This is a genomic window from Streptomyces sp. NPDC041200 (assembly GCF_055591805.1).
In genome coordinates this window covers 1-55,165 of sequence record NZ_JBVIZF010000017.1, presented here as the reverse complement: position 1 = coordinate 55,165, position 55,165 = coordinate 1, and the positions used below count along the sequence as shown (strand labels likewise).

Genomic DNA, 55,165 nt, shown 5'->3' with positions numbered 1-55,165 from the left:
GAACAGATCGCGCAGGGCCTGCGCCGGGACCATCCCCGGGACCCGCAGATTGTTGGTGACGATCGTCAGCCCCCGGTGGCCGCCGAGCGCGGCCACCGCCGAGAGCACCGTGGTGCCGCCGTTGACGAGCAGGGTCTCGTCGTCCCGCACCAGCCGGGCGGCGGCAGCCCCGATGGCGTCCTTGGCCTCCCGGCGCTCGTTCATCCGGTCCGCCACCGGGCTGTCCGCCGTGGCCAGCTCGCCGCCCGGCACCGCCCCGCCGTGGGTGCGCGCCACCAGGCCGCGCGCCGCGAGATGGTCCAGGTCGCGCCGTACGGTGTCCACCGAGACGGCGAACTCCTTCGCCAGCTCCCCGATGGTGGCCTGGCCGCGCTGCTGGATGAAGGCGGTGAGGTCGGCCCGGCGGCGCGCGGGCAGGTTCGCCGCCCGGGTGCCCTCTGCTGACGTCATCGTGTGGTCCCCCTTCATCGGTGGTGCCCTTCCTCATGCTGCGCAACACCGCAGATTCTCGCACCTTACCGCAAGAAGCTGCAGCACGACCCTTGACCGGTGGAGATGGCCGCCGTAGCTTGCAGCAAAGAGCCGCATAAACCAGCGCTTCTTTGTACGTCTTTCTGCGTACCCCTCTGTGTGTCGCGTCAAGGGAGTCGCCGTGGAGCCACACCCACCCACCCGTCCCGAGCCACCGTGGACCCGCCGCCGGGCGCTCTCCACCGGCTCCGCAGCCCTCGGCGCGCTCGCCGCCACGCCCTTGCTCACCGCGTGCGGTGGCGGTGAGGCGGCCCGGCGGGTGGCCGGCGGTGGCGGACGGCGGACCGAACTCACCTTCGCCTGCGCGGCGTTCACCGGTGGCGCGGCCGGAATGCAGTCGTTCGCCGACCGCTACAACACCGCCCAGAGCCGGTACCGGGTGACCGTCCGCAACCTGCCACCGCCCAGCTCCAGCACCGAATGCCATCAGCAGCTCACCCAGCTGCTGGCCCGCAAGGACGGCACGGTCGACGTCTTCGCGCAGGACGTGGTGTGGATCGCCGAGCTGGCCGACGCGGGCTGGGTCCACCCCCTGGACCAGGATGTCTCCGCGGCCCTGCGCCGCTCCTTCTTCCCCGGTGTGGTCGACGCGTGCACCTATCAGGGCCGACTCGTCGCCCTGCCCTGGTACGTGGACGCGGGCGGTCTCTACTACCGCACCGACCTGATGCGCGCGCTCGGCCGCAAGCCGCCGACCGAATGGCACGAACTCGCCGACATCGCCGCCGAGATGCAGCACCGCCGGGTGCCCATGGGCTACCTGTGGCAGGCCAAGCAGGCCGAGATCCTGCTCTGCGACCTGGTCGAGTTCATCGCCTCCAACCGCGGCCACATCCTCGACCCCTCGGGCGCGGTCCGGGTGGACAGCCCCGCATGCGTCGAGGCCGTCCAGTTCATGCGCGACCTGGTGTACCGCTACAAGGTCAGCCCGTCCGAGGTGTTCTCGTGGGACGAGGAGCCCAGCCGCCGCCCCTTCACCGCGGGCCGGGTCGGGATGATGCGGCACTGGAGCTATGTCTACGGCGTCTCCCAGAACCCGGACCAGTCCAAGGTCGTCGGCAAGGTCGACGTCGCCCCGCTGCCCCGTTTCCCCGGCGGCACGTCCTCCTCCTGCCTCGGCGGCTACCAGCTCGGCGTCGCGGCGGGATCCCGCAACAAGGAAGGTGCCATGGACTTCCTGCACTGGCTCGCCGGCACCGAGGCACAGCTCGCCTTCGCGCTCGACTTCGGCAACGCCCCCTCCCGCGTCTCGGTCTACGACGAGAAGAAGCTGGCCAAGGGCCAGCCCGCGATGGTCAAGCTGAAGGAGGCGTTCGGCAACGGCGTGCCCCGCCCGGTCACCCCGCACTACTCCCGGGTCAGCCTCGCCCTCCAGTCCGCGGTCTCCCGCGCCCTGGTCTACGGCGATGTGCGCGGCACCCTACGCTCCGCCCGGCGCGACCTGGAGGCGATCGTCTGATGGGCCACCTCGCCTTCTTCCACAGAACGCCCGGACACACCCCGCTGCGCGGCAAGCACCGCGCGCCCTCCCTGGAGCAGCCGCAGCTCACGCCCGGCCCCGAGGACCCCGAAGGCCCGCGCCGCCGTGCCCCGGGCCGCGTCCCGCCGCGCGCGTCCTCGTCCGCGGGCCCGCGCCTGATGGGCATCGTCCTGCTGGCGCCCGCGCTCGCCGCCGTCCTGGCCGTCTCCCTCTACCCGGTGCTGCGCACCCTGTGGCTCTCCCTGCACGACGCCGGGTTCTCCAGCGGCTCGCACTTCACCGGCACCGCCAACCTCTCCCGGCTGCTCGGCGACGACCTGTTCTGGAACGCCTGGTGGCGCACGGTGGCCTTCGCCTTCGGCACCACCCTGGTCGAGACCGCGCTCGGCATCGGCTTCGCCCTCGTACTGCACCAGTCCTTCCGCGGCCGGGGCTGGGCCCGCGCCGCCGTCCTCATCCCGTGGGCCATCCCCACCGTCGTCACCTCGCGGATGTTCGGCTGGATCTTCGACGGGCAGTCCGGTGTCGCCAACTACCTGCTGACCCGCCTCCACCTGACCGACGGCTACGTCAACTTCCTCGGCGATCCGCACACCGCCCTGGCCACCATCGGGCTCGCCGACGTCTGGAAGACCACCCCGTTCATGGCCCTGCTGGTGCTCGCCGCGCTGCAGACCGTGCCGAAGGAACTGGGCGAGTCCGCGAAGATCGACGGCGCCTCGCCCTGGTGTACCTTCCGCTCCGTCACCCTGCCGGTGATCGCGCCCGCCCTGCTGATCGCCGCCCTCATCCGGATCCTCGACGCCTTCCGGGTCTTCGACCTGCCGTACGTCCTCACCGGCGGCGGACCGGCCGACTCCACCGAGACGCTGTCCACCTTCGGCTACAAGACCCTCTTCTCCGGCCTCGAACTGGGCTACGGCTCGATGATCGCCACCGCCGCCTTCCTCACCGAAGTGCTCATCGCCGCGGGCTTCGCCTACTGCCTGAGCCGGCGCTACCGCGCCCTGGAGGGCTGAGCCATGACCGCGATTCCCGCGCCCGTCCCCGCCGTGCCCGCCGCCCTCCGGGCCCGTCGCCGGGCGCTCACCCGCCGGATGCTGTTCCGGCTGGCCGTCACCGCCGTCGTCGTCTGGTCCCTGGCACCGTTCCTGTGGCAGCTCAGCACCTCGTTCCAGCGGGACCGCGACCTGTCCTCGGTCACCCCGCACTGGCTGCCCGTCCCCGGCACGCTGGAGCACTACCGGGCCGTCTTCACCGACTACGAGTTCGGCAAGTACCTGGTCAACAGCGTCATCGTCACGGTGACCGCGACCGCGATCGGGCTGCTGCTGGCGGCCCTGGCCACCTACGCGCTCGCCCGGCTGCCGGTGCCCGGCAAGGGCGTGGTGCTCGCCGTCGTCCTCGGCCTGTCGATGTTCCCGCAGATCTCGATCGTGGTTCCGCTCTACCTGGTGCTCAACGCGCTCGGGCTGCTCGACACCTATACGGGTCTGTCCGGTTCGTACGTGGGGCTCGCCCTGCCGCTGATGATCTTCGTTCTGTACGCGCACTTCCGGTCCCTGCCCACTCAGCTGGACGAGGCCGCGGCCATCGACGGCGCGGGACTGCTGCGCACCCTGCGCAGCGTGATCCTGCCGCTCGCGCTGCCCGGGATCGCGGCCGCCGGAATGCTCGGTTTCATCACCAACTGGAACGAGTTCATGCTCGCGCTGGCCTTCACGTCCTCGCCCGAGCACCAGACCGTGCCGGTCGGCATCGCGGGCTTCCAGTCCCAGTACTTCGTTCCCTGGGGCGACATGGCCGCCGCGTCCGTCGTGGTCACCCTGCCGCTGGTGCTGATCGTCATGGCCTTCCAGCGCCGCATCGTCGCGGGCATCACCTCCGGGGCGGTGAAGGAGTGACCGCCCGCACCGGCCTCTCCGTCCCGCGCGTCGTCGCCCGCGACGAGCTGTGGGCCGAGCGGTACCGCGCGCTGGCCGACCGGGTCCGCGCCCGGGCCCGGCAGGCCGCACCCGTGCTGGCCGGATTCAGTGCCTGTGTCGACCACGTCCGCCGGATGGACCCGGACCGGATGGCCGCCCTCGCCGCCCAGGCCACCGCGCCCGGACCCGCCGGTGAGGTCGCCACCGAGGTCATCGGCCGCATCCGTGACGGACGCGGCGGCGAGATCGCCGTACCGTGGCCCGGCGGCACCGACTGGGTGGGCACGCTGCTCGGCGCACCCGACCGGGTGCAGCTCGGCGGCACCGGGCCGCAGGCCGCCTGGGCACTCGCCGTGCTCGGCGCGCCCGGCGTCGTCCCGCTGGCCGACCGCAGCGCCGAGCAGCTCGCGGTGCTCCACCCCGACGTGACGCTGTGCACGGCCGAGGGAACCGCCCCGGCCGGGCGGCTGACCGGCGCGGAGGCGCCCGTGCCCCGGCCGGGCGGGGCGAAACAACCGCACAGCGTCCTGGAGTTCGCCGCGGGCACCCCCGCCCCCGGGCTGCCCGGCGGGCTGCCCCGCTCGTCCCGGATCATCCTGCGGTTCGCGGACGACGGGATCGAGCGCGACGAGTGGTTCGCAGCCCGCTCCGGCGAACTGGTCCGTACCGCCGCGGCCGGGCTGCTGTCCGGCATGAACGGGCTGCCCGAGGACGGCACCGGGCCCGCCGACCGGGCCTGGCTCACCGAGGTCGTCCGCACCTGGCGGGACGGCGGACTGCCGCTGCTCCACCTCGAACTCGCGGAGTTCACCAGCGTCCGGGCCCTGCGCGCGGGATGCGAGGAGTACGCCCCGCTGGCCGACTCCGTCGGCATGAGCCTGTCCGAACTCGCCGCGCTCGCCGGTCCCTCGGCCCGCACCTCACCCGCCACCGCGGCGGCCCACTTCGCCACCGCGTACCGCCTGGACCGGGTGTGCGTCCACGCGGACGGCTGGGTGCTCGCCGTCCACCGCGGCGACCCCACCGAACAGCGGACCGCGCTGATGACGGGCAGCCTGCTCGCCGCCGCGCGGGCCGCGCGCGGCGCCCCCGCCGCCGACCTGGAGCCGCCACCGGCGGCCGACTACACCGAGGACCGCCCGGCTGACGGGCCGCTGGGGGAGGGGCTGCGGGCGGATTGCGTCCCCGCGCCTCACCTCAGCCGCCCCGTGGCCACCATCGGCCTCGGTGACACGTTCGTGGGCGGGCTGCTGCTCGCCCGCTCGCTCCACTCCGGCTGTGACCCGACCCGTATCCGAAAGGACCCCGATGACCACGCCTGACCTGACCACCGACCCGGGCAAGCTGCGCGGACTGACCCGTGTGACCAGCGAGGACGGCTTCTTCCTGATCTGCGCCCTCGACCATCTCTCGGACTTCGCCGAACTGCTCGCCCCGGACCCCTCCACGGTGGGCTTCGCGGACGTGGTCCGGGCGAAGGACGCCGTCATCCGCGCGGTCGCGCCCAGCGTGACCGCCGTACTCCTCGACGCCCACTACGGCATCGGCCACCTCACCGCGAGCGGCGCCCTGCCGCGTGACGTCGGCCTGATGGCCAGCATCGAGGACGAGGACTACCGCATCCCCGAGGGTCCGCGCCGCACCCGGCACCGCGAGGGCTGGTCCACCCGGCAGATCAAGCTGGCCGGGACCGATGTGGCCAAACTGCTGTGGTGGTACCGCCCGGACGGCGACCCGGCCACCGCCGAACACCAGCGTCAGGTGGTACGCGACCTGGTGGCCGAGTGCGCGGAGCTGAGCCTGCCGCTGGTCGTCGAGCCCATCTGGTACCCGCTGCCCGGTGAGGACCCGTCCTCGGCGGAGTGGAAGGAGCGCCGCGTCGCGGGCATCATCCAGTCGGCCGTGGACGCGGACCGGCTCGGGGTCGACATGCTCAAGGTCGAGTTCCCCGGCTACGTCGACACCGAGCAGGGCCGCGCGGCGGCCACCACGGCGTGCAAGGAGTTGGACTCCTCGGTGCGCGTCCCGTGGGTGATCCTCTCGGCGGGCGTCGGCTACGAGGACTTCCGTACCCAGGTGCGGATCTCCGCGCAGGCCGGGGCGTGCGGCTATCTGGCGGGCCGGTCGATCTGGCGCGACGCCGTCTCCACCCACGACCCGGCCGAGCGCGCCCGGGGCATCGAGCAGGCCCGCGGGCGGCTGGACGAGCTGAACGCGGTCATCCGCGAACACGGCCGCCCGTTCCTGCCGGGCCGCTCCCTGGACCAGGCGCTGGACCGCCTGCCCGAGGGCTGGTTCCACACCTGGCACCCGGCCGTCTGACGCCCCGTCGTGCGCGCTTGAGGGGCCGCCTTCCGGCCGGTGCCCGGGCCCGCCGCCCGCCGGAAGGGGCCCCGCTCGCTGGGTTCCCGGGCTCGGTGCGGGAGGTGGCTCCCGTAAGGGCGTCCCGAATGCGCGCTGCCCGGCTTCCGGGCTCGGTCCGGGAGGGGCCCCGCGCGGGTGACCCGATCGCACGCAGCCCTGGCTACGGCCAAGAGGCGGCCCCGCTCGCCGCGTGGCCGGGCTCGTCCGGCGCTTTCCCGGGCCCCGGCGGGGCTCACCACGCTGCCCGGCGGCGTCCGGCTGGCCGAGGCCGTGGCCGCCGATCCGGTGGCCTGGCTGGGGTCGGAGCACGCGGCGGCGTACGGGGCCGACACCGGGCTGTTGGTCAAGCTGCTGGACGCCGGTCAGCGGCTGCCCCTGCACACCCACCCCGACCGCGCGTTCGCCCGTGCCCACCTCGGCAGCGCGCACGGCAAGACCGAGGCGTGGTACGTCCCGGACGCCGCCCCCGGCGCCGAGGTCCGGATGGGCTTCGCCCGCGACGTCACCGCCCGTGAACTGGCCGGATGGGTCGCGGCCGGTGACGCGGGCGCGATGCTGGACGCCGTCCACCGGGTGCCGGTCGCCCCCGGCGACGCGCTGCTGTGCCCGGCGGGGATGCCCCACGCGATCGGGGGCGGGGTGCTGCTGGTGGAACTCCAGGAGCCGACCGACTTCTCCGTGCTGCTGGAGTGGGAGGGGTTCGCGGTCGACGGCGCCGCCGAGGGTCATCTCGGCCTCGGCTTCGACCTGGCGCTCGGCGGAGTCGACCGCCGGGGTCTGTCCGCCGCCGCGCTGGACCGGCTGCGCGGACCGGGTGCGGCGGCCGGTACCGGGAGCGTGCTCCCGCCGGACGCCGACCCGTACTTCCGCGCCGAGCTGTGCCGGGGCGAACCGCCGACGACGCTGGACGCGGGCTTCTCGGTGCTGGTCTGCCTCACCGGCGCCGGGACGCTGACCTGCGCGTCCGGGCCCCCGCTTGAGGTGGCGGAGGGGCAGACCGTCCTCCTTCCGTACGCGGCCGGGCCCACCCGGCTGTCCGGCCCGCTGACCGCCCTGCGCTGCCGCCCACCCGCGCCCGGGCGCTGATTCCCCCGCTGATTCCCACCGGGGAAAACAGTCTCTTCAATCAGTTGCTTTATTTAATTCACGTGTTTTAACGTGGCCTCCACAGCTCAGCACGATCGAGTGAGGAGGCCCCCGTGGCCGGTGCCCAGGGCAGGACCGCGCACACAGACCGCGCCGCCGAGACGCGCGAGGCCATCATGGCCGCGGCGGAACGGCTCTACGCCGAACACGGGCTGGTCGCGGTGTCCAACCGGCAGATCAGTGAGGCGGCCGGGCAGGGAAACGTCGCCGCGGTCGGCTACCACTTCGGCACCCGGGCGGACCTGGTGCGCGCCATCATGCGCAAGCACTCCGCGGCCATCGACGCCATCCGGCAGCGGATGGTGGACGAGACCCGCGGCAGCAGCGAGGTACGGGACTGGGCCGCCTGCCTGGTGCGGCCCGCCCCCGAGCACCTGGCCACCCTGGGCGTCCCCTCCTGGCACGCCCGGTTCGCCGTCCAGGTGATGACCGACCCCGTGCTGCGCGCGATCGTCACCGAAGAGGCCCTCACCCGGCAGCCGCTGCGGGAAATCCTCCAGGGGCTGGGCGGCTGCCTCGGCTTCCTGTCCGCCGAGACACGGGCCGAACGCGGCGACATGGCCCGCCAGTTGATCACCCATACCTGCGCCGAGCGCGAGCGCGCCCTCGCCGACGGGACCAGTACGCGACAGCCGTCCTGGGAGGACACGGCCGCCGCGCTGACCGATGCCATCACCGGGCTGCTCCTGGCCCCCGTCACACCCCGTACGCCCCCTCGTTCCACCTCCAGAAAGAACCAGACATGAAGATCACCGTTGATGAAGCGAAGTGCTGCGCCGCAGGTCAGTGCGTGCTGATCGCGCCCGAGGTGTTCGACCAGCGCGACGAGGACGGCATCGTGGTCCTGCTCGACGCCGAGCCCGCCGAGGAGCACCACGCCGCGGTCCGCGAGGCCGCGGGCGTCTGCCCGACCCTCGCGATAGACCTGAGCGGCACCTCATGAACGAGCCCTCCGGCGTGCTGGTGGCCGGTGCCTCCGCCGCGGGGCTCGGCACCGCCGAGTCCCTGCGGCGCAAGGGCTACCGGGGAAGGGTCACGGTGCTGGGCGCCGAACCGCACGCGCCCTACGACCGGCCGCCGCTGTCCAAGCAGGTGCTCGCCGGTGACTGGGCGCCCGAGCGGGCCCGGCTGCGAGCCCCGGAAGCCCCGGACGCGCTGGACGCCGAGTTCCTTCTCGGCGCCCCGGCCGTCGCCCTGGACGCCACGGCGCGCACCGTCCGTACCGCGTCCGGGCGCGTCCTGACGGCGGACGCCGTGGTCATCGCCACCGGGGTGCGGCCCCGGACGCTGCCCGGGCAGGACGGCCTGGCCGGAGTCCATGTGCTGCGGTCGCTGGACGACGCGGCGGCGCTGCGGGCCGACCTGCTGACCGCGACCCGGGCCGTGGTCGTCGGCGACGGGGTGCTCGGCGCCGAGATCGCGGCCACCGCGCGCACCATGGGCGTGGACGTCACCTTGGCCGGGCCCCAACCGGCCCCGATGGCAGCCCAGTTGGGGCCCCGCATGGCGGAGTTGCTCGCCGCGGTCCACGCCGAACAGGGCGTGGCGCTGCGGCTCGGCACCGCGGTCTGTGGCCTCACGGGCCACGGGGGCAGGGTCAGTGGCGTACGGCTGGCCGGTGGCGAGGTGCTGCCCGCCGACGTGGCCGTGATCGCGGTCGGCGCCGTACCCGAGACCGGCTGGCTCACCGGCAGCGGCCTGACCCTGGACAACGGGGTGGTGTGCGACGCGTACTGCCGGGCCGCGGACGGGATCTACGCCGTGGGCGACGTGGCGCGCTGGCACCACACGGGTCTCGGAGCCCTGCTGCGGCTGGAGAACCGGACCAACGCCGTGGAGCAGGCGGCCGCCGTCGCCGGGAACATCCTCGGCGAGGAGAAGCCGTACACGCCCGTTCCGTACTTCTGGACCGACCAGTTCGACGCCAGGATCCATGTTCACGGGCGGCCGTCGCCCGACGCCGAGGTGACCGTCGTGGAGGGCGCGGTGGAGGACCGCCGGTTCGTCGCCCAGTACCGCCGTCAGGGCCGGGTCACCGGCGTCCTCGGCTGGAACATGCCCAAGCAGACCCGACTGCACCGTCAGGCCCTGCTGACCGAGCCGCCCGCGACGGCGCTCGCCGTCGGCGCCTGACCACCGTCCCTGAGTACGCCCCGGCCACCCCTGAACGCCCACCGGAGGAAGACCATGACCACCGCACCCGTGGCCGACGACGCGTCGGCCGAGATCCCCCGATTCCCCCAGCCGCGGGCCGCCGCCTGCCCCTTCGACCCGTCCCCGGAGTTGCGCGGCCTCGCCCAGTGGGGCCCGCTGACCCGCGTCCGGTCCTGGGGCGACAGCACCCCCTGGGTGGTGACCAGCCACGCCGAGCAGAGGGCGCTGCTCGCCGACCCCCGGCTGAGCGCGGACTTCTCACACCCCGGCTTCCCGAGCCCCGTCGACCACTCGGGCGGCGAACACGGCGCCACCGACCTGAGCTTCGTCGGCATGGACGATCCTGAGCACGCCCGGCTGCGCCGCATGGTCAGCGGCGCGTTCACCATCAAACGGGTCGAGGCGATGCGCCCGGTCGTGCAGGAGATGGTGGACGACTTCATCACCCGCATGCTGGCCGGGCCGAAACCCGCCGACCTGGTCCAGGCCCTCGCCCTGCCGGTCCCGTCCCTGGTCATCTCCGAACTGCTCGGCGTCCCCTACGAGGACCACGAGTTCTTCCAGGCCAACAGCAAGGTTCTCGTCTCCGCCGTGGCCACGCCCCAGGAGCGGCAGGCCGCCCACGGCAATCTGGGCGGCTATCTGGAACAGCTCGTGGACGCCAAGCTCGCCGAGTCCGGCGACGATCTGCTCTCCAGCCTCGGCAAACAGATCAAGGCCGGTGAGCTGACCCGCCGCGAAGCGGTCGCGATGGGCGTGCTGCTGCTCCTCGGCGGGCACGAGACCACCGCCAACATGATCACCATGGGCACACTGCTGCTGCTCGAACACCCCGATCAGCTCGCCCGGGTCCGTGACACCGACGACCCCAAGGTGATCGCCGCCGCGGTGGAGGAACTGCTGCGCTACCTCAGCGTCGTCCACCTCGGACGCCGCCGGACGGCACTGGAGGACATCAAGGTCGCGGGCAAGACCATCCGGGCCGGTGAGGGTGTGATCCTGCTCGGCGAACTCGCCAACCGGGACCCGTCCGTGTTCCCCGACCCGGACCGGCTGGACATCGCCCGTGACGCCCGCAGCCACCAGGCCTTCGGGGCGGGCACCCACCACTGCCTCGGCCAGCCGCTGGCCCGCATGGAACTCCAGGTGGTCTACCCGGCCCTGCTGCGCCGCATCCCCACGCTGCGCCTGGCGACGGAGCTGGAGAAGGTGCCCTTCAAGTACGACGCGGTGATCTACGGAGTCCATCAACTCCCCGTCACCTGGTAGCTGTTCAGCCGTTCAGATTCAGGCTCCGGGGGTGCGCAGCGGCGGCACGGCCGGAACCTCCGGCGCGGCGCTGATGTCCTCCGGCGTCATCATGAACGCCTCGGGGTAGGCGTCGCGCCGGGTGCGGCGGGCGGGTTCGCTGGTGCGCCACATGTAGAGGCACCGCCCGCACCGCAGCACCTCCCAGACGCCGGGGACGGGCGAGCTGAAGATGTGCTCGATCGTCTCGTGGGCGCAGCGCGGGCACAGGGGAGTCTGGCGCGGGGGAGTGGTGTCGGACATTTCGGTCCTTCCATGAGGTGGGTGGCGGTGGTGGTTCAGCGGGCGGCGGCGAGCTTCTGCAGCCGGGTCAGCCACTCGGCGGCCTCCGGCAGATCGCGCACCTGCGTGCCGTAGTTGCCGCGGTTGTCGGGGGAGACAGGGGTGGTGGCGTCGATGACGAGCTTGTCCGTGATGCCGGGCGTACGGGCCTGCGGGGCCAGTTCGAGCACCGGGAGGCCCGGCACCTGGACCAGGTCGCCGTCCGGGTTCATCTTGGTGGACAGCGCCCACATCACCTGCGGCAGGTTGAACGGGTCGACGTCTTCGTCCACCACGATCACGGTGGCGGCGTAGCCGAGCCCGTGCGGGGTGGTCAGCACCCGCATGCCGACGGCCTTGGCGAAACCGCCGTACCGCTTCTTGGTGGACACGATGACGACCAGCCCATGGGTGTACATCGCGTTGACCGCCTGGACCTCCGGGAAGTCCCGGGTGAGCTGCTTGTACAGCGGCACACAGGTGTTGGCGGCGATCAGGTAGTCCACCTCGGTCCACGGTATGCCGAGGTAGAGGTGTTCGAAGACCGGGTTCGTCCGGTACGAGATCCGGTCGATGCGGATGACCGGCATGCTGCGGCCGCCGGAGTAGTGTCCGGTGAACTCGCCGAACGGGCCCTCGATCTCCCGCTTGCGGCCCTCGATGACCCCTTCGATGACCACTTCGCTGCCCCACGGCACGGGCAGCCCGGTGAGCGGGGCCGTCGCGAGCGGGGCGGGGGCGCCGCGCAGGGCACCGGCCAGCTCGTACTCGTTCTGGTCGTACTCCATGGGGGTGGAGGCGACGATGGAGATGACCGGTTCGTTGCCGAGCGTGATGGCCACAGGCAGGTCTTCACCGCGCTCTTCGGCGGTGTTCAGGTGCTGTGCGATGTCGTGCATCGGCACCGGCTGGATCGCGAGCGACCGCTTGCCCTTGACCTCGATGCGGTAGATGCCGACGTTCTGCTTGCCGCTGTGCTCGGGGTCGGCGGGATCCTTGGAGACGACCGCGGCCTTGTCGATGTAGAAGCCGCCGTCCCCGTCGTTGAGCCGGATCAGCGGCAGCACCCGGAAGATGTCGGCGTCCTCGCCCTCCAGGGTGTTCTCGGCCCACAGCGGGTCCGCGCGCCACTCCGGGGCGACCGGGAAGGTGTCCCACCGGCGGATGAACTCCTCGACCTGCTCCTTGGTGCTGGTCTCCTTGGGCAGGCCGAGGGCGAGCGCGTGATTGGCCCAGGAGCCGTGCACATTGAGCGCGATGCGCGCGTCGGTGAAGCCGGTGACGTTGTCGAAGTACAGCGCGGGGGCGTGGTCGCCCAGCCGCGGTGCGGCGTTGGCGGCGGCGGCGATGTCCGGCTCCGGCATCACCTCGTCGGGGACGCGCAGCAGCTGGCCCTCCTTTTCGAGGGCGTTCAGGAAGCCGCGGAGGTCGTCGTAGGCCATGGGAACTCCTTTCGGGACGGTGCGCGGGGATTCAGCGCGCGGCGCGCATGCCCGCCCAGCGCTTGGCGGCGGGCGCGGGCAGGTCGAACTGGTCGAGCAGCCGGGCGGTGATGTGGTCGACGATGTCGTCCACCGACCGCGGATGGTTGTAGAAGGCGGGCATGGGCGGCACCATCCGCACCCCCATCCGGGACAGCGCGAGCATGTTCTCCAGGTGGATGTCGCTGAGCGGGGTCTCGCGCGGCAGCAGGACGAGCCTGCGCCGCTCCTTGAGGACCACATCGGCGGCCCGGGCGACCAGCCCTTCGGCGTAGCCCGCGCGGATCCCGGCGAGTGTCTTCATCGAGCAGGGCGCGATGATCATGCCGTCGGTCCGGAAGGAACCGGAGGAGATCGTGGCGCCCTGGTTCTCGGGGGAGTGCGTCTCGTCGGCGAGCGCGGCCACCTCACGGGCGGACCGGCCGGTCTCCAGCTCGATCGTGGTCCGGGCCCAGCGGCTGAGCACCAGGTGGGTTTCCACGTCGGGCAGTTCGGCCAGCGCCTCCAGCAGCCGGATGCCGAACACGGCACCCGTTGCTCCTGTCATGCCCACGATCAGTCGCACGGTGGCACGCTCCCTCGATTCGTCCGGTGGCGGGAATGAGACGGATGACTCTTTCGGTCAGCGGCCGTCGGTGAGTCATCGTGTCCGCACTCCACGCTAGATTCGGAGCAGGCCACTCCAGCCGTACAGCGAGGACGCGCTATGGACAGAAACGGACACACTGAGGTCACCGAGGTTCCGTTCCGGGCCTCCGTGGGCGCACCGCCGGGAGCGGCGGTGCTGGACTTTCCCGGCCTGCTGGCCCGCGCCCGCAGCCATGACCTCGATGTCTCCGCGCCGATGCGGCTCACCTTCCACCAGCTGATCACCGTGCGCTCCGGGGTGCTCCGCTGCTCGGTGGACTTCACCGAGCACGAGCTGACCGAGGGCAGCTGGATGTGGGTGCGGCCCGGGCAGATCCACCAGTTCCACACCGGTCTCACCGCCGCCGAGGGCGCCGTCGTGCTCTTCCCGCCCGGCTATCTGGACGCCGCCACTGCCACGGCCGCCCGGCTGGACCGGCACACCCGGCAGCTCCCGCTGGTCCCCGAGGGCCCCGCCGCCCACGCCGTACGCGGCGTCCTGGACCTGCTGGAGAGCGAGTACCGGGCGATGGCCGGCCCCCTGGAGGCGCACATCGAGGCGGTGCGCCATCTGGTGGCCGTGCTCGTGCTGCGGCTGGCCCATCTGCCGGGCGCGGACGGTGGCGGCGACGCGGGCAGCGAGGCGTTCCGGCGGTTCCGGCGGGCGGTGGAGCGCGACTTCGCTCATGCGCACCGGGTGGAGGACTACGCCGCGCAGCTCGGCTACAGCGTCCGCACCCTGACCCGGGCCACCCGCGCCGCCGCCGGATGCGGGGCCAAGCGGTTCATCGACGACCGGGTGCTGCTGGAGGCGAAGCGGCTGCTGGTGCACACCGACCTGTCCGCCACCGCCATCGGGGAGCGGCTCGGCTTCCCGGACGCCACCGTCTTCACCAAGTTCTTCCGCCGCCGGGCGGGCGAGACCCCGGCGGGCTTCCGGGTCCGTGCCTCGGGCGCCGGAGGCACGAATGCCTCCCATCGATATACTTGACGGTAATAACCGCGTCCGGGGGTCCTTTCTCGATGAGAAGGGAGATCACTTCCCATGGACCTCACCACCATCTCCGAAGTGATACGGCGACCGTCCTCCCGACCAGGCGCCGAATGGCGCCGCTTCGACTCCATCGCCCATCTGCAAGCGTGGATGAACGGCGCGACCCGGCAGAGCTTCCTCAACAGCGGTCGCGAGTACTTCGACGGTCCCGGAACCCAGCAGGTCATCAGCGGCGGCACCCGGCCCGCCGATCCGCTGGTGACCGTGGTGGTCACCCACCGCGTCCACCCGGACCACGTCGACGGCTTTCTCGACTGGCAGCGCCATCTGAACCAGGAGGAAAGCAAGTTCGAAGGATTTCGCGGCACCGAACTCTTCCGCCCCATCGAGGGGCTTCAGGACGAATGGATCACGCTGTACCGGTTCGACAACGCCGAGCACCTCGATGCCTGGCTGACGTCGGCGAAGCGGCGTGAAGTCCTCGCGGAGGGCGAGAAGTTCCAGGACTTCGAACTGCGCACGATCGACAACTCGTTCGGCAGCTGGTTCGCCTTCGAGGAGAACGGCAAGGAAGCGCCGCCGCCCTCCGAGACCAAAACCTCCATCGCGGTGTGGGTCGGCCTGTACCCGACCGTGGTGCTGCTGACCCTCGCCCTGTCCCCGCTGCACCTGCCGCTCTGGCTCGGGCTGCTGGTGGGGAACCTGCTGTCGAGCTTCATCATGAGCTTCCTCACGATGCCCTACTACGTGAACCGGCTGCTCAAGCGGTGGCTGCGACCGTCGCCGGACCAGCCGGAGGCGAAGACCAACCTCATCGGCCTCGGCATCGTCACCGCGGTGACCGTGTTCTGGGCCGTGGTGTTCTACGTCGTGACGACCCAGATCTGGACCCTGCCCTGCCCCGGCGCTCCGGGCTCACCGCCGTGAGCCCGGAGCGGGGGGATGGTTCAGCCGGGGTTCAGCCTGTGGCGAGGGCGGGGTCGCTCAGCCCCGCGCGTCCCGTCTCGACATGGCCCGCGAGCTGGCGTACGAAGGTGCGGTCGTGGTCGGACACCACCGTCAGGTCGTACCACTGGTGGCTGCGGCGCAGATCCGCGGTGTGCGTCACCCGCGCGCCCGGACGCAGCCGGTAGGTGTCCGCCTGCCCATCTCGAAGGCCGTCCCGGACGGTGAGCCGCACCGTGGTGCGGCCCGGGTTGCTGAGGGTCAGCCTGAGCTGGCCGGTTCGGCCGTCGTGCCGCGCGCTCACCTGCGGTCCCACGCCGCCCAGCTGCCCCGCGAACCGGCGCAGGAAGCCGTCCGGACCGTGCACCTCCAGGTCGTAGCCGTCCTTGCCCGGCGCCGCGCTCCACTCACCGGACAGCCGCTTGCCCGCCTCGACGGTGTAGCCCCACGGGCCGCCCGGGTGGCTGCGGGAGGTGACGTGGAAATGTGCGCCCGCGCGGCCGTGGCTGGCGAAGTCGATCCGCAGGGCGCCGTCGGCCGCGGTGGCGTCGGCGGCCAGGTCGTACGGCAGCGGCCGGGTGGGGCGCCGCCCGGACTCCTGCCGGGGCAGGGCGGGCTCGGCGGGGACCGTGGGCACGTAGTCGGGGTGCCGGTTGTGGTCCTTCGGCAGGTAGCCGCTGGTGTCCGGCATGGACGGCATGCTCGGGTCGGTGCGTCCGAAGTCGAACGCCGCGGTCAGATCGCCGCACACCGCGCGCCGCCACGGCGAGATGTGGGGCTCCTTGACCCCGAACCGCCGCTCGATGAACCGCAGGATCGAGGTGTGGTCCAGGGTCTGCGAGCACACGTAGCCGCCCTTGCTCCACGGCGACACCACGAGCATCGGGACCCGCTGCCCCAGCCCGTACGCCCCGGCCACCTGCGCGGACGAGCCGGGGAACAGCTCGCCGGAGGTGGTCACGGTCGACGCGCCGCGCCCGGTGGAGGGGGCGTACGGCGGCACGATGTGGTCGAAGAAGCCGTCGTTCTCGTCGTAGGTGATGAGCAGCGCGGTGCGGCTCCACACCTCGGGGTTCGAGGTCAGCGCGTCCAGCACCTGGGCCACGTACCAGGCGCCGAAGTTCGCGGGCCAGTTGGGGTGCTCGGTGAACGCCTCGGGCGCCGCGATCCAGGACACCTGGGGCAGCGTCCCGGCCTTCACATCGGCCTTCAGCTGGTCGAAGTAGCCCTCGCCCTTCCGGGTGTCGGTGCCGGTGCGGGCCTTGTCGTAGAGCGGGTTGCCGGGCGAGGCGTTCCGGTACTGGTTGAAGTACAGCAGCGAGTTGTCGCCGTAGTTGCCCCGGAAGGCGTCGTCGATCCAGCCCCAGCCGCCCTTGGCGTCCAGCCCGTCGCCGATGTCCTGGTAGATCTTCCAGGAGACCCCGGCCTTCTCCAGCCGCTCGGGATACGTCGTCCAGCCGTATCCGGCCTCCGCGTTGTCGAGTACCGGGCCGCCGCCCGTCCCGTCGTTGCCGGTGTAACCGGTCCACATGTAGTAGCGGTTGGGGTCGGTGGAGCCCATGAACGAGCAGTGGTAGGCGTCGCAGATGGTGAACGCGTCGGCCAGCGCGTAGTGGAACGGGATGTCCTCGCGGGTGAGGTACGCCATCGTCGTGGCCGACTTGGCGGGCACCCACTTGTCGTACGCGCCGTCGTTGAGGGCGGCGTGGGTGTCGCCCCAGCCGTGCGGGAGGTCCTGGAGGAACTGCAGGCCCAGGTCGTCCGCGTCGGGCCGGAACGGCAGGATGTCCTTCGTGCCGTCGGACTGGTGCCACACCGTCTTGCCGCTGGGCAGGCTCACCGGCCGCGGATCGCCGAATCCCCGCACCCCGCGCAGGGTGCCGAAGTAGTGGTCGAAGGAGCGGTTCTCCTGCATCAGGACGACGATGTGCTCCACGTCCCGCAGGCTGCCGGTGCGGCGGTTCGCCGGTATCTCCGCGGCGCGGGCGATGCTCGTGGACAGCAGGGGCAGGGCGGTGGTGGCACCGGCCAGTTGCATGAATCTTCGACGGTCCATCGCTGTCATGGGAATCCGGTCTCCTGTGGCGTCCGAAGTGGCGCGGGCAACCGGGGCAGTGTCGTCCGCCCGGCTGACGTGTACAACGGCGCCCGGAAGAAACGGCGGAAAAGCCTAGTTGAACTGTGGCCGCGACATTCAGGACGGGCGGCGCATTAACGTGGAGGTATGCGCGGCGACGCGGTGACGCTGGCCCTCTGCGGCGATGTGATGCTCGGCCGCGGTGTCGACCAGATCCTGCCCCACCCCGGCGATCCGGCGCTGCGGGAGCCGTACATCCGTGACTCCCGGGCCTATGTCGGGCTGGTGGAGGCGGCGAGCGGCCCCATCCCGCGGCCGGTCGGCTTCTCCTGGCCGTGGGGAGAGGCGCTGCCGGTGCTGGACCGGGCGGCGCCCGACGTCCGGGTGGTGAACCTGGAGACGAGCGTCACCCACGGCGGCACGTTCGCACCCGGCAAGGAGATCCACTACCGGATGAGTCCCGCCAACCTCCCCGGTCTGGCCGTGGTCCGGCCCGATGTCTGCGTCCTGGCGAACAACCATGTGCTGGACCGCGGGCGGCCCGGCCTCGACGACACCCTCGACTCCCTGGCCGCCGCCGGGATCCGGGTGGCGGGCGCGGGCCGGGACCTGCGGGAGGCACGCCGCCCCGCGGCCGTCCCGGCAGGTGACCACCGCCGCGTCCTGGTCTTCGCCTGCGGGACCGCCTCCAGCGGCATCCCGCCCGGCTGGGCGGCCAGCGGCGAGAGGTCCGGCGTCGACCTGGTGTCCGAGCACACGGCCGGTGACGCCGCCACGCTCGCCCACCGGGTACGGCAGCTCAAGCGGCCCGGCGACCTCGCGGTGGTCTCGATCCACTGGGGCACCAACTGGGGGTATGACGTCCCCGAGGACCAGATCCGCTTCGCCCACGCCCTGATCGACGACGGCGTGGACCTCGTTCACGGCCACTCCTCCCACCACCCCCGCCCCCTGGAGATCTACCGGGACAAGCTGGTCCTCTACGGCTGCGGCGACCTCATCGACGACTACGAGGGCATCGGCGGCTACGAGCGGTACCGGGACGATCTGCGGCTGCTGTACTTCGCCACGCTGCGGCCGGACACCGGTGCGCTCCTGGACCTGCGCATGGTGGTCTTCCAGGCCCGCCGGATGCGGCTGCGCCGGGCCCCGCACGAGGACGCCGCATGGCTCGCCCGCACCCTCGGCCGTACCGGCTCCGCCCTCGGCACCCGTATCGCCCTCGGCCGCGACGATGTGCTCACGGCGCACCGCGCCGGTCCCTGAGCTATCAGAGAACCTTGGAACGGACCAGGGCGCCCAGCACCAGCGCGCCCGGCACCAGCGGAAGCCACAGGGTGATGAAGCGGTAGGCGAGCACCGTGGAGGTGGCGGCCTCGACGGGGGCGCCCGCCGCGACCAGCGCGATGACCAGCGCCGCGTCGACCGATCCGATGCCACCGGGGGACGGCACCAGGGCGGCCACCGCCGAGGCGGCCAGATAGGCGAGCATCACATGCGGTGGCCATACGTCCAGCTCCAGCGCGAGCGCCACCGCCACCAGACCGGCCGCCTGCAGCAGCGGGAACGCCAGCGAACCGCCCCACAGGGCCAGCACCCGGGACGGCCGCAGATGCAGCGAGCGGGCGTCGGCCAGCGCGGTGCGCAGGAAGGCACGGACCCCCCGGCGCACCCGGCCGATCAGCAGCAGCCCCGCCACCAGGACGACCGCCCCCGCCCCCGCCGCCCACACCACAAGACCGGCGGTGCGCTCCGGCAGCACCGGCCCGATGCGCAGCGCCTCCGGGAAGGCGGCGAGCAGCACGAGCAACAGCAGGATCCGGGTGACGGCCTCCGCGAGGAAGTACAGGGCGAGCGCGGCCGATGAACGGGCGGGGGTCAGTCCGCAGCCCGTCATGAAGCGGATGTTGACCGCGCTCGCCCCGATGCCCGAGGGCAGCAGATGGTTGGCGGCGCCCGCGGCGAACTGGGTGGCGAACAGCCGCCGGGCCGGAAGCCGTTCCAGCACCGTGCCCTGCCGGGCGAACGACACAGCGACCCAGCCAAGACCCGTCGTCGCGACCGCCGTCAGCAGCCACCACGGGTCGGCGGTGAACATCTGACGGGCACCGGAACCGATCAGCGACCGGTGCTGGGCCACCCAGACGGCGACCGCGACCAGCGGCACCAGGCACAGCACCTGGCGCAGCGGAAGCCGCCGGGGGCGGGGCGCGGTGGGCTGGATGGGCGCCGTCTGCGGCATGGGCGCTGTTGGCCGCATCGTTCGTCCCCTACCCCGTCGCCGGGCGCCCGGTCGGGGCCGACCGCGGTGCCGGGGCGGGCGCCGGGGCCGTACCGGGCGCCGCCTCCCGCAGCGGCAGCGCCAGCAGCAGCCCGAGACAGATCCACACGTACGCGTTGCTGCCGAGGAAGCCGGTCACGCCGGTCGCGTCGAACCGCCACAGCCACACCAGGCTGCTGCAGAGGATCACATAGACCACCGCGGCCACCCGCAGCAGCGTCCGCCGCCGCCGCGGTGGCGTATCCGGCCGCAGTCCCGATTCGGCGAGCACGATGAGCGCCGGGATCAGCCACACCAGATGGTGCACCCAGGTGATCGGGCTGACCAGGCAGGCGGCGATCCCGGTCAGGGCGTAGCCCGCCGGTTCGTCGCCCACGGCGGCCGTCTGCCGCACCCGGTACGCCCACACCGCCAGCAGGGCCACCACCCCGGCCGCCCAGATGGCGCCACTGGGCTCCAGCGGGGCCACGAGCCGGGCCAGCACGCCCTCCCACGACTGGTTCGAGACGTACGACAGCACCCCGATGCGGTCGGTGTCCCACAGTGCCTCGGTCCAGTAGACCCGGGAGGCGCCGGGCGCGGCCCCCGCGGCGAGCAGGGTGGCGCCCACGGCGGTGGTCGTGGCGACGGCGGCGGCCCGCCACCGCCGGGTGACCACGAGATAGACGATGAAGATCGCCGGGGTGAGCTTGATGGCGGCGGCGAGACCGGTCCCGAAACCGGCGAAGCTGCCGTTCCCCGTGGCCAGCAGCCGGGCGTCCAGCAATACCAGGACCAGCAGCAGCAGATTGACCTGCCCGAAGCTGAAGGTGTCCCGCACCGGCTCCAGCAGCGAGAACAGCGCGCCCGCCACGGTGAACGCGAACCACATGTTCCAGCCCTGGCGGCGCACGACCGGCCCGATCAGCCAGGTCAGGATGACCGCCGAGGCGGCCACGTTGAGCAGCATGCTGACGCTGACCGCCTCCGGCCAGCTCAGCAGCGCCATCGGCAGCATGCACACGGCCGCGAACGGCGGATAGGTGAAGCCGTAGTCCGCCCCGTCCGCCCCGGGCGTGGTGAAGTCATAGATGTGGCCGTCGTGCAGCCACTGGCCGACGGCCCCGTAGTAGACGCCCAGGTCGAACCAGTCCCGGTGCAGGGGTACGAAGGCCAGGAAGAGCGCCGCGGCCGTGGTGAGCCCGGTCGCCAGCAGCAGCCGTCCGCGGGTCGTGGTGGGCCCCGTCACGCCGAACGCTCCGGCCAGTGCGCGCCCTTCGCGGAGGCCAGCCCCGGCCCGGCGGGGAACCCCGGCGCCCAGCGCGTGCACCACAGCACGCACAGGGCCAGCGCGCCACCGCACACCGCGAACGTGAGCTGCCGGGAATCCGGGGCGAAGCCGCTGGGCAGTACGGCCAGTGCGAGCACCCCGCTCACCCCGGCCACCGCCCGGCGCACCCAGCCGCTGGGCGCGGCCGCGGCGATCAGGAACAGCCCCCACAGCAGGTACCACGGCCGGATCGCCGGGCCGAGCACGGCCACCGCCGTCAGGCTCAGCCCCAGTGCGTACAGCGGGCCGCGGCGTGGTGGCCGCAGCCAGACGACCCCCACCGCCACCGCGGTCGCGAGCAGCCCGAGCGCGTGCCACGCCGGGGTGGCGAGCGGCGCCAGCCCGCTGCCGACCGCCTGCAGCAGGGCGCCGGTGGCCCGGCCGAGTGCGCTGGTCAGCGCCCAGTTGTCGGCGGAGGCGGGGGTGGAAAGGGCTCCGATCCAGCCGTAGCCGGTGCCGGTGACGGCCGTGGCCACGCCCGTGGTGACGAGCGCCAGCGCGGCCGTGGCGAGGAACACGCCGACGTGGCGCCTCCGGCCCGTCATCCGGCGTGCCCACAGCGAGGCCACCGCCAGCAGCCCCAGCGCGGCGGGCGCCTTGACCAGGGCGGCGAGCGTGACCAGGACGGCACCGCAGGCGGGCCACCGGCCGGTCGCGGCCACCAGCCCGGCGCCGAGCAGCCCCAGCATCACCGCGTCGTTGTGCGCCCCGCCCACCAAGTGCAGCAGCAACAGCGGGTTCAGCCCGCCCAGCCACAACGCCGCGCCCGGGTCGGTGCCGCAGCGCCGGGCCAGCACGGGCAGGGCGAGCACCATCAGGGCCACCCCGAGCAGCGCCATCAGCCGCAACCCGAAGACGCCCAGGGGCAGTTCGGCGCGCGAGGCGTGCGCGATCGCGCTCTCGAAGGCCAGCGAGACCGGGCCGTACGGGGTGGGCGTGTGCTGCCACACCGGCGCCACTTCGGCCGCGATCGGCCCGCCGAGCCGGACCGGGCCGTGGGTGTAGACGTCGATGTTCGCGTGCACCATCGCGCCCTGGGCGAGATAGCTGTACACGTCCCGGCTGAACAGCGGGGGAGTGGGCAGCAGCGGGGCCGCCCAGGTGGCGAGCGTCACCAGCAGGCCGCGGACGCCGGGCGGCCGCGGACCACGCACCTCGCGCCCCAGCCACCACCAGGCGGCCACCAGCAGCACCAGTCCGAAGTAGGTACTGACCAGGCCGAGCGCGGCTCTTCCGGAATCCGGCGTGAGGGCATCCCCCACGGGCAGCGCTCCGGCTGTCGCGCCACCCGCGGCGAGGGCGACCGAGCCCGCGAACCCGAGAAGCCGACAGTGATGCGGAGCGATGGCGACACCTTGGACGAGAACACGACGGACCAGCACCCGCCCCACACTTGCCGTGACGTATGGCCGAAACGTGACGCCGCGGTCACCGGTTGCTGACCGGGAGGTGTCGGCCGGGGCACCCGCCCGAGCCGGTCACTGCCCGAGCCGGTCACCCGCCCGGGCCGAAGGCCCCCACGAGCGCTCCCACCGGGGGCGCGCTGCCCTCGATCGACGACCAGGGCGCCTTGTCGGCCACCAGCTGGCGGAGTTTGAGCACTTCCCGGGGGCTGTTCCAGCCCAGCACCCCTACTACCCGCCCCCGGTGCCCGTAGGCGACCACGAAGTGGCGGTCGTCCAGTTCGCCGTGGAGCACGGCGAGTTCGGCTTCGGCCGGAAAGATGCCGTACGCCTGGATGTGGGCGTCGTACTGGTCGGTCCAGAAATACGGTACGGGGGCGAACGGCACATCGTCGCCGAGCAGGTTACGGGCGACGGCCTGGGCCTGCTCGGTCGCGTTCAGCCGGTGCTCCAGCCGCATGCGGGCGCCGAAGTGTTCGTTGTACCAGGACGCGACGTCACCGGCCGCGTAGACACCCGGTGCCGCCCGGCAGGCGGCGTCGCACTCCACGCCGTTGCTCAGGCACAGCCCGGACCCGGTCAGCCAGCCGACCGCCGGGACAGCGCCGATGGCGACCACGACGAGATCGGCGCGGAGCACCGTCCCGTCGGTCAGTTCGAGCCCGGTGACATGGCCACCGGCCGACAGGAACCGGGTCACCCCGGTGCCGCAGCGCATGGACACGCCGTTGTCCCGGTGCAGCTGTCCGACGAGCCCCGCGATCCGGTCGCCGAACTGGCGGCGCATCGGCACCGGCCGTGGATCGATCATGGTGACGTCCAGTCCCATCCGGCGGGCGGCCGCGGCGGCCTCGGCGCCCAGGAACCCCGCCCCGACCACCGCCACCGTGGGCCTGCGCTGGAGATCGGCGCGCAGGGCGAGCGCGTCGTCGAGGGTGCGCAGCAGATGCACCCCGGCCAGGTGGTGGGCGTCGGGCAGGCCGCGCGAGGTGACGCCGGTGGCGATGACCAGGCTGTCGTACGGGACGCTGTCGCCGCCGTCCAGCAGCACCCGCTCCGCGACGGTGTCGAGCCCGGTGGCGGACCTGCCGAACAGCAGCTCCGCGTCGAGCGCGTCCAGTTCCTCGTCCGTACGGAGCTTGATCCGGTCGTGCTCCCAGGTGCCCGCGAGGATCTGCTTGGACAGCGGCGGCCGGTTGTAGGGGGTGTGCGGCTCGTCGCCGATCAGGGTGAGCCGCCCGCCGTAGCCCAGTGAGCGCAGGGTGACGGCGGTGGTGAGCCCTGCCACCGAGGCGCCCACGATGACCACGTTTCCCGGGGTGCTCACGACTCGGCCAGGGCGATCGCCAGGCCGGGGCAGACGGCAGCCGCCCGGCGTACCTCGCCGTGCAGTCCGCTCGGCGGAAGGTCGTCGAGCAGGACGGCCAGACCGCTGTCGTCGCGCTGGTCGAACACCTCCGGCGCGGCGAGCACGCACTGGCCCGAGGCCACGCATCTGTCCTGATCTAACGTCACGTGCACGGAGTTCTCCACGCTTGGGGTGTCGGGCCGGGCGATGCGGGGCTGCCGGAGCAGCGGGCAACGGGCTCACCAGGTGGGCCGGTTGGTAAACGATCGTTCTGGAAGCGGCGACACGGAGGCTAGTTGGCCTTGCGTGCACAGCACAACACGCTGAGTTCAAAGATGGCCAATGAGGGACACATATGAGCCTGGCATGTGCACAAGCGGGTAAGCGCTCCGAACAAACCCGGTCAAAACTTAAAAGCGGCAGGTCATCAGTGAGCGTCGGCGCCGCGGTCCCGGCCTGCGCCGCCCGGCCTGCCGCCACATGCCCCGGCATCGGCGGTTGTCAACCGTCCACGGCTCACATGGCGGAAACGTACAGGTTACGAAAGCCGCGCCCGGTTCACGTACCGTCGAGGACCGTACCGATCACACGGACCTGACCCGACCCGGAATACGGAGGATCCTTGCGCGCGCTTTCCGCCCTGCCCGACTGGCTGGCGCACCCCCTGCGCGGGGTGCGGGCCCTGCGGGGCCCCGTGCCCTGGCCGGCGGTGCTGCGCGGAGCGCTCGGCGTGGGCCCCGTGGTGGCGGCGGGAGTGGCCACCGGCAACACACCGGCCGGCGTGACCGCGGGCCTCGGCGCGATGTTCGCGCACATCAACGACCGCCCGGCCACCCGTCGCACCCGCACCGTACGCATCGGACTCCCGGCTCTCGCGGGAGCCGTCGGCCTCTTCACCGGGGCCTCGTTCAGCACGCTCGGGCTCGGCCCGTGGATCGCCCTGGCGCTGGCCACCGTCGGGCTCGTCTCCGGCGCCCTCAGCGCCATCGGGCCGGTGTGCTCGGCGGCCGGAGTGCAGCTGATGGTGCTCGCCGTGGTGGGTGCCGGGATGCCGCTGCCCGAGCCCCCGCCGGTGCGCGCGGGCATGCTGCTCGTCGGCGCCACCTGGGTCATCGTGATGGCCTCGCTGCTGCCCAAGGCCCTCCGGTTCCGCCCGGCGGCCGCCCCCGGGCCCGACGAGCGCGGCGCGGTGGCCGCCGTGTACGACGCGCTCGGCGACCTGATGACGGTCGTCGGCACCGAGGGCGCCCAGTCCGCGCGGCGCCGCCTGACCTCCGCGTACGACGCCGCGTACGAAGCCCTCTACGGCCACCGCCTCCCGTGGCAGCGCCCCGACGAGGAGGAACGGCGGCTGCGGGACCGGCTCGCGGTGGCCGGAGGGCTGAGCGAAGCGGCGCTGACCCTGCTGTGGGAGAACGAACCCCTGCCCGACCGGGTCGCCCGCACACCCGCCCAGCTCGCCCGCTCGGTACGCACCGGACTGCCCCCGGGCCGCCTCCCCGCCCCCGTCCCCAGCACTGCGGGCAGCATCGCCGTCCACCGCGCGATCGTGCTCGCCGCCCGTGTCTTCGACGGCGAACCCGCGCCCCCGGTCGGCGCCGTCGGGCCCGGCCCCCGGCAGCGGCTGCGCCGGATGCTGGGCGCCGCCGGACGGGAGTACGCGGCCCGGGTCGCCCTCTGCGTCGGCGTGTCCACCCTGCTCGCGCGCTCCCTGCCGGGCGACCACTGGTACTGGCTCCCCGCCACCGCCACCTTCCTGGTCAAGCCCGACATGGGCCCGCTGGTCTCGCGCGCCCTCTCCCGCGCCTTCGGCACGGCGCTGGGCGTGGCCGTCTTCGGTGTGCTCGCCACGCTGCTCGGCCACACGACCGGGGTGGCCGGGCTGTGGCCGGTCGCGGTGGCGGCGGTGTGCGCCGCGCTCATCCCCGTCTCCGTACGCCACTTCGCGCTCCAGACGGCGGTCCTCACCCCGCTGCTGCTGTCCCTCGTCTACCTCGGCGGCGACACCGACCCCGGCTACACCCGGCTCACGGACACCCTGCTCGCCTGCGTGGTGGTGCTCGCCGCGGGCGCCCTGCCCGGACTCGGCGGCCCGCGCGCCCAGGTGTCCGTCCGGCTCTCCCTCGCCGTCCGCGCCACCCGCGACCACCTGGACCGGGTACTGACCGCCGAAGCGCCCTACGCGGAGCGGCTGCGGCTGCGCCGCGAGGCCTACCGCGCGCTGGCCGACGCACGCCGCGCGGTGGAGGTGGCGAGCGCCGAACACCCGCCGTTCGGCCGGGACTTGGCCGCCTGGGCGCCGGTGGTCTCGGCGCTGGAGGAGATCGTCGACGCCGCCACCGCGTGCGGTGTCCGGCTCGACCAGGGCGCGCCGTACCCCGACGCGGAGCTGATCGCCCGGCTGCGCGCCGGTCTGTCCGACCTCGCCGACGCCGTCGCCGCCCGCAGGCCCCCGACGGACCTGGTCCTGCCCGCCGGGGCGGCGGTGACGGACTGCGCGACCCTCGCGGACGTCACCGCCGGCCTGCGCAGGGCCCGCCGCCTGGCCTCGAACTAGGGGGCCCTCGCGGGCGCCCCGTGACGGCGCCGGGTCTCCGCGCCCGTGACTGTACCTACTAGTATGTACAGTCACTTGCCGGACCTGACCGAAGGAGAGCCGCTGCCATGCCATTCGTCCGTATCGACGCGCTGAGGGCCGACGCCGACCGGCTCGACGCGCTCGGCCGTGCCGTGCACGATGCCCTGACCGAGACGATCGGCTTCCCGCCCGACGACCGGTTCCAGGTACTGAACAGCCACGACGGCATCAGCAGCACTCTGCGCTACGACGACTACCTCGGTGTGCCCCGCGACGAGGGCATCGTGTACATCGCGATCACCATGCGCTCCGGACGCAGCCCCGCCCAGAAGCAGGCCCTGTACCGGCGGATCGCCGAACTCGCGGAGGAGTACGCGGGGACCGAGCCGCGCAACGTGTTCATCACCGTGACCGAGAACGCGTCGATCGACTGGTCCTTCGGCTACGGGGCGGCTCAGTACGCGGCCTCTTCCTGATCAGGCGCCGGAGCCCGCGGCCAGGCCCGTCACCCGCAGGGTGATGTTCAGCCGTCCCGTCGCGAGCCCCGTCGCCGGGTCGCCCGTGCCCGGGTGGACCTTGGGCACCCCGTGGTACGCGTAACGGGACGGGCCACCGAAGACGAACAGATCGCCGGAGGCGAGTCCGACATCGGTGTACGGCCTCGTACGGGTCTCGGTGTTGCCGAACCGGAAGACACAGCTGTCGCCGATGGTGAGCGAGACGACGGGCGCGCTGGACCGCTCGTCCTTGTCCTGGTGCATGCCCATCCTGGCCTGGCCGTCATAGAAGTTGATCAGCGCGGTGTCGGGGGTGTAGCCGTCCCCGGCCGCCTCGTCCTCGTAGGCGTCGCCCAGCGCGCGGCGGCCCAGCGCCACCAGCCAGTCCGGGAACGGGGCCACGGGCGCGCCGTTCACATCGTCCGCGGTGCGGGTGTAGCGGTAGGGCTGCCAGTGCCAGCCAACGCACACGGTCCGCACGGACATCACCCCGCCATTCGGCAGCCTGGTGTGCCGGATGGGCACCGGGCCGGTGGCCCAGGCGCGGCAGGCCACCACGAGTTCGCGCTGCTCGTCGAGGGTGAGCCAGCCGGGGACGTGGACCGCTCCGGGCGCTACGCGCAGCCGGGGCCGGGGGATCAGCGCGTCCATCGGTTCCCGGCCGTGGCGCCCTCCAGGTGCAGCAGCCGCTCCTTGCGCTCCAGGCCGCCCGCGTACCCCGCCAGTGAGCCGTTCGCGCCGATGACGCGGTGGCAGGGCCGTACGACCAGCAGCGGGTTGCGCCCGATGGCGGTGCCCACGGCGCGGACGGCGGCGCGCGAGGCACCGGCCTGCTCGGCGATCTGGCCGTAACTGACCGTCGTGCCGTACGGAATAGCCTCCAGCGCCTGCCACACCCGCTGCTGGAACTCCGTGCCGCCGGGGACGAATTCGAGGTCGAAGCGGGTGAGCGTGCCCGCGAAGTACGACCGCAGCTGGTCCACGATCCCGGCGAACGCCGCCTCGTCGCGCCGCCAGCCGTCTTGCACGGTGGCCCCGCGGGTCTGCTGGGGCACCGACAGGGACGCCAGCGCGGTGCCGCCGCCCGCGGTGGCGGACGGGGCGCCCACCAGCAGCAGTTCGCCCAGGGGGCTGTCGATCGTCGTGTACGTCGTGTGCGTGGTGCTGAGGGCCATGGCCCTGTCCTTTCCTTGCGTGGTCATCATGCGAGGGCGGCCGGGGTGGTGTCCTGCGCGGTCTCCGGCAGGGTCTTCGGGGCGTTCCAGAAGTGGTGCATGGCGTACGAGCGCCACGGCCGCCAGCGCTCGGAGTCCTCCAGGAACGCCCCGGCGCGGCGCGCCCCGGCCCGCACGGCCACGTCGCCCTCCAGCAGGACGTCCGGGTCGTCCAGCGCCCGCATCCGGATGTAACCGGCCGTCCACGGGCCGATGCCGCGCAGCGCCAGCAGCTCCTTCTCGGTCCGGTCGCGGTCGGCGCCGGTGTCGAGCCGTACCGCGCCGGTGGCGAGCGCGGTGGCCAGCGTGCGCAGGGTCGCGCGCCTGCTCTCCGGCATGCCGAGATCGGTGAGCGGGCTGTCGGCGAGGTCGTCGGCGCCCGGGAAGAGATGGGTGAGCCCGCCGCTGGGCTCCGTGAGGGGGGTGCCGTACGCGGCGACCAGGGCGTTGCCCAGCCGCTGCCCCGCGGCGACCGACACCTGCTGGCCGAGCACGGCGCGTACGGCCAGCTCATGCGCGTCGGCGGCGCCCGGCGAGCGCAGCCCGGGCCGCGCCGCCACCAGGGGCGCCAGCGCGGGGTCGGCGCCCAGCCGCTCGGCGACCGCGTACGGATCGGCGTCCAGGTCGAACAGGCGGCGGATCCGCTGGCTCGCGGTGGTCAGATCGCGCAGCTCGGTCAGGTGCAGCCGGCACTCCAGCCACCCGTCGCCGGGGCGCTCGTCGACCTCCACGACACCGCAGCCGTGCGGCAGCCGCAGGGTGCGGCGGTAGGTGCGGTCGCCGGGCTCGCCCACGACCTCCTCCACGCCGGTGAGGGCGCGGCGGGTGAGATAGCCGAACACCTCCGCGGTGGCGTACGGACCGCGGTAGGCGAGCCGCAGCGGCACCCCGGCCGAGGCCGCCCCCGGCACCCGCCGCCCCACCGCCCCGAACCGGGCGGTCCTGCCCGGTCCGGCGGCGCGCAGCTCGGTCGGGGTGGCGGCGTAGATCTCCCGGATGGTGTCGTTGAACTGCCGCACGCTGGCGAACCCCGCCGCGAACGCGATCTCGGCCGCCTGCAAGCCGGTCGTCTGCAGCAGGATCCGCGCGGTGTGGGCGCGCTGGGCGCGGGCCAGCGCGACGGGCCCGGCCCCCAGCTCCGCCCCCAGCTGCCGCTGCACCTGACGCGCGCTGTAGCCCAGCCGCGCGGCCAGCCCGGCCACGCCCTCCCGGTCGACGACCCCGTCCCCGATCATCCGCATCGCCCGCCCGACGGCGTCCGCCCGCGCGTTCCACTCGGCGGAGCCGGGCACCGCGTCGGGACGGCAGCGACGGCAAGCCCGGAAGCCCCCGCCCTGCGCCGCGGCCGCGGTCGGGAAGAAGCGCACGTTCTTGCGGTGGGGCGTGGTCGCCGGGCAGCTCGGACGGCAGTAGATCCCGGTGGTGGCGACGGCGAAGAAGAACTCGCCGTCGAAGCGCGCATCACGGCTGCACACAGCTTCGTACATGGTGTCTTCGCTCATCACATCCCTACTGTGCGCCATCCCGGGGCGGGGTGCTGGCGGAAATCGGACACGACGCTCCCTCGCTCCGGAGTTCGCACACCCGTGCCGCACACTGTTGTCCCATGGAGCTCCAGATCACCGCGACCTCGCCCGAGCAGCCCGCGTCCCTCCTCGATCTGCCGTGGAACATGCCGCTGGAGGAGTGGCCGGAGGAGTATCTGGTCTCCCTGCCGCGCGGTATCTCCCGCCACGTCGTGCGATTCGCGCAGGCGGGCGGCGAGGTGGTCGCCGTCAAGGAGGTCGGGGAGTGGGCGGCGGTGCGCGAGTACGGGCTGCTGCGCGACCTGGACCGGCTCGCCATCCCGGCCGTGGACGCGCTCGCGGTGGTCACGGGGCGGACCGACGGCGACGGGGAACCGCTGGAGCCGGTGCTGGTCACCCGCCATCTGGTGGGGTCGCTGCCGTACCGGTCGATGTTCGAGACGACCATGCGGCCCAGCACCATCAAGCGGCTGCTCGACGCGCTGGCCGTGCTGCTGGTGCGGCTGCATCTGGCCGGTTTCGCCTGGGGGGACTGCTCGCTGTCGAACACCCTCTTCCGGCGCGACGCGGGCGCGTACGCCGCGTATCTGGTGGACGCCGAGACCGGGCAGATCCAGCCGAAGCTCAGCAGCGGGCAGCGGGAGTACGACGTGGAGGTGGCCCGGGTGAACATCGCCGGGGAGCTGATGGACCTGGAGGCCAGCGGCTCGCTGCACCCCTCGGTCGACCCGGTGCAGTTCGGCCAGGCCATCGAGGAGCGGTACACCGCGCTGTGGCACGAGCTGACCCGGCAGTCCGTCTATCCGGTGGCCAAGCGCCGCTACATCGACCGGCGGGTGCGGCGGCTGAACGACCTGGGCTTCGACGTGGCCGAAATGCAGATCGAGCGTTCGCCCGACGGGGACACCGTCACCTTCCTGCCCAAGGTCGTGGACGCGGGCCATCACCAGCGCCAGCTGCTGCGGCTGACCGGCCTCGACGCGGAGGAGAACCAGGCCCGCAGCCTGCTGAACGACCTGGAGGCGTGGATGGCCACCCAGGACGACTACGCCCCCGGCGATCCGCTCGGCGCCCGCCCGGAGGTGCTGGCCCACCGCTGGGTGCGCGACAAGTTCCGGCCGACGGTGCGCGCCGTACCCCTGGAGCTGCGGGGCTCCGCCGACATCGCGCAGATCTACTACGAGGTGCTGGAACACCGCTGGCTGCTGTCCGAACGGTGCCAGGGCGACGTGGGCCTGAAAGCCGCTGCCGAGGACTACACCCGCAACGTCCTCGGCAACCGCCCGCCGGGGTGACCGGCGGGCGGCGCGGCCCGCGTCATGCCTCGTGCCTCGTGCCCCGTGCGGACGCCGTGCGGGTCAGGGCCGCAGCGCGGACAGCGTCTGCGAGATGGACGCGATGACCCGCGGTGCCTCGTTGTTGAGGTAGAAGTGGCCACCGGCGTACGTGTGCATCTCGAACCCGCCGCTGGTGTGCTCGCTCCACTTGCGGGCCTCGTCGACCGTCGCCTTGGGGTCGTTGTCGCCCACGTGGACGTGGATGGGAGCGGCGAGCGGCGGGCCCGGCGTGTACCGGTAGGTCTCCGCCGCCTTGTAGTCACTGCGGATCGCCGGGAGCACCATCCGCAGCAGCTCCTCGTCCCCGAGGACCTGCGAGTCGGTGCCGCTGAGCGCCTGCATCTCGGCGATCAGGCCGTCGTCGTCGCGCAGATGGACCGACTCGTCGCGGTGCGCGGACGGCGCGCGCCGCCCCGACGCGAACAGCGCCACGGGATTCACGCCCTTCTGCTCCAGGCGCAGCGCCACCTCGAAGCCGAGCGTCGCGCCCATGCTGTGCCCGAAGAGCGCGAGCGGCTTGTCCGTGTACGGCAGCAGCTCGGGCACCAGCGCGTCGGCCAGTTCGCCGATGGTGCCGACGCACTCCTCGTTACGGCGGTCCTGGCGGCCCGGGTACTGGATGGCGAGTACGTCCACGCCCGGCGCGAGCGCCTTCGACACGGGGAAGTAGTAGGAGGCCGATCCGCCGGCGTGCGGCAGGCAGACGAGTCGCGTCGTCGCGTCCGGCGCGGGATGGAACTGCCTGATCCACAGACTGGTGCCGGTGGGGTTTGCGGTCACCTGACGTCCTTTCGTGCCGCTGGTCCAACGGCGTGCGCTCGCGCGCACGCACACGGATCCAAGCCTGCCGCCTCGGCCCGAACGGCTACAACCCCTATTTTTCGGACGGGTTGCCCCTAGGTCCCCTGGCGCCCCTAGAGCCTCTGGAGCGGCACCTGTACGGGCCCACGGGCGGCCGCGCGCACCGTCAGGGCGGCCAGCGCCTCCGGCGCGCCCGCCTGCCCCCGTACCCCCGGGAACGCGTTGATGTCCACGATCACCGGGCCGTCCGGTCCGCGCAGCACATCCACCCCGTACACCTCCAGCGCGAACACCGAGCCGACCCGGCGCACCAGATCCAGCCATCCGGGCGGCAGTTCGTCCAAGGGGAGCGGCAGGGTGAGGCGGCCCTCCTTGCCGACGGTCAGCTCGGAGGTCCGCAGCGCCGCGAACACCGTGTCCCCGACGGCCCACAGCTTGTGGTCCCAGCCGTCGTTGGCGGTGAAGTCCTGGACCACCACGGGCTCGTCGGGCCACGCGGCGGCAAGCTCCGCCAGGCGTGCGGGGGTGTCCACCCGGGCCACCAGATCGTGGCGGCGGCTGTGGCGGCTCTTGACCACCACGGGGTACGCGAGCCGCGCCGCGTCGAGCCGCGCGAGCGCGGACACCGTACGGGTCTCCGCGAACGGCAGACCCGCCCGCCGCGCGAGCGACGCCATCGCCGTCCGGTCCTGGCACAGTTCCGTGGCCGCCGCGGAGTTCACCACCGGCGCGCCGCGCTCCTCCAGGGACCGGGCCAGTGCCAGCGCCCCCGGTGTACGGGCCTTCAGCAGATAGACGTCGGCAAGCTCACCCGGCACGGACACGGCTTCCGGGTTCAGCGCGACCAGCTCATGGCGTGGCGTCAGCAGGGCCGCCGTACCGGCGAGGAGCTGATGGTCCGGGTCGGCGGTGAGGAGACCGACCCTCATCCGGTACCCCCCACCGTCGCGGGCATCTGCACCGGCACCCGCACCGGTCCGGGCAGGGCGCCGAGCACCGCGCCGGGTCCGCTCCCGCCGCGCCGGGCCAGCTCCAGGACCGCGCGCCCCACCCGGGAGGCGGCGTCCGGCACCTCCTTGAAGCTGGGGAAATCGTTCACGTCGACGACCACCGGGCCGTCCGGCCCGAGCACGATGTCGACTCCGTACAGGTCGAGCCCGTACACGGCGCCGACCTCGGCGGCGATCGCGGCCACTTCGGGGGACAGCGCGACCCGGCGGCCCCGGACCTCCGGGTCCGGGCCGAGCGGCGAGCCGCGCTCGGTCGCGTACAACTCGCCGTCGACGCAGTACACCTTGAGGTCGATGCCCGAGTTCGGTACGTAGGGCTGGGCGATCAGCATGCCCTCCTGGGCCAGTTCGGGGCCGAGCGCCGCCAGCCGGTCCGGCGACGGCACCAGCCGCACCGCCCGCCCCGAACTGCCGTCCGCGGGCTTGACCACCAGCGGGAACTCCGTGTCCGGTATCTCCGCCAGCGCTTCGGGGGCGGCCGCCGCGTAGGTGTCCGGCACCGGCAGGCCACGGCTGCGGCCGATCGCCGCCGCCAGCGCCTTGTCCCGCACCCCGCGGATGGACCGCGCGTCGTTGACGGTCGTGAGCCCCACCGCGGCCGCGGCCTCCAGCAGCGTCAGACCGGGCCCGCCGGACACGGTCTTGAGTACCCAGGCGTCATGGCTTCCCGCCTGGACGGCGTCGGATATCCGCATCAGGGAGCGGCCGGGCCGCAGGATGTCCACCTGATGGCCCCAGGCGGTGAGCCGACGGATCACCTCTTGCGGCATGCCGTCGTGGCGATACCGCTCCTCCACCAGAAAGCAGAGTCTCATCGGCCTTCTTCCTCATTACCGGACACATCCCCCGGGCTGCCGCCGAGCGGGTCCGGCAAGCCGTGGACCCACAGGATGTCATCACCTGTTCTCCCGTCATTTCCTGCCCCACCCGGTTGGTCCGCGGCCGGGGTCTGTTTATTGGGCTAAGTTTCCTTTATCGTCCTGAACATGATGCTGACGCGACGGGAGCGGGAAGTTCTCGCGCTGCTGCGCCGGGACCCGCTCGCCGGGGCCCAGGCCATCGCCGACGCCCTCGGCACCACCCGGGCGGCGGTCAACGTCCATCTCTCCAACCTGGGCAAGAAGGGTGCCATCCTCGGGCGCGGCTACATCCTCCGCCAGGAGCACGCGGTGGTGGTCGTCGGCGGCGCCAACGTCGACGTCAAGGTGCGCAGCCTGGCGCCGCTCGCGTACCGCACCAGCAATCCGGGCCACGCCCACACCAGCCCCGGCGGCGTGGCCCGCAACGTGGCGGAGAACCTGGCCCGGCTGGGCACCCCGACCCATCTCATCGCCGCCGTCGGGCAGGACCCGGCGGGGGAGCGGCTGCTGACCGAGACCCAGGCCACCGGGGTACGGACCGACCACGTCCACCGCGGTACGCACCCCACCGGCACCTATACGGCGGTGCTGGACGCCGACGGCGAACTGGCCGTGGCCATCGCCGACATGGCCGCCACGGACGGGCTCGGCCCCGAGCACCTGCAGCCCGCGCGCGAACTCATCGGCAACGCGAGCATGCTGGTCCTCGACGGCAATCTTTCCTCCGCGGCGCTGGCCTACGCGCTGGACATCGCGAGCGCCGCCGGGGTGCGCACGGTCATCGACCCGGTGAGCGTGCCCAAGGCGGCGCTGCTCGCCCCGCTGCTCGCCGCCGGGCACCCGGTCTTCGCCGTCACCCCGAACGTGGCCGAGCTGGGCGCCCTCACCGGCCACGACACCTTTGACGGCACCGGCGACGACCGCCGGCTGATCGAGGCATCGGCCACGCTGCACGAGCGCGGCGTCCAGTACGTATGGGTGCGGCTCGGTGAGCGCGGCTCGCTGCTCAGCGGCGCCGAGGAGGGCGTCACCGTCCTGGACGCGCCTTTGGCCGAGGTCCAGGACGTGACCGGAGCCGGTGACGCGATGCTCGGCGCGTTCGTCCACGCCCTGCTCACCGGCGAGGACCCCGTGGCCGCTGCCCGCTACGGCCACGCCGCCGCCGCGCTGACGGTGGCGACCACCGCCACCGTACGGCCCGATCTGACCCCGCGCCTCGTCGAGGACGCGCTCACCCCGCGTCTCGTCGAGGACGCGCGACACGCCCCACCGCGGAGGACGACATGACCACCCCCCACCCCCGGCTGACCCTCACCCAGGAAGTCCGGGAGGCGCTGCGCGACGGACGGCCCGTGGTCGCGCTGGAGTCCACGATCATCAGCCACGGCATGCCGTATCCGCAGAACGTCGAGATGGCCACCGAGGTCGAGGCCATCATCCGCGCCGAGGGCGCGGTCCCGGCCACCATCGCCGTGCTCCACGGCATCCCGCGCGTCGGACTGGACCGCGCCGGTCTGGAACTGCTCGCCACCGACCCGAACGTGGGCAAGGTCAGTGTGCGCGACCTCGCCCACGTCATGGCGCGCGGCGGCCACGGCGCGACCACCGTGGCGAGCACGATGCGGCTCGCCGCGCTCGCCGGGATCCGTACCTTCGTCACCGGTGGCATCGGCGGGGTGCACCGAGGGGCGCAGCAGTCCTTCGACATCAGCGCGGACCTCACCGAGCTGTCCACCACCCCGGTGGCGGTCATCAGCGCCGGGGTGAAGAGCATCCTCGACATCGGTCTCACCCTGGAGACCCTGGAAACCCTGGGCGTGCCGGTGCTCACCCACGGCACCGACGACTTCCCCGCGTTCTACTCCCGGGTGAGCGGCTTCACCTCCCCGCTGCGGGCCGACTCCCCGGAGGAGATCGCCGCCGTGATGCGCGCCCAGTGGGACCTGGGGCTGACGGCCGGGCTGAGCATCGCCAACCCGGTCCCGGAGGCGAACGAGATCCCCGCCGAGCGGATCGACGGCATCATCGACCAGGCCCTCGCCGAAATGGCGGAGGCGGGCATCGGCGGCAAGGACGCCACGCCCTATCTGCTGGGCCGCATCGTGGAGCTGACGAAGGGCGAGAGCCTGCGGACGAACATCGCGCTCGTCAAGAACAACGCCCGGCTCGGCGCGCGGATCGCCATCAGCTACGCTGCGGTCAACGAGGCCGCGGGGGCGGCGGATTGACCGCGACAGCCTTGAAGAAGGTGTAGTGGAAGGTGCCCTCCGCGGCCGCCGCCCGGTGCAGATCGGCGATGCCCCGGTCCCAGTCGGCGGCCGTGGACACCCCGGCGGCCAGTGCGTCCTCACGGACGGACGCCACCATGGCGATGAAAGTGTCGCGGGTGAACGCCTCGACCAGGCCGGGCCGGGTCCCGTCGGTGTAGACGGTCCGCGGCCGGACCGTGACGTCGTGGAACCCGGCATGGGTCAGCAGCGGTTGCAACTCCCGCCCGATCAGGGCGTTTCCACCCGCTTCGGCCTGCAGCCGGTTCAGTCCGCCGATCGCCGCGTGGGCGTAGGCGCTGTGCGGGTGGAAGAACGCCGAGCCGTGGTCCCCCTCGATGACCGTGACGGTCCCTCCCGGTCGCAGCACCCGCCGCAGCGCGGCCAGCGCCTTCTCGGGGTCCGTGAGGTGTTCCAGCACGAAGCACACGAAGAGATGGTCGAAGGCGGCGTCGGGGAACGGCAGATCGAACAGATCGGCCCGGTGCCACTCGACATCGGCCCCGGGCGCCTCGTCCGCCACTCGCTCCCGGGCCTGGGCGAGCGACGTCTCGGACACGTCGACCGCCACCAGCCGCGCCCCCGGGCTGTTCGCCGCCAGACGCACCGTTTGGGCACCGACCCCGCACCCCACCTCCAGCACCCGGCTCCCCGGCGGATAAGCCGTGCCGGTGTGCAGCAACTCCGCCAGGACATCAGCCTGATCGCACAGCCGCCGGGCCTCCTGATCCGAATAGCCGTGGACATATCCGATCGGTGTCATCCCGTGCCCCTCACCCATGCTCATACGGCGATCGTGGCGGCACAATGGTCCGATGGACAGGTCCAATGAAGGTACTGTCAACAGGTCCATAGCGCCCGGCGCCGACTTTCTGCAGCTGGACCTCGGCGACGCGCCACCCGGCGGGCTCGCCGACTGGCTGGCCCGGCGGCTCCGGCGCGCGATAGCCGACGGACGGCTGCCGGTCGGGTGCAGGCTTCCGGCCTCCCGAGTGCTGGCGGCCGAACTGCGTGTCTCCCGGGGCGTGGTGACCGAGGCGTACCGGCGGCTCACCGAGGACGGGCAGGTCGCCGGGCGCGGGCGCGGCGGCACCGTCGTCGTCGCCGCTCCCGTTTCGGTACGTCCGCCCGTACCGGCGCCGCGGCCCGAGCCCGCGACGGCGGGCGGCGTGTTCGCCGCCGAGCCGGGCGCGGAGGTGTTCGACGCGCTGCGCGCGGTCCCTGAGCGGATCGATCTGTCGCCCGGTGTCCCCGACCTCACCGCGTTCCCGCGCACCGCGTGGCTGCGCGCCGAACGCACCGTCCTCGCCGCCCTCACCGCCTCCGACTTCGGTTACGGCGACCCGCGCGGCACCCCGGCGCTCCGCCTCGCCATCGCCCACTGGCTGGCCCGCAACCGGGGGATCAGGGCCGAGCCCGACGAGATCGTGGTCGTCGCGGGCACCACCCAGGCGCTCGGGCTGCTCGGCCGGGTGCTCGGCGACGACGGAATCCGCGAGGTCGCCGTGGAGGACCCCGGATCGCTCGGGGTCCGGCAGCATCTGCGCCACACGAGGCTGGACACCCCGCCGGTCCCCGTCGACGCCGAGGGGATCAGGGTCGACGCGCTGCGCGCCCAGGGCGCCCCCGCCGTCCTGGTCACCCCGGCCCACCAGTTCCCCACCGGCGTGGTGCTCGGCGGTCGGCGGCGCCGTGAGCTGACGCGCTGGGCGGAGGCGGGCGGGCTCGTCGTCGAGGACGACTACGACGCCGAGCACCGCTACGACCGGCCCCCGGTCCCGGCCCTGCGCTCGATGCTGCCGGAACGGGTCGCGTACGTCGGAAGCGTGTCCAAACTGCTGGCCCCCGCGCTGCGCACCGGCTGGCTGATCCCGCCGGCCCGGTACCGTGACGCCCTCGTCGAGGCCAAGCGCTACGCCGACCTCGGCAATGCCGCGCTGCCCCAGCTGGTATTGGCGCACCTGATGGAGTCGGGAGCGATGGAGCGTCAGCTACGGCTGCTGCGCACCCGCCACCGCCGCCGCCGGGACGCGATGATCGACGCCATCGCCGCCCGGCTGCCCGGCGCGGTGGTGCACGGCGCCGCGGCGGGACTGCATCTGATGGTCACCTTCGACGCCGGGTTCGCCGACACCGACCTCGCCGCCGCCGCGCTCGCTCGCGGGGTGAAGGCACAGCCGCTGTCCTGGCACAGCCAGCGCCGCCCGCACCGGCCCGGCCTGGTGCTGGGCTACGCCGCGCGCACGGCCACGGAGATCGCCGAAGGTGTTGCCCTGCTCGGTGACGCGCTGCGCGCCGTGCGCTGAGCCGGGCCGCCCGACGCGGCAGTTCCTGGGGCGGCGCCCTGCCATGCCCTCAGATCACAGCGAGCGGACCTCGGCGAGGGCGACCCGGCCGCCGATCTCGATGGAACCGTCCGGCTGGGGGCTGGTGAGGATCTGGGAGCCCTCGCCCTGCGTGATGTTGAGGGCCCGCCCCAGTTGACCGGAGAGGATCAGCGCGGCGGCGCCGGTGGCCTCGTCCTCCACGATCCCGTCGCCGCGGCGCGGGAAGGCGCGGGCGCGCACCCGGCCCGCCGGCTCGTCCTGCCAGGCCCACGCGTACAACCAGCCCTCGCCCTCCGGAGGGGAGGGCAGGGCGTCGACCTCGGCGGGGGAGGCGTACTGCTGGGTGCGCCGCCCGGACGCCCAGGCGGGGTGGCCGCCGATCCACGTGAACTCGCCGTCCTGGCGGGCCGGGACCCCGCCGACGGGCGGAAGCAGCTCGGGGAGGTCCAGCAGCCAGGCGACGCCCACCAGCGGATGGCCCGCGAAGGGCAGCCGGACGCTCGGGGTGTAGATGTCGACGACGCCGCGTTCCGGATCGTCGACGAAGACGGTCTCGCTGAAGCCCAGCCGGGCGGCCAGCTCCTGCCGTGCCCGCTCACCGGGCACGGCGCGGCCGTCGCGCACCACGCCGAGTGCGTTGCCGCCGTGGCCGCGGGGACCGCAGAACACTCTGAGGACGTCGAGATCCGTCATGGCCGCAGGATCAGACATTCAGCTCGTGCTCGATGCGCTTCAGCCCGTGCCGGGCGAGCGCCAGATTGGCCCGGGAGCGGTCCAGGGCCAGGTAGAGAAAGAGCGACCCATGGCTGACGGAGATCAGCCGGATGAGGTGGTACTGCGAGCCCAGCGTGATCAGGATGTCCTCGATGGCGTCCGTGATGCCGAGCGTGGCGAGCGTACGGACCTTGGCGCGGACGACCTCGGTGTTGCCCGCCGCGGCGATCTCGAGGTCGAGTTCCTGGCCCCCGCCGACCGACCCGAGCGACATGCCGCTCTCGTAGTCCACGAGCGCGGCCCCCAGGGCCCCGTCGATGGCCATCGCTTCTTTGAGGGCGCTCTCGATGTTCATGTGCTTCCTTCGCGTGGCTGCTAGCCCGGTCCCGGTTGTTACCAAAGCTGTCGCCAGACGATAGCGCGGGAACCATAACTAGTAGCCGAGTGGTCCAAGTTGTGCAAGATGATGCTTAAACTAACGTGCCTGATGGTACGCAGCGAAAGGTCACAGGTGAACGCAGCAGAAGCGGCGCTCTCCGGAGCGCTCGCGTCTCCGGGAGTGGTGGGCGTCCGTCTGGTGGACGCGGTCACCGGGCTCCACTACGCCACGGTGGGGGACGCCGATGCCGTCGGCCAGGGCGAGGAACTCGCCGAGGCGGTCAGTCTGATCAGCGACCGGCTGAACCAGGCCGGTGCGGCGGGCGAGTTGGAGAGCGTGGTCGTCACCAGCGCGCGCTTCCACCACATCACCCAGGTGGTGCCGCGCGGCCAGGATCCCCTGCTGCTGTGCGCCTCGGCCGACCGTGACCGCACCAATCTCGCCCTCGCCATGCGGCACATGGCCGATCAGGCGAAGGCCGTGCTGACATGAGCGACGGCACGCAGAGTGACGGCACGCAGAGCCACGGCGCCCCGAGTGACGGCGCCCCGAGTGACGCTCCCCGGAGCGACGGCACACAGCGGCACCGCACTTCGCCGCGCAACGTCCCCGGCCTGCTGCTCTCGCTCCAGCAGGATCGTTTCAGCGGAGCCGTGACCATCTCCGGTTCGATCGGCGGAACGATTCATCTGCACCGAGGGGCGATCCGCGCGATCGAGACCCCCGGAGCGCCCACCGCGGAGGCGCTCCTGCTGAAGTCCCGGCGGATCGGCGAACCGGAGTGGGACGCCGCCTGCACCGTGGCCGGTCCCGGCGGACGGCTCGACGCGACGCTCGTCGAACGGGGCCACATCGGCGCCGCCGAACTCGAAGTCCTGTGCGTGGGCGCCCTCTACGACGCCGCCTTCGCGATGGCGCTCAGCACCCCCGACAGCTGGCAGGTGGACGGGGACGCCCCGGGCCCCCGGCTCAGTCACCGGGAGGGCACCGACCCCCGGCGGCTCACCGAGGAGACCATCCGCCGGGTGCGGCTGCTGGCCCAGTCCCTCGGGTCGGCACGGGAATTCGGCCAGCAGCGGGTCCGGCCGTCCGCCCGGGCCGCCGCCGGGATCGGGCGGCTCTCCACCCGCTACCGCGACATCCTGCTCAGCGCCGACGGGCGCCGTACGCCCCGGGACATCGCGTTCGCGCTGGGCCGTGGCGTCTACGCGGTGATGCTCGACCTCTCCCGTATGAAGGCGCTCCAGCTCATCCAGCCGGAGCCGCCGCGGCCCCCGGCCACCGCGCCCCGCGTCGCGCCCCGCGATCCCACCGCGGAACCGCCGCCCGCCTCGGCGGCCCCCACCGGCGGCGGACTGCCCAGACGCACCCCGGCCGACCGGCGGCCGCAGAGCGCCGGCTGATCCCGCGACGGACAGCAACTCCCACGGGCGCGGGCGTCCGTGGGTCCCCTTCCCCGTGGGATCACCGCGGGTTTCAGGAGTTCCACCGGAGTCCGAGGAGGACCCTCCCATGACCAACCCCCCACCCGCCGCCGGTGCGCCGTCCGGCGACCTCGTCAAGGAGCTGACCGGTCTGCGCGGGCAGGTCCTGGGCATCTCCGAGAGCATCATCGCCACCACCGACGGGCTGCTGGTGGCCGCCGACACCGCCGATGTGCAGCCGGAGTCCCTGGCCGCCCTCTCCGCGGCCTCGCTCGCGCTGGGCAAGCGCTCCGCCGCCGAAGTGGGGCTGGGCAGCCTGCGCGAGGTGGTCACCCGGTGCAACGGCGGCTACAGCGTCGTCCTGGCCGTCGGCGAACAGGCCCTGCTGGTGATCCTCGGCGACGAGGGCCTGGACCTGGCCGCGCTGCGCCGCGAAGCCCCGGCCGTCGTGGAACGGCTCGGCGGTCTCCTCTCCTGATGCCACAAGGCCATTCGGCGGCCAAGTGGCCCAGTCGGTAATTCAGTTGCCGGGACCGGGGCGCCGGTGTTGGGTGACCGGATGGACCTTGAGGCGATACGGGAACTGTTCGACCGGCAGCTGAGACAGGGGGCACGGACCGACGAGCCCGGGACTCGGATCGAGCGCGTGAACGGGGTGGTACGGCAGACTGGCGCCGCCGACGACTGGAACGGCGTCCGCTGGTCGGATCTGGACGCGTCCACGGCGGACGCGGCCATCGCGGCGCAGATACGGCACTTCACCGCCCGGCAGCGCGCCTTCGAGTGGAAGCTGTACGCCCATGACCGCCCCGGCGACCTCGGCGGGCGGCTCACGGCCGCCGGTTTCGCCGCCGAGCCCGAGGAGACGGTGATGGTCGCGCCGGTGCGGGAGCTGCCCACCGCCGACGCTCTCCCCGAGGGCATCCGGCTGCTCCAGGTCACCGACGCGGCGGGGGTGGACCTCATGGTGGACGTCCACGCGCGGGCGTTCGGCACCGACAGCGGTCACCTCAGGCACCGGCTGCTCACCCGGCTGCGCGAGGCACCGGACACGGTCGTCCCGGTCGTCGCCCTGGCCGGTGACCGGCCGGTGAGCGCCGCGCGGATGGAACTGCCCCCGGGAACGGACTTCGCCGGACTGTGGGGCGGCGGCACCGTGGCGGACTGGCGCGGCCGGGGCCTGTACCGGGCCCTGATCGCCTTCCGTGCCCGGATCGCCGCCGAGCGCGGCTACCGCTATCTCCAGGTCGACGCGTCCGACCAGAGCCGCCCGATCCTGACGCGGCTCGGCTTCGTACCGCTGACCACCACCACACCGTACGTGTACGGAAGCTAGGGTTCCGCCCGCCCCGGCGCCGTTGTCGGTGGTGTGCTCTACCGTCATCGTCATGATCACGTCTGACGATGTCCGCCGGATCGCGCTGTCGCTGCCGCAGACGACCGAGAAGATCGCCTGGTCCATGCCCACCTTCCGGGTCGCCGGGAAGATGTTCGCCACGCTCCCCGAGGAAGAGACCTCGATGGCAGTCCGGTGCCCCAAGGTGGAGCGGGACGAACTGGTGCTCGCCGAGCCGGAGAAGTTCTGGATCGCCGACCACGAAGCGAGTTTCGCTTGGGTGCGGGTGCGGCTCACCGCTCTGGAGGACCTCGATGAGCTGCGGGACATCCTCGTCGACTCCTGGCGGCAGGCCGCGCCGACCGCGCTGCTCGACGCGCTGCCGGAGCCCGGCGCGGCGACCACGGACTGAGGCCTCCCCGGTGCGCGCCTCCTCAGCACACCTCACCGAAAGGTGCTGGTATGTGCGTTCGAGGAGGTAACCGACACGGGTGAAATGCCCGACTCTTTCGGGCTATCGGAGTGCTGCCTTCCGCTCTTCGCGGTTCTCTGGAAGGAGACCACCGAGGGAGGCCGCATGGTGCACGGCCGCGAGACGAACCGCCGCGCTGCTCCCGGTCGGCCGTGCACCGTCCTGATGGTCGCGCTGCTGGCGATCACCCTGCTGCACGGTCTGCTCTCCCTCGGCGCCGTCCATCCGCCGCCGCCCTCCGTGAACCACTGCGGGCCCGGCGTCCTGTCACCGGCCGCGTCGCCGGAGGAGGGCGATCCGTCCGACCCGCGCCCGGCCGCCCGCGCCGCCCATGAACTGGGCCGCCACCCGGCCGGTCATCCCGGCAGCGCCTGCGCCACCGCGGTCGGCTCCCACCGCTCCCTTCCCACGGCGCCCCTGCACTTCGCCGTCGCCGTCGTCCGTGCCCGCCCCGCGGACCGCACGACGGGCCCCGCCGTGTCCGGCTCCGCCGTCGAGGCCGCTCCCCGTAGGCTCCCCGCGCGGGACGTCGTCCTGCGCTGCTGAGCGGGCCCCGGGCCGTACCGCATCCCCCGAACCCTCCCGCATCCCCCGCATCTCCCGCATGTGCCGCCGCACGGGCGGAGCGCGGGTGCGGTACGGCCTGCCCCGGATCAGCCAGTCGCCGTCCGACACCGCAGGAGCCCCCGCATGCCCATCGACGTCTACGCCGCCATGAGTGCACTGGTGCGCGCCGAAGCCGCGCGCCCGTCCACCGTCCCCGCCCAGTCCGACGCCACCGCACCCCCGGTCGAGCCGCCCGAGGCCGTCCCCGTGTCCACACCCCACGACCCCGCCCCGCCCCGCGCCGCGCTGTCGTCCCGTACGGCCGCGCCCGGCCCGGTGCGGCGCCGCACCGGGTTCCTGGAGGCCCTGCGCATGGCATGGCGCACTGTGTGGGGGGCCTGCCGCTGACGGTCGCGGTCCCCGCCGGTCCGGCGCCCTGGCCATCGGTCAGGGCGCTTTGGCCCGCATCGACATGGGCGCTGTGGCTCAGCCGGTTGATGACGTCCGGGGGTTATTGCGTACGATCTGCAGGTGCATGAAATCAGCATCAGGACCGCGACAGCCGACGACCTCGACGCCGCCCGCGGGGTGATGCTCGACACCGTCTACCGCGACTTCGGAACGGGATACGTGCCGCGCTGGCACGCCGACATCATCGACCCCGGCGCCGCCTATCTGGGCTCGCCGCGGCACACGCTGCTGGTCGCGGTGGACGAGGAGGGCGGGACGGTGGCCGGGACCGCGGCCCTCGACTCCCGGGGGCCGGCCCATCCTCCCAACCCCGTGTGGCTGGCGGAGCGGTATCCCTCGGGGGAGACCGCCCAGCTGCGCCGGGTGTACGTGCGGCCCGAGTACCGCCGCCAGGGGCTGGCCCGCCGGATGGTGCGCGCGCTGCTCGACTTCGCCGCGGCCGAGGGCGGATACCGCGCCGTCTATCTGCACACCGACCCGGGCGTGCCCGGCGCCGAGCCGTTCTGGCGGTCGCTGGGGAAGGCCGTGTGCGACGAGCGGGAGGAGCCCGGGGGCAGCCGGGTCCTGCACTTCGAGGTCCCCATGGCCTGACCTCGGGGCCAGTCTGACCCTCGCGGCCCGCCCCCAGGGCGCGGGCTCGCCGGGCTGCTGGAAATGATTATCATGTAACCTCTCTTCGTCCTCCCTGTGCAGCACCTGGAGCTGACCCATGCCCCCTGTCCGCCGCCGGACGGCCGCCGCCCTGCTGCTCGTCCCGTTGCTCACCGGCTGCTTCGCCTCCCCGGGCGGCGCGGCCTACGACGCGACGGGCGGCTCAGGCGCCGGAGGCGGCGGACGGCTGCGGGTCGCGATGGCCTTCCCGCCCGCCGAGCGCTTTTCCCCGTACGGTGCCGACGCCACCCTGCTCAGCAGGCTCGGCGTCACCGAGGGGCTGACCCGTCTGGACGGCAACGGCTCCGCGGCCCCCGCGCTCGCCGAGTCCTGGACCCAGGAGGGCCGCCGCAGCTGGCTGTTCACCCTGCGCGAGGCCCAGTTCCAGGACGGGACCGACGTCACCCCCAGGGCTGTCGTGAACGCCCTGAACCGCGCGGCGCACGCCGACCCGGTGCCCGCCGCGCTCTCCGGGGTCACACTCACCGCCGAGCCCGCGGGGAACCGGCGGGTCCGGTTCACCACCACGACCGACTACCCCGCGCTGCCGCTCACGCTCTCCAGCCCGAGCCTGGCCGTCCTGTCCCCGAAGGCGTACGGCGAGAAGGGCAGCCCCGACCCGGCGGGCACCGCCACCGGACCCTTCACCCTCGCCCGGTCCACCGGCGCCAGCCGGGCCACCCTGCAGCGCTTCGACGACTACTGGGGCGGCCTCGCCCACGCCTCCGGGCTCGACGTCCGCTTCATCGCCGACGGCACCGCCCGCACCAACGCCCTGCGCACCGGCGAGGCCGACATCGCCGAGGCCGTTCCGGTCTCCCAGGCGGCCACCCTCGACAAACCCACCGTCCGGGAAGTCCCCACCGCCCGCACCACCGGCCTCTTCCTCAACACCCGGTCCGGCCCCTTCGCCGACCCGAAGGTCCGCGCCGCCGTCCGCGAGGCCATCCAGCCCGGCGTGTTCGCGCGGGGCGTGTACGAGGGTCACGCCGACCCCGGGCAGGGCGTGTTCGGCCCCGCCCTCTCCTGGGCCACCGGCCAACACTCCGCGCCCGCGGGCCGCGCCTCGGCCGCGGGCGTCAAGGACACCTCGATCACCCTCGGCACCTACGACAACCGGCCCGAGCTGCCCGAGGCCGCCCAGGTGGTGCAACAGCAGCTGAAGAAGGCCGGATTCACGGTGAAGCTGCAGGTCCGCGAGTATTCCCGGCTGGAGGCCGACGCCCTCGCGGGCAAGTTCGACGCCGTCGTCGCCGCGCGCAACACCATGCTCGACACCGGCGACCCCGTCTCCTACCTCGCCAGCGACTTCACCTGTAAGGGCAGCTACAACCTGGCCGGGCTGTGCGACAAGGCCGTGGACCGGGCCGTCGCCAAGGCCGACTCCCGCGCCGACATCGCCGAGCGGCACACCGCCTCGCTCGCCGCCCAGACCGCCATCATGCGCACCGACGCCGTCGTACCCCTGGTACACCAGCGCATCATCCACGGCGTCGCCGCCTCGGTACGGGGAGTGGAACTCGACCCGTACGAGCGCACCCTTGTCGGCCCCGGTACGCGCCGTTGACCGGCATACGCCGCACCGCGGCCACCATCCCGGGCGGACGGTCCACCGCGCTGAGCGCGCTGTGGCGCGCCGCCCTCGCACTCGTACTGCTGTGCGGCATCGGCCTGCTGCCCTGGCTGTCCCGCACCGACCCCGCCCGCACGGTGCTCAAGGCACGCGGCGCCGAACGCGATCCCACTCCCGAGTTGCTGGACGCCATCCGCCGCGACATCGGCCTGGACGCCGGACCGCTGCACCTCCTCGGCCGGTGGCTCGGCGGCCTGACCCACGGCGACGCGGGGACGTCCTGGCTCTCCGGCACGGACGTGGCCCCCATGGTCGCCCAGGCCCTCGGCTGCTCCCTGCTGCTGATGGCCGGGTCCCTGGTAGTCGCGCTGGCCACGGCCGGGGCGGTGTGCGCGCGCACCCTGTGGCTCGGCTCGCGGCGCCTGCCGCTGCCGCGCGGCGCGGGGAGCGGCGGCGCGTTCCTCGCCGCGCTGCCCGAGTTCCTGACCGCCTCCGTCCTGGCCGCCGTCATCGGGGTGCGGCTCGGCTGGCTGCCCGCCGTCGGCTGGTACGGATGGCCCTGGCTGCCGCTGCCCGCGCTCGCGCTCGGGCTGCCCGTCGGCGCCGCGATCGGCCGCATCCTGGACGACGTCCTGCCCGGCGCCTTCGCGGAGCCCTGGGTGCGGGCCGCCGCCGCGCGCGGCATGCCCGCCGGGCGCATCGCCCGGCAGACGCTGCGCCGGGCCGTCCCCGGTGTCCTGCCCAACCTGGGCCTGTTCGTGGTCGGCTTCACCGGCGGCGCGGTCGCCGTCGAGCAGGTCTTCGACATCCCCGGGCTCGGGCGGCTCACCCTCCAGGCCGCCCTCGCCCAGGACCTGCCGGTCCTCCAGACCGGAACCCTCGTGCTCATCCTGTTCGCCACCGCCGTCGGCGGCGTGGCCCGGCTCGTGGCCCGGCTGCTGCTCGGCCCCGCGCTGCGCGACGGTGAACTGCCCTCCCTCCACCGGCCGTTCGGGCGACCCGCCCGCTCGCTCCCGCTGCTGTACGGGGCCGTCCTGCTGGCCGTCGTCGCCGTCGGCGCGCTCCGCGACCCGATGGCCCTGGACCCCATGGCCCGCCTCGACGCCCCGTCCTGGCAGCACCCGTTCGGTACGGACGCGCTCGGCCGCGATCTGCTGGCCCGGGTGGGACACGGCGCGCTCACCACCCTCGCCCTCGCCGCCGCGGTGAGCGCCTGCGCGCTGGCCGTAGGACTGCTGCTCGGCATGGTGCCCCGGCTGTCCGGCGGACTTGTCGAGACCGCCAACGCCGTCCCGCCCGTGCTCGCCGGGCTGCTGGTCGCGGGTACGGCCGGGGCCGGTCCGTACACCCCCGCGCTCGCCGTCGCCGCCGTCGCCTGGGCGCCGCTGGCCGCGCACACCGCGGCCCTGCTGAGCCAGGAGCGCGCCGCCACCCATCTCGCCGCGACGCGTGCTCTCGGCGCGGGCCGCCGCCATCTGCTCCGCCGCCATCTGCTGCCCGCCGTGCTGCCGCCCGTGGCGCGTCACGCGCTGCTGCGGCTGCCCGCCGTGGCCCTGGCCCTGGCCTCGCTCGGCTTCCTGGGCCTCGGAGCCCAGCCGCCGTCCCCCGAGTGGGGCCGCCTCCTCGCCGAGAACCACCCCTACGCCGAACGCGCGCCCTGGGCCGTGCTCACCCCGGCCGCCGCGCTCGCCCTGCTCGGGGTGGTGGCGGTCACCTCGGCCGGGGGAGTGCGGTGGCCGGGACGGCGGAAACGGCGGTCGGCCGTGCCCGAGTGACACAGCTCGCGATTGACACATCTCGAAACGGCGGCGGAGACTGGCGCGCACACCCGCGATGAACTCAAGTTCACTGTGCGCACAGGCAGTTCGGTACGCGACCACGAAGGACACCGGAATGACCATCACCCGCGACCTGCTGATCGGCGGCAAGGACACTCCGGCCGCCTCGGGCCGCACCGCCGACGACCTCAACCCCTACACCGGCGAGGTGTACGCCACCGTGGCGGCCGGCGGGCCGGAGGACGTGGCGCGCGCGGTGGCCGCGGCCGACGCGGCCTTCCCGGAATGGGCCGCGATGGCCCCGTTCGAACGCCGGAAGATCTTCCTCACCGCGGCGGACCTGCTGGAGTCCCGCGCCGCGCAGGCCGCGGAGTTCATGCGCCACGAGGCGGGCGGCACCGCGCCCTGGGCCCACTTCAACGTGGCGCTGGCCGCCAACATCCTGCGCGAGGCCGCCGCCGCCATCACCGCGCCGCGCGGCGAGGTGCTCAGCGCCCAGGAGGCCGGGGCGCTGGGCCTCGCCGTGCGGGAACCGATGGGTGTCGTCGCCGCCTTCGCCCCGTGGAACGCGCCGGTCATCCTCGGCGTCCGCTCGGTGGCGGCCCCGCTCGCGGCGGGCAACACCGTGGTGATGAAGCCGAGCGAGGACGCGCCGCTCGCCTGCGGGCTCTTCGTGGCCGACGTCCTGCGCGACGCCGGGCTGCCCGACGGTGTGCTCAACGTGGTCACCAACGCCCCCGAGGACGCCGCCGAGGTGGCCGAGGCCCTGATCGCCGACGAGCGGGTACGGATGGTGAACTTCACCGGATCCACCGGCGTCGGCCGCGTCATCGGCGCCCACGCCGCACGCCATCTCAAGCCCGCTGTCCTGGAGTTGGGCGGCAAGAACGCCATCATCGTGCTGGACGACGCCGACGTGGACTACGCGGTGGACGCCGCCGCCTTCGGCGTGTTCATGAACTCCGGCCAGATCTGTATGTCCGGCGACCGCATCCTCGTCCACGAAAGCCTCGCCGAGGAGTTCACCGCGAAGTTCACCGCCAAGGTCGCCGCGCTGCCCTGCGGCGACCCCGCCGATCCGACGACCGTGGTCGGCCCGCTGGTCCGCCCCGAGGCGGCGCGGCGGGTGGCGGCGCTCGTCCAGGACGCGGTGGCCAAGGGCGCGGCCGTGCTCACGGGCGGCGGAGCCCCCGAGGGCTCCGTCCATCCGGCCACGGTGCTGAGCGGGGTCACCGAGGACATGGACCTCTACCACGCCGAGGCGTTCGGCCCGGTGTGCGTGGTCGCCACCTTCGCGGACGACGACCAGGCCATCGCCCTAGCCAACGCCACCGACCACGGGCTGACCTGCGGAATCATCACCGAGAACGGCACGCACGGGCTGCGGGTGGCGCGCCGTATCCGTACCGGCATCGTGCACATCAACGACCAGTCGGTCGCGGACGAGCCACAGGTTCCGTTCGGCGGCATCAAGCAGTCCGGGTACGGGCGCTTCGGCGGCCGCTGGGGCATCGAGGCCTTCTCCGACACCCGCTGGATCACCCTGGCCACCCAGCACGCCCACTACCCGTTTTAATCGGGGCTCGGTTCGCCTCCGGGGCGCAAAAGCCGGTGCCGGCGGTCGACGTGCTCGGTCGTCGCGTCTCCCTTTCAACACCGGCGCGCCCCTTCGGCTCACTCGCCGGCATGACGGGGTTGCCGGAGCGCGGAGGCTCAACCCATGCCCGGGATGTGCCCGATGGCGTCCGGGCGGCGGGCCGCCAGGCGCAGGACGCGGAGGGTCGAGCGCACGATCTGCTCCTTGACGCGGGCGGCGGTGGCACCCCGCAGGACAAGATCACGCGGGGTGTCGTCCGCGCGCACGAACTGGACCAGCCCGTCCCGGCGGCCCAGACTGACGCACTGGAGCAGATAGCGGAAGGCCAGTGGCTTCGGCTGCCGGCCCCGCGCTTCGGTGATGATCGCGGAGGCGGCGTGCGAGGCGGTCGGCAGGGCGGTGGCGCAGGCCATCCGCAGCGGTCCGGCGAGCGGTGAGGTGACCGCGGCGGCGTCCCCGACGGCGTAGATCCCGGGGCAGGACACGGAGCGCAGGTCGGCGTCCACGAGAATGCGCCCGGCGGGGTCGAGGGCGAGCCCCGCGTCCTCGGCGAGTGCGGTGTTCGCCGTCATCGAAGCGGTCCATACGACCGTGTCGGTGTCGATGTCCGCGGGGTCCGCCACGCGCTGGCCCTCCTCGATCCGCACCCCCAGCGCGGTGAGGACCGTACGGACATGGGCGCGGCCCTTGGGGGAGAGTCCGCCGCCGATCTCACCGGTGGTGAGCAGCCGTACCCGCCAGTCGCGGTGGCTCTCGGCGAGTTCGGCGGCCAGCTCGATACCGGTGAGCCCGCCGCCGACGACGGCGAGTTCGCCGGGCCCGTCCAGCAGCCGCTTGTGCAGTTCGGCCGCCGTTTCCATGGTGAAGGCGCGTTCGCCGATGTCGGCGGTGCGGCTGCCGAGCGCGTACACCAGACGGTCGTAGGGAAGCCGGCGGCCGTCGTCGGTGTCCACCCGGCGGGCATGAGGGTCGATGCGGGTGGCGAGGGCGGCGATGTGGGTGACGCCGGTGCCCCGCAGCAGCGCCGTCAGTGGGTGCGTCACCTCGGGCCGCCCGGCGGCCCGTTCGTGCAGCCTGACCCGCTCGGTGAAGCGGTCACTCGGGTCGACGAGGGTGACGTGGGCGTAGGGGGCGAGGCGCAGGGCGGCCAGCAGCCCGCCGTAGCCCGCGCCGAGCACCAGAACCTGTTGCTTGTCCATGTCGATGGCCTCCTCATGTGGCGTTCACCCAAGAGACGACACAGTCTGCCGGGGTGTGACAGTGATGCCGGTCACAGGTTCGGGAGGTCGAGGTGGCGGAGCTTGTCGGGGTTGACGACAGCGTCGATGGCGGTGATCTGCCCGTGGTGCACGGTGAACGCGAAGACCACGGACCGTTCGCTCTCCGCGTCCACGACGACCAGGCCGGGGGAGCCGTTGACGTCCCGCCGCAGGACGGACATCGTCAGCTCGTCGAAGCCGCGGCCGAGACGCTGGGCGAACCGGGCCACCTGCTCGTTCCCGAGGATCGGCAGCCGGGAGGCCACGACCTTCCCGCCGCCGTCCGAGCGCCACACCACCTCCGGGTCGAGGATTTCCAGCAGCCCGTCCAGATCGCCGCCCATCACCGCCTCCAGGAAGGCGTCCACCGCGCGCCGGTGTTCGCCGCGGTCCACGGAGCGGCGCGGGGACTCGGCCCGCACCCGCTTGCGGGCGCGCGAGGCCAGCTGGCGCACCGCCTCGGGGGACCGTCCCACCACCTCGGCGATCTCGGGGAACGGCACCGAGAACACATCGTGCAGGATGAACGCGGTGCGCTCCGCCGGGGTGAGCCGCTCCAGCACCGTGAGCAGGGCCAGCCCCACGGACTCGTCCAGTGTCACCCGGTCCTCCGGCCCGTCGCCCGCCACCACCGGCTCCGGCAGCCACGGCCCGACGTACGCCTCGCGGCGGACACGGGCGGAGCCGAGCAGGTCGTAGCAGATCCGGCTGACCACCGTGGTCAGATACGCGCGCGGGTCGGCCGCCTCGTCCCCGGGCAGCGCCTGCCAGCGCAGCCAGGTCTCCTGCACGGCGTCATCGGCGTCGGCGACCGACCCGGTGATGCGATAGGCGACGGCCCACAGCCGATCGCGCTGCTTCTCGAACTCCGCCAGCTCTGCCATGCCCGATCCTCTCGCGTCCGCTTCCGGACCCCGCACACAACGGGCCCGCGAGAAGAGACGCCGCGGCGGCCCGGAGTGTGACATCACCCCGTCTCCAGCCGCCCGATCAGATGGTCGAGGAAGGCGGAGACGGCGGCGGGCAGGGTGCGGCGGGCCATGGACTGGATCTGCACGCTGCGCCGTGACAGCTCGGGGTTGACGAGCGGCACCGCGGCCAGTCCGTCGGCCTCCAGCCTGCCCCGGTAGGTCAGATATCCGGCGAGCGTCACACCGCCGTTCTTGCGGACGAATCCATCGAGCGCCCCGGAGTAATTGCTGATGAAGGCGGGCTCGAATTCCAGGCCTTCTGCGGCGACACAGATATCGAAGAGCTGCCGGACCGTCGTGCCCTGTTCCATGAGCGCCAGTGGATAGGGCAGCAGATCGGCGAGCGCGATCTCGTCCCGTTCTGCCAGCGGATGACCGGCGGGCATCAGGGCGTGGATCGGATGGGTTTGCGCGTATTCCACCCTGATTCCCTCCTCGGGGCCCAGCGAATACGTCAGGGCGAGATCGGCGGCCCCGTCCCGGACCTCCTGGGTGGCGCCCGACGGCGAGGTGACCCGAAGCCGGAACCGCACCCCGGGATGGCTTTCGCGGAACGTGACGACCGCTTCCGGCAGGACGTCCCGGCCGAAGCCCTCGGACCCGGCCAGCCGGATGGTGCTGCGGTACGGCCCGCCGAGTCCGCGCAGGTCGGCGACGATCTGCTCGGACTCCAGACGGCTGCGCCGGGCGTACGCGGCGAGCAGCTCACCGGCCTCGCTGAGCACCATGCCGCGGGGCTGCCGCTCGAACAGCGGGACCCCGATGTCGTGTTCCAGCCGGGCGATCCGGCGGCTGATGGCGGAGGCCGCCACATGCAGCCGCGCCGACGCCTGGCTGATGGAACCGGTGTGCGCGACCTCCAGGAAACAGCGCAGCGAGGTCCCGGACAGGTGCATGCCGGGTGACCCTACCCGCCCGGCCGCGCACCGGCGAGGTCAGGGGCCGCCTTGCCGCGCGGGCAACGCTGCCTTCTCGGACCGACAATTGTGCGCCGGAAGCGGCCTCACTAGCCTTCTGTCGTCATAGCGGTTCCCTGCCGTAATTCATTTCCCCGTCAGGTGAACCCCATCACGCCAACCCGCGACAGGAAGGCCCTCGGTGACGCGTTCCGCGGCAATTCGGCACGCCTGCGACTATTTCGACTCCGGTACGTTTCTCGCGGATGTGTCACGACGGGTCGCCCTCCCCACCGAAAGCGGCGATCCGGCGTCACTCCGCCCTTTGCGGACGTATCTCGAAGAGGAAATCGTCCCGGCCGTCGAACGATTGGGCGCCACCGCCCGCATCGTCGACAACCCGTCCCCCGGACACGGCCCCTTCCTGGTGGCCGAACGCCATGAGGGCGAGGGCCTGCCGACCGTCCTCACCTACGGACACGCCGACGTCGTCCCCGCCGAGGCGGACCGGTGGCGCACCGGCCTCCACCCGTGGCGTCTGGTGGCGGAGGGCGAGCGCTGGTACGGCCGCGGCGCCGCCGACAACAAAGGGCAGCACACCGTCAACCTGGCGGCCCTGGAACACGTCCTGCGCGCCCGCGGCGGCCACCTGGGCTTCAACCTCAAGGTGCTCATCGAAACCGGTGAGGAGTGCGGCTCCCCGGGGCTGCGCGCCCTGTGCGCGGACCTGCGCGACGACCTCGCCGCCGATCTGCTGATCGCCTCCGACGGCCCCCGGGTCCAGGCGGAGCGTCCGACGCTGTTCCTCGGCTCACGCGGCGGCGCCAACCTCACCCTGCGGGTGAACCTGCGCGAGGGAGCCCACCACTCCGGCAACTGGGGCGGGCTGCTGCGCAACCCCGCCACCGTCCTCGCGGGCGCGCTGGCCACCATCGTGGACGGCCGCGGCCGCATCCTGGTCCCCGCGCTGCTGCCGCCCGCCATCCCGGACGCCGTGCGCCGGGCGCTGGCCGACATCCCGGTCGGCGGTGGCGCCGAGGACCCGGCCATCGACGAGGGCTGGGGCGAGCCCGGGCTGACCCCGGCCGAGCGGCTCGTCGGCTGGAACACCTTCGAGGTGCTGTCCCTCGGCGCCGGAAACCCGGACGCTCCCGTGGGCGCCATCCCCGGGACCGCCGTCGCCCACTGCCAGCTGCGGTTCGTGGTCGGCACCGACGTGGCGGACCTCGGCAAGGCCCTGCGCGACCACCTCGACCAGCACGGCTACCCCATGGTCGACGTCGAGGTGGGCCGCACGATGGCCGCCACCCGCACCGACCCCGAGCACCCCTGGGTGCGCTGGGCCGCGGACTCGGTGGAACGCACCACCGGCGCCCCGCCCGCCATCCTGCCCAACCTCGGCGGCACCATCCCGAACGACGCGTTCGCCGACGAGCTGGGCCTGTGCACCGTATGGGTGCCGCACTCCTACCCCGCCTGCGCCCAGCACGCGCCCGACGAGCACCTGCTCGCGCCGCTCGCCCGCGAAGCGCTCCAGATCATGGCAGGCCTGTTCTGGGACCTCGGGGACACGGCCCAGATCTGACACCCCCGGACCTGACGCTTCTGGCCTGCCCCCCCCCCGAGCCCGATACCGCCCGGACCTGACACCGCCGCCACCCACCCCTCCCCGGCCCCGCGCGCACACCCCTGGAGCCCGCCTTGGACGCGACGAACCCCGGCACCACCACAGCCTCCGAGGCGACACCTCCCGCTGGCCCCGCCGGCCCCGACACCCCGTTCAGGCCGCACCGCGTCATCATCGCCGCGTCGGTCGGCAACGCCCTCGAATGGTTCGACGTCGCGATCTACGGATTCTTCGCCGCCACCATCGCCAAGCTGTTCTTCCCGTCCACGGACGACACCGTCTCGCTGCTGCTGGCGTTCGGCACCTTCGGCATCTCGTACCTGGTACGCCCGCTCGGTGCCGTCGTCCTCGGCCGGTACGCGGACCGGGTCGGGCGCAAGGCCGCGCTGATGCTGTCGATCAAGCTGATGATGCTGGGCACCCTGCTCATCGCGGTCATGCCCACGTACGCGGCCATCGGCCTGACCGCACCGCTCGGCATCCTGCTCGCCAGGCTCATCCAGGGCTTCTCGGCGGGTGGCGAATTCGGCAGCGCCACCGCGTTCCTGGTCGAGCACGCGCCCCGGATGCGCGGCTTCATGTCCAGCTGGCAGTTCGCCAGCCAGGGCGTCAGCACCCTGCTCGCCGCCACCTTCGGCACCGTGCTCTCCAGCACCCTCACCCCCGGGCAGCTGGAGTCCTGGGGCTGGCGGGTGCCGTTCTTCTTCGGCCTGCTCATCGGGCCCGTCGGCTACGCCATCCGGCGCTACGTGGACGAAGCCCCCGCCCCCGCCGAGGACACCGTCACCGGACACGGCCCGGTGACGGAGGTGCTGCGCCACCACAAGGGGCGGGTCCTGCTGGCCGTCGCCGCCCTCGCCGTCTCCACCGCCATCACCTACCTGATCACCTACATGCCGGTCTTCGCCGTCAAGGAACTCGACCTGCCCGCCTCCACCGGATTCGCCGCCACCATGGTCACCGGCGCCGTCCTCACCGTCGTGACACCCCTGGTCGGCCACCTCTCCGACAAGACCGGGCGGATCCGCGTCATGGCCACCTCCGCCGTGCTGATCCTGCTGCTGATCCGCCCCGTGTTCGCCTTCCTGGTGGCACACCCCGGATTCGGCGTGATGCTCACCGTGATGTTCCTGATCGGCCTGCTGAAGGCCGGATACTTCGGGGCGCTGCCCGCGCTGCTGGCCGACCTGTTTCCCCGCTCCAGCCGCGCCACCGGGATGTCGATCAGCTACAACCTCGGTGTGATGCTCTTCGGTGGCACCACCCCGGTAGTGATCGTCTGGCTCGTCGATGTCACCGGCGACAAGCTCGCCGTCACCTGGTATTTGACCGCTCTCGCCGCCCTCAGCCTGGCCGCCGTGGCCATCGCGCGCCGCCGCCTGGGCATCCGGTGACCCAGGGCCGTGTGACGAAACGGGGG

General features: G+C 73.0%; 54 protein-coding genes (1 of these 54 cut by a window edge). 32 read left to right on the top strand and 22 right to left on the bottom strand.

Annotation, left to right across the window (positions count from 1 at the left end):
* Positions 1–450, bottom strand: the 5' portion of a protein-coding gene (locus tag ACZ6CL_RS29340; protein ID WP_468940869.1) for a DeoR/GlpR family DNA-binding transcription regulator. The gene continues 360 nt to the left of window position 1, outside the view; 450 of the gene's 810 nt are visible here — the first part of the coding sequence; its start codon is at positions 448–450; its stop codon lies beyond the left edge, outside the window.
* Between the two features lie 202 nt (positions 451–652).
* On the opposite strand from ACZ6CL_RS29340, the gene ACZ6CL_RS29335 reads away from it, so the two are divergent.
* The 10 genes from ACZ6CL_RS29335 (at position 653) to ACZ6CL_RS29290 (ending at position 10,869) form a co-directional block, all read left to right on the top strand.
* Positions 653–1,990 (top strand): ABC transporter substrate-binding protein, encoded by a 1,338-nt coding sequence (locus ACZ6CL_RS29335; RefSeq protein ID WP_468940866.1) that lies wholly within the window; start codon positions 653–655, stop codon positions 1,988–1,990.
* Positions 1,990–3,030 carry a carbohydrate ABC transporter permease gene (locus ACZ6CL_RS29330; protein WP_468940865.1) on the top strand — a complete coding sequence of 347 codons (1,041 nt, stop codon included), beginning with the start codon at positions 1,990–1,992 and terminating at the stop codon, positions 3,028–3,030. The genes ACZ6CL_RS29335 and ACZ6CL_RS29330 overlap by 1 nt, the downstream gene beginning before the upstream one ends.
* A 3-nt stretch (positions 3,031–3,033) precedes the next feature.
* A complete protein-coding gene (locus ACZ6CL_RS29325; protein ID WP_468940863.1) occupies positions 3,034–3,915 on the top strand; it encodes a carbohydrate ABC transporter permease in 882 nt (293 codons plus the stop codon).
* Positions 3,912–5,258 carry an ADP-dependent glucokinase/phosphofructokinase gene (locus ACZ6CL_RS29320; protein ID WP_468940860.1) on the top strand — a complete coding sequence of 449 codons (1,347 nt, stop codon included), beginning with the start codon at positions 3,912–3,914 and terminating at the stop codon, positions 5,256–5,258. The genes ACZ6CL_RS29325 and ACZ6CL_RS29320 overlap by 4 nt, the downstream gene beginning before the upstream one ends.
* Entirely contained in the window at positions 5,245–6,258 is a 1,014-nt protein-coding gene (locus tag ACZ6CL_RS29315; protein WP_468940858.1) for a tagatose 1,6-diphosphate aldolase, read from the top strand. Before ACZ6CL_RS29320 ends, ACZ6CL_RS29315 begins: the two co-directional genes overlap by 14 nt.
* Positions 6,259–6,435: 177 nt before the next feature.
* Complete coding sequence (locus tag ACZ6CL_RS29310) at positions 6,436–7,386, top strand: class I mannose-6-phosphate isomerase (protein ID WP_468940856.1); 951 nt, start codon at positions 6,436–6,438, stop codon at positions 7,384–7,386.
* A gap of 113 nt (positions 7,387–7,499) precedes the next feature.
* On the top strand, positions 7,500–8,192 hold the full coding sequence (locus ACZ6CL_RS29305) for a TetR/AcrR family transcriptional regulator (protein WP_468940853.1): 693 nt from the start codon (positions 7,500–7,502) through the stop codon (positions 8,190–8,192).
* Entirely contained in the window at positions 8,189–8,389 is a 201-nt protein-coding gene (locus ACZ6CL_RS29300; protein ID WP_450884103.1) for a ferredoxin, read from the top strand. Before ACZ6CL_RS29305 ends, ACZ6CL_RS29300 begins: the two co-directional genes overlap by 4 nt.
* Positions 8,386–9,579, top strand: a complete 1,194-nt coding sequence (locus tag ACZ6CL_RS29295) for an NAD(P)/FAD-dependent oxidoreductase (protein ID WP_468940851.1) — start codon at positions 8,386–8,388, stop codon at positions 9,577–9,579. The genes ACZ6CL_RS29300 and ACZ6CL_RS29295 overlap by 4 nt, the downstream gene beginning before the upstream one ends.
* Before the next feature lie 54 nt (positions 9,580–9,633).
* The gene (locus ACZ6CL_RS29290) at positions 9,634–10,869 is read left to right on the top strand and encodes a cytochrome P450 (RefSeq protein ID WP_468940848.1); all 1,236 of its coding nucleotides are present in this window, start codon (positions 9,634–9,636) and stop codon (positions 10,867–10,869) included.
* A gap of 18 nt (positions 10,870–10,887) precedes the next feature.
* Here the strand turns inward: ACZ6CL_RS29290 and ACZ6CL_RS29285 are convergent, their stop codons facing one another.
* Genes ACZ6CL_RS29285 through ACZ6CL_RS29275 form a run of 3 tightly spaced genes read right to left on the bottom strand, consistent with a single transcriptional unit; the run spans position 10,888 to position 13,215 of the window.
* The gene (locus tag ACZ6CL_RS29285; protein ID WP_468940845.1) at positions 10,888–11,151 is read right to left on the bottom strand and encodes a non-oxidative hydroxyarylic acid decarboxylases subunit D; all 264 of its coding nucleotides are present in this window, start codon (positions 11,149–11,151) and stop codon (positions 10,888–10,890) included.
* A gap of 35 nt (positions 11,152–11,186) precedes the next feature.
* Complete coding sequence (locus ACZ6CL_RS29280) at positions 11,187–12,611, bottom strand: non-oxidative hydroxyarylic acid decarboxylases subunit C (RefSeq protein WP_468940842.1); 1,425 nt, start codon at positions 12,609–12,611, stop codon at positions 11,187–11,189.
* 31 nt (positions 12,612–12,642) lie between these two features.
* Positions 12,643–13,215, bottom strand: coding sequence for a non-oxidative hydroxyarylic acid decarboxylases subunit B (locus ACZ6CL_RS29275; protein ID WP_468940839.1), 573 nt, complete (start codon positions 13,213–13,215; stop codon positions 12,643–12,645).
* A 141-nt stretch (positions 13,216–13,356) separates the two neighbouring features.
* On the opposite strand from ACZ6CL_RS29275, the gene ACZ6CL_RS29270 reads away from it, so the two are divergent.
* Positions 13,357–14,268 (top strand): helix-turn-helix transcriptional regulator, encoded by a 912-nt coding sequence (locus ACZ6CL_RS29270; protein ID WP_468940836.1) that lies wholly within the window; start codon positions 13,357–13,359, stop codon positions 14,266–14,268.
* A gap of 54 nt (positions 14,269–14,322) precedes the next feature.
* Positions 14,323–15,198: an antibiotic biosynthesis monooxygenase gene (locus ACZ6CL_RS29265; RefSeq protein WP_468940834.1), complete on the top strand. Its 876-nt coding sequence runs from the start codon at positions 14,323–14,325 to the stop codon at positions 15,196–15,198.
* Positions 15,199–15,229: 31 nt separating this feature from the next.
* Here the strand turns inward: ACZ6CL_RS29265 and ACZ6CL_RS29260 are convergent, their stop codons facing one another.
* Positions 15,230–17,281, bottom strand: coding sequence for a phosphocholine-specific phospholipase C (locus ACZ6CL_RS29260; protein WP_468940831.1), 2,052 nt, complete (start codon positions 17,279–17,281; stop codon positions 15,230–15,232).
* A gap of 159 nt (positions 17,282–17,440) precedes the next feature.
* Between ACZ6CL_RS29260 and ACZ6CL_RS29255 the strand changes: the two genes are divergently transcribed.
* Complete coding sequence (locus ACZ6CL_RS29255) at positions 17,441–18,559, top strand: CapA family protein (RefSeq protein WP_468940828.1); 1,119 nt, start codon at positions 17,441–17,443, stop codon at positions 18,557–18,559.
* Positions 18,560–18,563: 4 nt separating this feature from the next.
* On the opposite strand, the gene ACZ6CL_RS29250 is transcribed toward ACZ6CL_RS29255, so the two are convergent.
* The 5 genes from ACZ6CL_RS29250 to ACZ6CL_RS29230 all read right to left on the bottom strand — a co-directional run bounded on the left by ACZ6CL_RS29250 (position 18,564) and on the right by ACZ6CL_RS29230 (position 23,807).
* Entirely contained in the window at positions 18,564–19,553 is a 990-nt protein-coding gene (locus ACZ6CL_RS29250; RefSeq protein WP_468940826.1) for a lysylphosphatidylglycerol synthase transmembrane domain-containing protein, read from the bottom strand.
* A gap of 10 nt (positions 19,554–19,563) precedes the next feature.
* Complete coding sequence (locus tag ACZ6CL_RS29245; RefSeq protein WP_468940824.1) at positions 19,564–20,802, bottom strand: glycosyltransferase 87 family protein; 1,239 nt, start codon at positions 20,800–20,802, stop codon at positions 19,564–19,566.
* Positions 20,799–22,265 carry a polyprenol phosphomannose-dependent alpha 1,6 mannosyltransferase MptB gene (mptB, locus tag ACZ6CL_RS29240; protein ID WP_468940822.1) on the bottom strand — a complete coding sequence of 489 codons (1,467 nt, stop codon included), beginning with the start codon at positions 22,263–22,265 and terminating at the stop codon, positions 20,799–20,801. Before mptB ends, ACZ6CL_RS29245 begins: the two co-directional genes overlap by 4 nt.
* A gap of 112 nt (positions 22,266–22,377) precedes the next feature.
* Positions 22,378–23,613 carry an NAD(P)/FAD-dependent oxidoreductase gene (locus tag ACZ6CL_RS29235; protein ID WP_468940820.1) on the bottom strand — a complete coding sequence of 412 codons (1,236 nt, stop codon included), beginning with the start codon at positions 23,611–23,613 and terminating at the stop codon, positions 22,378–22,380.
* Positions 23,610–23,807, bottom strand: a complete 198-nt coding sequence (locus ACZ6CL_RS29230; RefSeq protein WP_468940817.1) for a ferredoxin — start codon at positions 23,805–23,807, stop codon at positions 23,610–23,612. Before ACZ6CL_RS29230 ends, ACZ6CL_RS29235 begins: the two co-directional genes overlap by 4 nt.
* A 449-nt stretch (positions 23,808–24,256) precedes the next feature.
* On the opposite strand from ACZ6CL_RS29230, the gene ACZ6CL_RS29225 reads away from it, so the two are divergent.
* Both ACZ6CL_RS29225 and ACZ6CL_RS29220 read left to right on the top strand, forming a co-directional pair.
* The gene (locus tag ACZ6CL_RS29225) at positions 24,257–26,191 is read left to right on the top strand and encodes an FUSC family protein (protein ID WP_468940816.1); all 1,935 of its coding nucleotides are present in this window, start codon (positions 24,257–24,259) and stop codon (positions 26,189–26,191) included.
* A gap of 107 nt (positions 26,192–26,298) precedes the next feature.
* The gene (locus ACZ6CL_RS29220) at positions 26,299–26,688 is read left to right on the top strand and encodes a tautomerase family protein (protein ID WP_468940813.1); all 390 of its coding nucleotides are present in this window, start codon (positions 26,299–26,301) and stop codon (positions 26,686–26,688) included.
* Here ACZ6CL_RS29220 and ACZ6CL_RS29215 read toward each other — a convergent pair whose 3' ends face one another.
* The 3 genes from ACZ6CL_RS29215 to ACZ6CL_RS29205 are packed head-to-tail and all read right to left on the bottom strand — an operon-like array spanning position 26,689 to position 29,425.
* Positions 26,689–27,360, bottom strand: a complete 672-nt coding sequence (locus ACZ6CL_RS29215; RefSeq protein WP_468940811.1) for an alpha-ketoglutarate-dependent dioxygenase AlkB family protein — start codon at positions 27,358–27,360, stop codon at positions 26,689–26,691.
* Positions 27,348–27,884, bottom strand: a complete 537-nt coding sequence (locus ACZ6CL_RS29210) for a methylated-DNA--[protein]-cysteine S-methyltransferase (protein WP_468940809.1) — start codon at positions 27,882–27,884, stop codon at positions 27,348–27,350. Before ACZ6CL_RS29210 ends, ACZ6CL_RS29215 begins: the two co-directional genes overlap by 13 nt.
* A gap of 26 nt (positions 27,885–27,910) precedes the next feature.
* A complete protein-coding gene (locus ACZ6CL_RS29205; protein WP_468940807.1) occupies positions 27,911–29,425 on the bottom strand; it encodes an AlkA N-terminal domain-containing protein in 1,515 nt (504 codons plus the stop codon).
* A gap of 104 nt (positions 29,426–29,529) precedes the next feature.
* Between ACZ6CL_RS29205 and ACZ6CL_RS29200 the strand changes: the two genes are divergently transcribed.
* Positions 29,530–30,744, top strand: coding sequence for a DUF4032 domain-containing protein (locus tag ACZ6CL_RS29200; protein ID WP_468940804.1), 1,215 nt, complete (start codon positions 29,530–29,532; stop codon positions 30,742–30,744).
* Positions 30,745–30,807: 63 nt separating this feature from the next.
* Here ACZ6CL_RS29200 and ACZ6CL_RS29195 read toward each other — a convergent pair whose 3' ends face one another.
* The 3 genes from ACZ6CL_RS29195 to ACZ6CL_RS29185 all read right to left on the bottom strand — a co-directional run bounded on the left by ACZ6CL_RS29195 (position 30,808) and on the right by ACZ6CL_RS29185 (position 33,412).
* Positions 30,808–31,566 (bottom strand): thioesterase II family protein, encoded by a 759-nt coding sequence (locus ACZ6CL_RS29195; RefSeq protein ID WP_450884062.1) that lies wholly within the window; start codon positions 31,564–31,566, stop codon positions 30,808–30,810.
* A 134-nt stretch (positions 31,567–31,700) separates the two neighbouring features.
* Positions 31,701–32,516 carry an ATP-grasp domain-containing protein gene (locus tag ACZ6CL_RS29190; RefSeq protein ID WP_468940802.1) on the bottom strand — a complete coding sequence of 272 codons (816 nt, stop codon included), beginning with the start codon at positions 32,514–32,516 and terminating at the stop codon, positions 31,701–31,703.
* Positions 32,513–33,412, bottom strand: coding sequence for an ATP-grasp domain-containing protein (locus ACZ6CL_RS29185; protein WP_468940799.1), 900 nt, complete (start codon positions 33,410–33,412; stop codon positions 32,513–32,515). Before ACZ6CL_RS29185 ends, ACZ6CL_RS29190 begins: the two co-directional genes overlap by 4 nt.
* 171 nt (positions 33,413–33,583) lie before the next feature.
* On the opposite strand from ACZ6CL_RS29185, the gene ACZ6CL_RS29180 reads away from it, so the two are divergent.
* Both ACZ6CL_RS29180 and ACZ6CL_RS29175 read left to right on the top strand, forming a co-directional pair.
* Positions 33,584–34,744, top strand: a complete 1,161-nt coding sequence (locus ACZ6CL_RS29180; RefSeq protein WP_468940796.1) for a PfkB family carbohydrate kinase — start codon at positions 33,584–33,586, stop codon at positions 34,742–34,744.
* A complete protein-coding gene (locus tag ACZ6CL_RS29175; RefSeq protein WP_468940794.1) occupies positions 34,741–35,685 on the top strand; it encodes a pseudouridine-5'-phosphate glycosidase in 945 nt (314 codons plus the stop codon). The genes ACZ6CL_RS29180 and ACZ6CL_RS29175 overlap by 4 nt, the downstream gene beginning before the upstream one ends.
* Here the strand turns inward: ACZ6CL_RS29175 and ACZ6CL_RS29170 are convergent.
* Entirely contained in the window at positions 35,657–36,511 is an 855-nt protein-coding gene (locus tag ACZ6CL_RS29170) for a methyltransferase domain-containing protein (RefSeq protein WP_468940792.1), read from the bottom strand. The genes ACZ6CL_RS29175 and ACZ6CL_RS29170 overlap by 29 nt on opposite strands.
* Before the next feature lie 28 nt (positions 36,512–36,539).
* On the opposite strand from ACZ6CL_RS29170, the gene pdxR reads away from it, so the two are divergent.
* Positions 36,540–38,030, top strand: coding sequence for a MocR-like pyridoxine biosynthesis transcription factor PdxR (gene pdxR / locus ACZ6CL_RS29165; protein WP_468940789.1), 1,491 nt, complete (start codon positions 36,540–36,542; stop codon positions 38,028–38,030).
* 54 nt (positions 38,031–38,084) lie between these two features.
* Here pdxR and ACZ6CL_RS29160 read toward each other — a convergent pair whose 3' ends face one another.
* Together ACZ6CL_RS29160 and ACZ6CL_RS29155 are read right to left on the bottom strand one after the other, a co-directional pair.
* Positions 38,085–38,744, bottom strand: coding sequence for a PhzF family phenazine biosynthesis protein (locus tag ACZ6CL_RS29160; protein ID WP_468940786.1), 660 nt, complete (start codon positions 38,742–38,744; stop codon positions 38,085–38,087).
* 10 nt (positions 38,745–38,754) lie between these two features.
* Positions 38,755–39,120, bottom strand: coding sequence for a hypothetical protein (locus ACZ6CL_RS29155; RefSeq protein WP_468940783.1), 366 nt, complete (start codon positions 39,118–39,120; stop codon positions 38,755–38,757).
* Between the two features lie 156 nt (positions 39,121–39,276).
* On the opposite strand from ACZ6CL_RS29155, the gene ACZ6CL_RS29150 reads away from it, so the two are divergent.
* The 11 genes from ACZ6CL_RS29150 to ACZ6CL_RS29100 all read left to right on the top strand — a co-directional run bounded on the left by ACZ6CL_RS29150 (position 39,277) and on the right by ACZ6CL_RS29100 (position 48,971).
* Complete coding sequence (locus ACZ6CL_RS29150) at positions 39,277–39,636, top strand: hypothetical protein (protein WP_468940781.1); 360 nt, start codon at positions 39,277–39,279, stop codon at positions 39,634–39,636.
* Positions 39,633–40,547 (top strand): hypothetical protein, encoded by a 915-nt coding sequence (locus ACZ6CL_RS29145; protein ID WP_468940779.1) that lies wholly within the window; start codon positions 39,633–39,635, stop codon positions 40,545–40,547. The genes ACZ6CL_RS29150 and ACZ6CL_RS29145 overlap by 4 nt, the downstream gene beginning before the upstream one ends.
* 109 nt (positions 40,548–40,656) lie before the next feature.
* Positions 40,657–41,046 (top strand): roadblock/LC7 domain-containing protein, encoded by a 390-nt coding sequence (locus tag ACZ6CL_RS29140; protein WP_468940776.1) that lies wholly within the window; start codon positions 40,657–40,659, stop codon positions 41,044–41,046.
* Positions 41,047–41,127: 81 nt separating this feature from the next.
* A complete protein-coding gene (locus ACZ6CL_RS29135) occupies positions 41,128–41,904 on the top strand; it encodes a GNAT family N-acetyltransferase (protein ID WP_468940773.1) in 777 nt (258 codons plus the stop codon).
* A gap of 52 nt (positions 41,905–41,956) precedes the next feature.
* Complete coding sequence (locus ACZ6CL_RS29130; RefSeq protein WP_468940770.1) at positions 41,957–42,316, top strand: MmcQ/YjbR family DNA-binding protein; 360 nt, start codon at positions 41,957–41,959, stop codon at positions 42,314–42,316.
* Positions 42,317–42,481: 165 nt separating this feature from the next.
* Positions 42,482–42,922 carry a hypothetical protein gene (locus ACZ6CL_RS29125; RefSeq protein WP_468940767.1) on the top strand — a complete coding sequence of 147 codons (441 nt, stop codon included), beginning with the start codon at positions 42,482–42,484 and terminating at the stop codon, positions 42,920–42,922.
* Positions 42,923–43,066: 144 nt separating this feature from the next.
* Positions 43,067–43,330: a hypothetical protein gene (locus tag ACZ6CL_RS29120; protein ID WP_468940765.1), complete on the top strand. Its 264-nt coding sequence runs from the start codon at positions 43,067–43,069 to the stop codon at positions 43,328–43,330.
* Between the two features lie 123 nt (positions 43,331–43,453).
* Positions 43,454–43,984 carry a GNAT family N-acetyltransferase gene (locus ACZ6CL_RS29115; RefSeq protein ID WP_468940763.1) on the top strand — a complete coding sequence of 177 codons (531 nt, stop codon included), beginning with the start codon at positions 43,454–43,456 and terminating at the stop codon, positions 43,982–43,984.
* Positions 43,985–44,102: 118 nt separating this feature from the next.
* Entirely contained in the window at positions 44,103–45,611 is a 1,509-nt protein-coding gene (locus ACZ6CL_RS29110; RefSeq protein WP_468940762.1) for an ABC transporter substrate-binding protein, read from the top strand.
* Entirely contained in the window at positions 45,608–47,392 is a 1,785-nt protein-coding gene (locus ACZ6CL_RS29105) for an ABC transporter permease subunit (RefSeq protein ID WP_468940759.1), read from the top strand. The genes ACZ6CL_RS29110 and ACZ6CL_RS29105 overlap by 4 nt, the downstream gene beginning before the upstream one ends.
* Positions 47,393–47,510: 118 nt before the next feature.
* Positions 47,511–48,971: an aldehyde dehydrogenase family protein gene (locus ACZ6CL_RS29100; RefSeq protein WP_468940757.1), complete on the top strand. Its 1,461-nt coding sequence runs from the start codon at positions 47,511–47,513 to the stop codon at positions 48,969–48,971.
* A gap of 137 nt (positions 48,972–49,108) precedes the next feature.
* Here the strand turns inward: ACZ6CL_RS29100 and ACZ6CL_RS29095 are convergent, their stop codons facing one another.
* From ACZ6CL_RS29095 to ACZ6CL_RS29085, 3 genes are all read right to left on the bottom strand, one after another.
* Positions 49,109–50,191, bottom strand: coding sequence for an NAD(P)/FAD-dependent oxidoreductase (locus tag ACZ6CL_RS29095; protein ID WP_468940755.1), 1,083 nt, complete (start codon positions 50,189–50,191; stop codon positions 49,109–49,111).
* Positions 50,192–50,262: 71 nt separating this feature from the next.
* A complete protein-coding gene (gene sigJ / locus ACZ6CL_RS29090) occupies positions 50,263–51,135 on the bottom strand; it encodes an RNA polymerase sigma factor SigJ (RefSeq protein WP_468940754.1) in 873 nt (290 codons plus the stop codon).
* A gap of 83 nt (positions 51,136–51,218) precedes the next feature.
* The gene (locus ACZ6CL_RS29085) at positions 51,219–52,118 is read right to left on the bottom strand and encodes a LysR family transcriptional regulator (protein WP_468940751.1); all 900 of its coding nucleotides are present in this window, start codon (positions 52,116–52,118) and stop codon (positions 51,219–51,221) included.
* Between the two features lie 202 nt (positions 52,119–52,320).
* Between ACZ6CL_RS29085 and ACZ6CL_RS29080 the strand changes: the two genes are divergently transcribed.
* Both ACZ6CL_RS29080 and ACZ6CL_RS29075 read left to right on the top strand, forming a co-directional pair.
* Positions 52,321–53,703 (top strand): M20 family metallopeptidase, encoded by a 1,383-nt coding sequence (locus tag ACZ6CL_RS29080; protein WP_468940749.1) that lies wholly within the window; start codon positions 52,321–52,323, stop codon positions 53,701–53,703.
* Between the two features lie 116 nt (positions 53,704–53,819).
* The gene (locus ACZ6CL_RS29075) at positions 53,820–55,139 is read left to right on the top strand and encodes an MFS transporter (protein WP_468940746.1); all 1,320 of its coding nucleotides are present in this window, start codon (positions 53,820–53,822) and stop codon (positions 55,137–55,139) included.
* The last annotated feature ends 26 nt before the right edge of the window (positions 55,140–55,165 follow it).

What these genes read in the sequence shown, in the direction of transcription:
- ACZ6CL_RS29250 (WP_468940826.1), bottom strand. Translation starts at nt 19,553, where the DNA reads ATGCGGCCAACAGCGCCCATGCCGCAGACGGCGCCCATCCAGCCCACC.
- ACZ6CL_RS29255 (WP_468940828.1), top strand. Translation starts at nt 17,441, where the DNA reads ATGCGCGGCGACGCGGTGACGCTGGCCCTCTGCGGCGATGTGATGCTC.
- ACZ6CL_RS29265 (WP_468940834.1), top strand. Translation starts at nt 14,323, where the DNA reads ATGGACCTCACCACCATCTCCGAAGTGATACGGCGACCGTCCTCCCGA.
- ACZ6CL_RS29290 (WP_468940848.1), top strand. Translation starts at nt 9,634, where the DNA reads ATGACCACCGCACCCGTGGCCGACGACGCGTCGGCCGAGATCCCCCGA.
- ACZ6CL_RS29160 (WP_468940786.1), bottom strand. Translation starts at nt 38,744, where the DNA reads ATGACGGATCTCGACGTCCTCAGAGTGTTCTGCGGTCCCCGCGGCCAC.
- ACZ6CL_RS29140 (WP_468940776.1), top strand. Translation starts at nt 40,657, where the DNA reads ATGACCAACCCCCCACCCGCCGCCGGTGCGCCGTCCGGCGACCTCGTC.
- ACZ6CL_RS29110 (WP_468940762.1), top strand. Translation starts at nt 44,103, where the DNA reads ATGCCCCCTGTCCGCCGCCGGACGGCCGCCGCCCTGCTGCTCGTCCCG.
- ACZ6CL_RS29260 (WP_468940831.1), bottom strand. Translation starts at nt 17,281, where the DNA reads ATGACAGCGATGGACCGTCGAAGATTCATGCAACTGGCCGGTGCCACC.
- ACZ6CL_RS29145 (WP_468940779.1), top strand. Translation starts at nt 39,633, where the DNA reads ATGAGCGACGGCACGCAGAGTGACGGCACGCAGAGCCACGGCGCCCCG.
- ACZ6CL_RS29330 (WP_468940865.1), top strand. Translation starts at nt 1,990, where the DNA reads ATGGGCCACCTCGCCTTCTTCCACAGAACGCCCGGACACACCCCGCTG.
- pdxR (WP_468940789.1), top strand. Translation starts at nt 36,540, where the DNA reads ATGGACAGGTCCAATGAAGGTACTGTCAACAGGTCCATAGCGCCCGGC.
- ACZ6CL_RS29210 (WP_468940809.1), bottom strand. Translation starts at nt 27,884, where the DNA reads ATGGCCCTCAGCACCACGCACACGACGTACACGACGATCGACAGCCCC.
- ACZ6CL_RS29170 (WP_468940792.1), bottom strand. Translation starts at nt 36,511, where the DNA reads ATGAGCATGGGTGAGGGGCACGGGATGACACCGATCGGATATGTCCAC.
- sigJ (WP_468940754.1), bottom strand. Translation starts at nt 51,135, where the DNA reads ATGGCAGAGCTGGCGGAGTTCGAGAAGCAGCGCGATCGGCTGTGGGCC.
- ACZ6CL_RS29295 (WP_468940851.1), top strand. Translation starts at nt 8,386, where the DNA reads ATGAACGAGCCCTCCGGCGTGCTGGTGGCCGGTGCCTCCGCCGCGGGG.
- ACZ6CL_RS29130 (WP_468940770.1), top strand. Translation starts at nt 41,957, where the DNA reads ATGATCACGTCTGACGATGTCCGCCGGATCGCGCTGTCGCTGCCGCAG.
- ACZ6CL_RS29325 (WP_468940863.1), top strand. Translation starts at nt 3,034, where the DNA reads ATGACCGCGATTCCCGCGCCCGTCCCCGCCGTGCCCGCCGCCCTCCGG.
- ACZ6CL_RS29135 (WP_468940773.1), top strand. Translation starts at nt 41,128, where the DNA reads ATGGACCTTGAGGCGATACGGGAACTGTTCGACCGGCAGCTGAGACAG.
- ACZ6CL_RS29280 (WP_468940842.1), bottom strand. Translation starts at nt 12,611, where the DNA reads ATGGCCTACGACGACCTCCGCGGCTTCCTGAACGCCCTCGAAAAGGAG.
- ACZ6CL_RS29185 (WP_468940799.1), bottom strand. Translation starts at nt 33,412, where the DNA reads ATGAGACTCTGCTTTCTGGTGGAGGAGCGGTATCGCCACGACGGCATG.
- ACZ6CL_RS29315 (WP_468940858.1), top strand. Translation starts at nt 5,245, where the DNA reads ATGACCACGCCTGACCTGACCACCGACCCGGGCAAGCTGCGCGGACTG.
- ACZ6CL_RS29190 (WP_468940802.1), bottom strand. Translation starts at nt 32,516, where the DNA reads ATGAGGGTCGGTCTCCTCACCGCCGACCCGGACCATCAGCTCCTCGCC.
- ACZ6CL_RS29155 (WP_468940783.1), bottom strand. Translation starts at nt 39,120, where the DNA reads ATGAACATCGAGAGCGCCCTCAAAGAAGCGATGGCCATCGACGGGGCC.
- ACZ6CL_RS29180 (WP_468940796.1), top strand. Translation starts at nt 33,584, where the DNA reads ATGATGCTGACGCGACGGGAGCGGGAAGTTCTCGCGCTGCTGCGCCGG.
- ACZ6CL_RS29095 (WP_468940755.1), bottom strand. Translation starts at nt 50,191, where the DNA reads ATGGACAAGCAACAGGTTCTGGTGCTCGGCGCGGGCTACGGCGGGCTG.
- ACZ6CL_RS29300 (WP_450884103.1), top strand. Translation starts at nt 8,189, where the DNA reads ATGAAGATCACCGTTGATGAAGCGAAGTGCTGCGCCGCAGGTCAGTGC.
- ACZ6CL_RS29270 (WP_468940836.1), top strand. Translation starts at nt 13,357, where the DNA reads ATGGACAGAAACGGACACACTGAGGTCACCGAGGTTCCGTTCCGGGCC.
- ACZ6CL_RS29285 (WP_468940845.1), bottom strand. Translation starts at nt 11,151, where the DNA reads ATGTCCGACACCACTCCCCCGCGCCAGACTCCCCTGTGCCCGCGCTGC.
- ACZ6CL_RS29205 (WP_468940807.1), bottom strand. Translation starts at nt 29,425, where the DNA reads ATGAGCGAAGACACCATGTACGAAGCTGTGTGCAGCCGTGATGCGCGC.
- ACZ6CL_RS29175 (WP_468940794.1), top strand. Translation starts at nt 34,741, where the DNA reads ATGACCACCCCCCACCCCCGGCTGACCCTCACCCAGGAAGTCCGGGAG.
- ACZ6CL_RS29100 (WP_468940757.1), top strand. Translation starts at nt 47,511, where the DNA reads ATGACCATCACCCGCGACCTGCTGATCGGCGGCAAGGACACTCCGGCC.
- ACZ6CL_RS29085 (WP_468940751.1), bottom strand. Translation starts at nt 52,118, where the DNA reads ATGCACCTGTCCGGGACCTCGCTGCGCTGTTTCCTGGAGGTCGCGCAC.
- ACZ6CL_RS29220 (WP_468940813.1), top strand. Translation starts at nt 26,299, where the DNA reads ATGCCATTCGTCCGTATCGACGCGCTGAGGGCCGACGCCGACCGGCTC.
- ACZ6CL_RS29125 (WP_468940767.1), top strand. Translation starts at nt 42,482, where the DNA reads ATGGTGCACGGCCGCGAGACGAACCGCCGCGCTGCTCCCGGTCGGCCG.
- ACZ6CL_RS29215 (WP_468940811.1), bottom strand. Translation starts at nt 27,360, where the DNA reads ATGGACGCGCTGATCCCCCGGCCCCGGCTGCGCGTAGCGCCCGGAGCG.
- ACZ6CL_RS29200 (WP_468940804.1), top strand. Translation starts at nt 29,530, where the DNA reads ATGGAGCTCCAGATCACCGCGACCTCGCCCGAGCAGCCCGCGTCCCTC.
- ACZ6CL_RS29120 (WP_468940765.1), top strand. Translation starts at nt 43,067, where the DNA reads ATGCCCATCGACGTCTACGCCGCCATGAGTGCACTGGTGCGCGCCGAA.